The 57671-nt window shown below is 43.7% G+C and carries 58 protein-coding genes and 1 pseudogene (2 of these 59 only partly in view); 47 read left to right on the forward strand and 12 right to left on the reverse strand.

Annotation, left to right across the window (positions count from 1 at the left end):
* From H171_RS04345 to H171_RS04355, 3 genes are all read left to right on the forward strand, one after another.
* On the forward strand, window positions 1–47 hold the 3' end of the coding sequence (locus H171_RS04345) for a rhodanese-like domain-containing protein (protein ID WP_242976855.1). Its footprint begins 1123 nt before the window's first position; only the last 47 of its 1170 coding nucleotides appear in the window; its start codon lies off the left edge, out of view; its stop codon occupies window positions 45–47.
* A 24-nt stretch (window positions 48–71) separates the two neighbouring features.
* Window positions 72–503 carry an RrF2 family transcriptional regulator gene (locus H171_RS04350; protein ID WP_092251071.1) on the forward strand — a complete coding sequence of 144 codons (432 nt, stop codon included), beginning with the start codon at window positions 72–74 and terminating at the stop codon, window positions 501–503.
* Between the two features lie 141 nt (window positions 504–644).
* Entirely contained in the window at window positions 645–1466 is an 822-nt protein-coding gene (locus tag H171_RS04355; RefSeq protein WP_207655172.1) for a CAP domain-containing protein, read from the forward strand.
* A 254-nt stretch (window positions 1467–1720) separates the two neighbouring features.
* Here H171_RS04355 and H171_RS04360 read toward each other — a convergent pair whose 3' ends face one another.
* Window positions 1721–2470 (reverse strand): N-acetyltransferase, encoded by a 750-nt coding sequence (locus H171_RS04360; RefSeq protein ID WP_100304057.1) that lies wholly within the window; start codon window positions 2468–2470, stop codon window positions 1721–1723.
* 402 nt (window positions 2471–2872) lie between these two features.
* Here H171_RS04360 and H171_RS04365 point away from each other — a divergent pair, with 402 nt between their 5' ends.
* Both H171_RS04365 and H171_RS04370 read left to right on the forward strand, forming a co-directional pair.
* Complete coding sequence (locus H171_RS04365; RefSeq protein WP_025233742.1) at window positions 2873–3073, forward strand: helix-turn-helix transcriptional regulator; 201 nt, start codon at window positions 2873–2875, stop codon at window positions 3071–3073.
* Window positions 3070–3561, forward strand: a complete 492-nt coding sequence (locus H171_RS04370) for a DUF6773 family protein (protein WP_100304058.1) — start codon at window positions 3070–3072, stop codon at window positions 3559–3561. The genes H171_RS04365 and H171_RS04370 overlap by 4 nt, the downstream gene beginning before the upstream one ends.
* Window positions 3562–3881: 320 nt before the next feature.
* Here the strand turns inward: H171_RS04370 and H171_RS04375 are convergent, their stop codons facing one another.
* The gene (locus H171_RS04375; RefSeq protein WP_166433592.1) at window positions 3882–5096 is read right to left on the reverse strand and encodes an exosporium glycoprotein BclB-related protein; all 1215 of its coding nucleotides are present in this window, start codon (window positions 5094–5096) and stop codon (window positions 3882–3884) included.
* A gap of 989 nt (window positions 5097–6085) precedes the next feature.
* Here H171_RS04375 and H171_RS04380 point away from each other — a divergent pair.
* Together H171_RS04380 and H171_RS04385 are read left to right on the forward strand one after the other, a co-directional pair.
* Complete coding sequence (locus tag H171_RS04380) at window positions 6086–7753, forward strand: DUF2207 domain-containing protein (RefSeq protein WP_100304060.1); 1668 nt, start codon at window positions 6086–6088, stop codon at window positions 7751–7753.
* A 199-nt stretch (window positions 7754–7952) separates the two neighbouring features.
* Window positions 7953–8531 carry a type 1 glutamine amidotransferase family protein gene (locus H171_RS04385; protein WP_100304061.1) on the forward strand — a complete coding sequence of 193 codons (579 nt, stop codon included), beginning with the start codon at window positions 7953–7955 and terminating at the stop codon, window positions 8529–8531.
* A 40-nt stretch (window positions 8532–8571) separates the two neighbouring features.
* Here H171_RS04385 and H171_RS04390 read toward each other — a convergent pair whose 3' ends face one another.
* Entirely contained in the window at window positions 8572–8940 is a 369-nt protein-coding gene (locus H171_RS04390) for a YkvA family protein (protein ID WP_100304062.1), read from the reverse strand.
* Between the two features lie 343 nt (window positions 8941–9283).
* Here H171_RS04390 and H171_RS04395 point away from each other — a divergent pair, with 343 nt between their 5' ends.
* Complete coding sequence (locus tag H171_RS04395; RefSeq protein ID WP_100304063.1) at window positions 9284–9769, forward strand: hypothetical protein; 486 nt, start codon at window positions 9284–9286, stop codon at window positions 9767–9769.
* Between the two features lie 297 nt (window positions 9770–10066).
* Here H171_RS04395 and H171_RS04400 read toward each other — a convergent pair whose 3' ends face one another.
* On the reverse strand, window positions 10067–10459 hold the full coding sequence (locus tag H171_RS04400; RefSeq protein WP_092251052.1) for a hypothetical protein: 393 nt from the start codon (window positions 10457–10459) through the stop codon (window positions 10067–10069).
* 564 nt (window positions 10460–11023) lie between these two features.
* On the opposite strand from H171_RS04400, the gene H171_RS04405 reads away from it, so the two are divergent.
* Complete coding sequence (locus tag H171_RS04405) at window positions 11024–11272, forward strand: hypothetical protein (RefSeq protein ID WP_100304064.1); 249 nt, start codon at window positions 11024–11026, stop codon at window positions 11270–11272.
* Between the two features lie 66 nt (window positions 11273–11338).
* Here H171_RS04405 and H171_RS04410 read toward each other — a convergent pair whose 3' ends face one another.
* Window positions 11339–11593 carry a hypothetical protein gene (locus H171_RS04410; protein WP_100304065.1) on the reverse strand — a complete coding sequence of 85 codons (255 nt, stop codon included), beginning with the start codon at window positions 11591–11593 and terminating at the stop codon, window positions 11339–11341.
* Window positions 11594–12488: 895 nt separating this feature from the next.
* Here H171_RS04410 and H171_RS04415 point away from each other — a divergent pair.
* The 3 genes from H171_RS04415 to H171_RS24975 all read left to right on the forward strand — a co-directional run bounded on the left by H171_RS04415 (window position 12489) and on the right by H171_RS24975 (window position 13397).
* A complete protein-coding gene (locus H171_RS04415) occupies window positions 12489–13052 on the forward strand; it encodes an HD domain-containing protein (protein ID WP_100304066.1) in 564 nt (187 codons plus the stop codon).
* Window positions 13053–13146: 94 nt separating this feature from the next.
* A complete protein-coding gene (locus H171_RS24415) occupies window positions 13147–13296 on the forward strand; it encodes a hypothetical protein (RefSeq protein WP_207655173.1) in 150 nt (49 codons plus the stop codon).
* Window positions 13239–13397, forward strand: a complete 159-nt coding sequence (locus H171_RS24975) for a RidA family protein (RefSeq protein WP_408645659.1) — start codon at window positions 13239–13241, stop codon at window positions 13395–13397. Before H171_RS24415 ends, H171_RS24975 begins: the two co-directional genes overlap by 58 nt.
* 379 nt (window positions 13398–13776) lie before the next feature.
* Here H171_RS24975 and H171_RS04425 read toward each other — a convergent pair whose 3' ends face one another.
* Window positions 13777–14682, reverse strand: coding sequence for a DUF2935 domain-containing protein (locus H171_RS04425; RefSeq protein WP_100304067.1), 906 nt, complete (start codon window positions 14680–14682; stop codon window positions 13777–13779).
* A gap of 264 nt (window positions 14683–14946) precedes the next feature.
* Here H171_RS04425 and H171_RS04430 point away from each other — a divergent pair, with 264 nt between their 5' ends.
* From H171_RS04430 to H171_RS24980, 17 genes and pseudogenes are all read left to right on the forward strand, one after another.
* Entirely contained in the window at window positions 14947–17604 is a 2658-nt protein-coding gene (locus H171_RS04430) for a diguanylate cyclase (RefSeq protein WP_166433593.1), read from the forward strand.
* A gap of 238 nt (window positions 17605–17842) precedes the next feature.
* Window positions 17843–19786, forward strand: a complete 1944-nt coding sequence (locus H171_RS04435) for a methyl-accepting chemotaxis protein (RefSeq protein ID WP_100304069.1) — start codon at window positions 17843–17845, stop codon at window positions 19784–19786.
* 386 nt (window positions 19787–20172) lie between these two features.
* The gene (locus H171_RS04440; protein ID WP_100304070.1) at window positions 20173–20832 is read left to right on the forward strand and encodes an amino acid ABC transporter permease; all 660 of its coding nucleotides are present in this window, start codon (window positions 20173–20175) and stop codon (window positions 20830–20832) included.
* Window positions 20813–21490, forward strand: a complete 678-nt coding sequence (locus H171_RS04445) for an amino acid ABC transporter permease (protein WP_100304071.1) — start codon at window positions 20813–20815, stop codon at window positions 21488–21490. Before H171_RS04440 ends, H171_RS04445 begins: the two co-directional genes overlap by 20 nt.
* A gap of 4 nt (window positions 21491–21494) precedes the next feature.
* A complete protein-coding gene (locus H171_RS04450) occupies window positions 21495–22247 on the forward strand; it encodes an amino acid ABC transporter ATP-binding protein (protein ID WP_100304072.1) in 753 nt (250 codons plus the stop codon).
* A gap of 28 nt (window positions 22248–22275) precedes the next feature.
* Window positions 22276–23145 (forward strand): cysteine ABC transporter substrate-binding protein, encoded by an 870-nt coding sequence (locus H171_RS04455; RefSeq protein ID WP_100304073.1) that lies wholly within the window; start codon window positions 22276–22278, stop codon window positions 23143–23145.
* Window positions 23146–23286: 141 nt separating this feature from the next.
* Window positions 23287–23904: a TetR/AcrR family transcriptional regulator gene (locus H171_RS04460; RefSeq protein WP_100304074.1), complete on the forward strand. Its 618-nt coding sequence runs from the start codon at window positions 23287–23289 to the stop codon at window positions 23902–23904.
* A 129-nt stretch (window positions 23905–24033) separates the two neighbouring features.
* Window positions 24034–25857, forward strand: coding sequence for an ABC transporter ATP-binding protein (locus tag H171_RS04465; RefSeq protein ID WP_100304075.1), 1824 nt, complete (start codon window positions 24034–24036; stop codon window positions 25855–25857).
* On the forward strand, window positions 25850–27601 hold the full coding sequence (locus tag H171_RS04470) for an ABC transporter ATP-binding protein (RefSeq protein ID WP_100304076.1): 1752 nt from the start codon (window positions 25850–25852) through the stop codon (window positions 27599–27601). Before H171_RS04465 ends, H171_RS04470 begins: the two co-directional genes overlap by 8 nt.
* A 42-nt stretch (window positions 27602–27643) precedes the next feature.
* Complete coding sequence (locus tag H171_RS24520; protein WP_242976856.1) at window positions 27644–27898, forward strand: VOC family protein; 255 nt, start codon at window positions 27644–27646, stop codon at window positions 27896–27898.
* Between the two features lie 82 nt (window positions 27899–27980).
* Window positions 27981–28205: a hypothetical protein gene (locus tag H171_RS24525; RefSeq protein WP_242976857.1), complete on the forward strand. Its 225-nt coding sequence runs from the start codon at window positions 27981–27983 to the stop codon at window positions 28203–28205.
* A gap of 152 nt (window positions 28206–28357) precedes the next feature.
* Window positions 28358–29473 carry an ABC transporter substrate-binding protein gene (locus H171_RS04480; protein WP_100304077.1) on the forward strand — a complete coding sequence of 372 codons (1116 nt, stop codon included), beginning with the start codon at window positions 28358–28360 and terminating at the stop codon, window positions 29471–29473.
* A 115-nt stretch (window positions 29474–29588) separates the two neighbouring features.
* Window positions 29589–30668: an ABC transporter ATP-binding protein gene (locus H171_RS04485; RefSeq protein WP_100304078.1), complete on the forward strand. Its 1080-nt coding sequence runs from the start codon at window positions 29589–29591 to the stop codon at window positions 30666–30668.
* Window positions 30662–32314 (forward strand): ABC transporter permease, encoded by a 1653-nt coding sequence (locus H171_RS04490; RefSeq protein ID WP_100304079.1) that lies wholly within the window; start codon window positions 30662–30664, stop codon window positions 32312–32314. The genes H171_RS04485 and H171_RS04490 overlap by 7 nt, the downstream gene beginning before the upstream one ends.
* A gap of 63 nt (window positions 32315–32377) precedes the next feature.
* The gene (locus H171_RS04495; RefSeq protein WP_100304080.1) at window positions 32378–33826 is read left to right on the forward strand and encodes a phosphoglucomutase/phosphomannomutase family protein; all 1449 of its coding nucleotides are present in this window, start codon (window positions 32378–32380) and stop codon (window positions 33824–33826) included.
* A gap of 135 nt (window positions 33827–33961) precedes the next feature.
* Window positions 33962–34243, forward strand: coding sequence for a hypothetical protein (locus H171_RS04500; protein WP_100304081.1), 282 nt, complete (start codon window positions 33962–33964; stop codon window positions 34241–34243).
* Window positions 34244–34258: 15 nt separating this feature from the next.
* Window positions 34259–34555, forward strand: a pseudogene (locus H171_RS24980) (helix-turn-helix transcriptional regulator); the annotation flags it as partial.
* On the opposite strand, the gene H171_RS04510 reads toward H171_RS24980, so the two are convergent.
* Window positions 34550–35395, reverse strand: a complete 846-nt coding sequence (locus tag H171_RS04510; protein WP_100304083.1) for a hypothetical protein — start codon at window positions 35393–35395, stop codon at window positions 34550–34552. The pseudogene H171_RS24980 and the gene H171_RS04510 overlap by 6 nt on opposite strands.
* Before the next feature lie 133 nt (window positions 35396–35528).
* Here H171_RS04510 and H171_RS04515 point away from each other — a divergent pair, with 133 nt between their 5' ends.
* The 5 genes from H171_RS04515 (at window position 35529) to H171_RS04535 (ending at window position 40831) form a co-directional block, all read left to right on the forward strand.
* Window positions 35529–36593: an extracellular solute-binding protein gene (locus H171_RS04515; RefSeq protein ID WP_100304084.1), complete on the forward strand. Its 1065-nt coding sequence runs from the start codon at window positions 35529–35531 to the stop codon at window positions 36591–36593.
* On the forward strand, window positions 36590–38308 hold the full coding sequence (locus H171_RS04520) for a histidine kinase (RefSeq protein WP_100304085.1): 1719 nt from the start codon (window positions 36590–36592) through the stop codon (window positions 38306–38308). Before H171_RS04515 ends, H171_RS04520 begins: the two co-directional genes overlap by 4 nt.
* Window positions 38301–39065, forward strand: coding sequence for a response regulator transcription factor (locus tag H171_RS04525; protein ID WP_100304086.1), 765 nt, complete (start codon window positions 38301–38303; stop codon window positions 39063–39065). Before H171_RS04520 ends, H171_RS04525 begins: the two co-directional genes overlap by 8 nt.
* Window positions 39066–39170: 105 nt before the next feature.
* Window positions 39171–39545 (forward strand): desulfoferrodoxin family protein, encoded by a 375-nt coding sequence (locus tag H171_RS04530; RefSeq protein ID WP_025233703.1) that lies wholly within the window; start codon window positions 39171–39173, stop codon window positions 39543–39545.
* A gap of 128 nt (window positions 39546–39673) precedes the next feature.
* Window positions 39674–40831, forward strand: coding sequence for a DUF4317 domain-containing protein (locus tag H171_RS04535; RefSeq protein ID WP_100304087.1), 1158 nt, complete (start codon window positions 39674–39676; stop codon window positions 40829–40831).
* Between the two features lie 3 nt (window positions 40832–40834).
* Here the strand turns inward: H171_RS04535 and H171_RS04540 are convergent, their stop codons facing one another.
* Entirely contained in the window at window positions 40835–41995 is a 1161-nt protein-coding gene (locus H171_RS04540) for an acyltransferase (RefSeq protein WP_100304088.1), read from the reverse strand.
* Window positions 41996–42168: 173 nt separating this feature from the next.
* On the opposite strand from H171_RS04540, the gene H171_RS04545 reads away from it, so the two are divergent.
* From H171_RS04545 to H171_RS04555, 3 genes are all read left to right on the forward strand, one after another.
* Complete coding sequence (locus H171_RS04545) at window positions 42169–43908, forward strand: restriction endonuclease FokI C-terminal domain-containing protein (RefSeq protein ID WP_242976858.1); 1740 nt, start codon at window positions 42169–42171, stop codon at window positions 43906–43908.
* Between the two features lie 20 nt (window positions 43909–43928).
* Window positions 43929–44597: a Crp/Fnr family transcriptional regulator gene (locus H171_RS04550; RefSeq protein WP_186802582.1), complete on the forward strand. Its 669-nt coding sequence runs from the start codon at window positions 43929–43931 to the stop codon at window positions 44595–44597.
* Window positions 44598–44709: 112 nt separating this feature from the next.
* Complete coding sequence (locus tag H171_RS04555) at window positions 44710–46347, forward strand: SulP family inorganic anion transporter (RefSeq protein ID WP_100304090.1); 1638 nt, start codon at window positions 44710–44712, stop codon at window positions 46345–46347.
* A gap of 350 nt (window positions 46348–46697) precedes the next feature.
* On the opposite strand, the gene pdaA is transcribed toward H171_RS04555, so the two are convergent.
* Both pdaA and arcC read right to left on the reverse strand, forming a co-directional pair.
* Window positions 46698–47474 (reverse strand): delta-lactam-biosynthetic de-N-acetylase, encoded by a 777-nt coding sequence (gene pdaA, locus H171_RS04560; protein WP_242883329.1) that lies wholly within the window; start codon window positions 47472–47474, stop codon window positions 46698–46700.
* A gap of 140 nt (window positions 47475–47614) precedes the next feature.
* Entirely contained in the window at window positions 47615–48553 is a 939-nt protein-coding gene (gene arcC, locus H171_RS04565; protein WP_100304091.1) for a carbamate kinase, read from the reverse strand.
* Window positions 48554–48910: 357 nt separating this feature from the next.
* On the opposite strand from arcC, the gene H171_RS04570 reads away from it, so the two are divergent.
* Both H171_RS04570 and H171_RS04575 read left to right on the forward strand, forming a co-directional pair.
* Entirely contained in the window at window positions 48911–49654 is a 744-nt protein-coding gene (locus H171_RS04570) for a CPBP family intramembrane glutamic endopeptidase (protein ID WP_100304092.1), read from the forward strand.
* Window positions 49651–50670 carry a glycosyltransferase family 2 protein gene (locus tag H171_RS04575; protein ID WP_100304093.1) on the forward strand — a complete coding sequence of 340 codons (1020 nt, stop codon included), beginning with the start codon at window positions 49651–49653 and terminating at the stop codon, window positions 50668–50670. The genes H171_RS04570 and H171_RS04575 overlap by 4 nt, the downstream gene beginning before the upstream one ends.
* A gap of 67 nt (window positions 50671–50737) precedes the next feature.
* Here H171_RS04575 and H171_RS04580 read toward each other — a convergent pair whose 3' ends face one another.
* Window positions 50738–51394 carry a phosphatase PAP2 family protein gene (locus H171_RS04580; RefSeq protein WP_100307419.1) on the reverse strand — a complete coding sequence of 219 codons (657 nt, stop codon included), beginning with the start codon at window positions 51392–51394 and terminating at the stop codon, window positions 50738–50740.
* 330 nt (window positions 51395–51724) lie between these two features.
* Between H171_RS04580 and H171_RS04585 the strand changes: the two genes are divergently transcribed.
* From H171_RS04585 to H171_RS04595, 3 genes are all read left to right on the forward strand, one after another.
* Window positions 51725–52204: a COG2426 family protein gene (locus H171_RS04585; protein WP_100304094.1), complete on the forward strand. Its 480-nt coding sequence runs from the start codon at window positions 51725–51727 to the stop codon at window positions 52202–52204.
* A gap of 24 nt (window positions 52205–52228) precedes the next feature.
* On the forward strand, window positions 52229–52915 hold the full coding sequence (locus H171_RS04590) for an NUDIX domain-containing protein (protein ID WP_100304095.1): 687 nt from the start codon (window positions 52229–52231) through the stop codon (window positions 52913–52915).
* A 135-nt stretch (window positions 52916–53050) separates the two neighbouring features.
* Complete coding sequence (locus H171_RS04595) at window positions 53051–54331, forward strand: serine hydrolase (protein ID WP_100304096.1); 1281 nt, start codon at window positions 53051–53053, stop codon at window positions 54329–54331.
* Between the two features lie 46 nt (window positions 54332–54377).
* Here H171_RS04595 and H171_RS04600 read toward each other — a convergent pair whose 3' ends face one another.
* A complete protein-coding gene (locus H171_RS04600; protein ID WP_100304097.1) occupies window positions 54378–54653 on the reverse strand; it encodes a helix-turn-helix domain-containing protein in 276 nt (91 codons plus the stop codon).
* Window positions 54654–54747: 94 nt separating this feature from the next.
* Here H171_RS04600 and H171_RS04605 point away from each other — a divergent pair, with 94 nt between their 5' ends.
* From H171_RS04605 to H171_RS04625, 5 genes are all read left to right on the forward strand, one after another.
* Window positions 54748–54966 (forward strand): hypothetical protein, encoded by a 219-nt coding sequence (locus H171_RS04605; protein WP_100304098.1) that lies wholly within the window; start codon window positions 54748–54750, stop codon window positions 54964–54966.
* Window positions 54967–55043: 77 nt separating this feature from the next.
* The gene (locus H171_RS04610; RefSeq protein WP_100304099.1) at window positions 55044–55898 is read left to right on the forward strand and encodes a metallophosphoesterase; all 855 of its coding nucleotides are present in this window, start codon (window positions 55044–55046) and stop codon (window positions 55896–55898) included.
* Between the two features lie 84 nt (window positions 55899–55982).
* On the forward strand, window positions 55983–56816 hold the full coding sequence (locus H171_RS04615) for a segregation and condensation protein A (protein ID WP_100304100.1): 834 nt from the start codon (window positions 55983–55985) through the stop codon (window positions 56814–56816).
* Window positions 56800–57450: an SMC-Scp complex subunit ScpB gene (gene scpB / locus H171_RS04620; RefSeq protein WP_100304101.1), complete on the forward strand. Its 651-nt coding sequence runs from the start codon at window positions 56800–56802 to the stop codon at window positions 57448–57450. Before H171_RS04615 ends, scpB begins: the two co-directional genes overlap by 17 nt.
* 67 nt (window positions 57451–57517) lie before the next feature.
* On the forward strand, window positions 57518–57671 hold the 5' end (the start) of the coding sequence (locus tag H171_RS04625; protein ID WP_100042302.1) for a dUTP diphosphatase. 284 nt of this gene lie beyond the right edge of the window; only the first 154 of its 438 coding nucleotides appear in the window; its start codon is at window positions 57518–57520; its stop codon lies beyond the right edge, outside the window.

The following is a 57671-nucleotide window of genomic DNA, read 5'->3' on the forward strand; positions in this document are numbered from 1 at the left end:
ATGGAAATGTACATCACTTCCTTGACGGTTATGATTTGGACACATAATAATGAATCCGGAGGCTGTGTCTTATGAAGATTTCAACAAAAGGCCGCTATGCGGTAAGACTCATGATAGATCTGGCTGAGCACAATCATGGAGAATATATTCCTCTCATGGATATTGCAAAGAGGCAGGAGATATCGGAAAAATACTTAGAATCCATTGTTTCGGTTCTGAGTAAAAGCAATCTGCTCATTTCCCTGAGGGGAAAGGGGGGCGGTTATAAACTGGCGAAAAACCCGGAGGATTATACTGTGGGCAGTATATTAAGGCTTACGGAAGGATCTCTTGCTCCGGTTTCCTGCCTGGAAGGAGAGGTAAATGACTGCACAAGGGCCTGTCATTGCCGGACACTACCCATGTGGGAGGGGTTCAATAAACTGATTAATGACTACTTTGACGGAATAACCATAGCTGATCTGGTTTCCAGCAGCGATTATTCAAACGATTACATTATATAAAATTACAAATGCAAAAGACTGCCAAAAAATTCCCAATTATTTCCACTGGAAAAATGGTAACAAGAGTGTTATCATATGTTTGTAACATAAATGAAATACAAACGTAACACAAATGTAACAATTTCAAAGGAGGCAATTGAATTGAGAAAACTAACGGCACTTGGAATGATTACACTTACTTTAACGAGTATGATACCATTGACTGCAAATGCGGCAGTGGCAAGACCTTACAGCCAATGCAACAATGGAAGGAATGTAGTAACAGTGAGCAGAAACTGTAATTTAGATGATTTAAAATCTAGATTGCAGCAATTAGGAGTTGATGGAAGTAACTGCGATTGGTCTAAGCTCATCAATAACAGTAATTCAGGCAAGAATTGTAATAATGGTAACACTGGTAATACTGGCAATAACGGTAATACCGGAAATACTGGAAATAATGGCAATACCGGAAATAATGGCAATACCGGAAATAATGGCAATACCGGAAATAATGGCAATACCGGTAACAATGGTAATACTGGTAACACCAACAATAATGGAAATACCGGTACTACTCCAGATGACTCAACGGACACTTCTACCAATAAGTCCTATACCCAGCAGGTAGTAGACCTTGTAAATGCTGAAAGAGCAAAAGAAGGACTGGCTCCTCTTACCATTGATCCTAATGTTGAGAAGGCAGCAACCGTAAGAGCCAATGAAATACAGTCAAATTTTGATCATACACGGCCAAACGGCAGTTCATTCTCAAGTGCTTTAAAAGAGCAGGGTGTGAATTACCGCGGCGCAGGCGAGAATATCGCATGGGGACAGAAAACTCCTCAGGATGTTGTAAATGCTTGGATGAACAGTGCGGGTCACCGTGCAAACATCATGAATAAGAGCTATACACATATCGGTGTAGGCAATACTCAGAATAACTCAGGAACTCAGTACTGGGTGCAGTTATTTACATATTAGTAATATTGATGCCTTGTAAATTAAGATAATGTAGGATTTATAAGGGGATCATTAGTGAGATGGGCAGCTTCCAATTGACAACTCTTTTCTGGGTTGTTGTTAAATGGAAGCTGCTTTTTCTAATATATCAACAGTTTTAGAAGACATAGCATCAGTGGCGTGAGTTCTCCATTCTCTTGAACACAAACCATATCTACTCAACATTTTTTAGAGACTTTATCAATTATCGACGGGAAATAGCCGAGATTCTATTTTCATTTTTTGAGTATTCTCTTTAAGTAGGTGACATCTAATAAATTTACTGTTTCAAAATTTCCTTTATAAAACACTCCCCAGTTATTGAAAACACAAGGCAATTCCTTTGCTTTTTGTAGCGTATCCACTTGAATCAAAGATACAGGTACATCATTCACTTCACAATACTGCTTTATCATCTCAATGTTTTGATAGACATAGGGGCATTGCATATCATAGTAAATTGTAAGGTCTTTGCTCTCAATTTCTTGGTTTTTAACGTTTTGCGCGAACTTTGGCGTTGTTCCGTCAAAAGAAAGTGCAAGCAATTCATAGCCATTATCAGTCGTATCAACAACCTCAAAGCCGAACTTCTTCGCAAATGTTTGGTCAGAAAGAAATGATTTTTGTTTTTTAGCCCCGAGCATACATATACCGGATTTGCCCTTTTCTTTTGCATCAGCCAAACAATACTCCATCAGCGATTTCCCATACCCTTTTCCTTTGTGACTGCCAGTAACCCATAAGCAATACAGATAATAATAGTTGTCACCAGTTATGGGAACCCAAGCAGTTTCAAGAGGAGCATATTCAATAAAAACCGTAGCCCTTTCATTTAACTTTCTAAAGACATGTCCTTCATTTAGTCGGTCTGAAAGCCATTGTTTCTTTGCTTCAATACCTTGATGAGGCTTTTTACTGCGGATAATGCAGCACAAATGCTCATTGACAAGGTTTTCTGTTGTTAAGTTTACAAAATCAGCATTCATATGTGCCCTCGTTTCAATTTGACATTTATTACCGTTAAACTAAAGTATACTACGTTCGTTAATCCAAAACAATTATAAAATCTTAGTCCGTTCCGAATATCCTGACAGTCAAGGGGTGAGCAGTATTTTTTCGAAACGAACGCGAAAAAGTACTACGCGCCCCGAATCCCCTTTGGGGCTTTATCAACACATCGAAACAGCGCAAAGATGTAAGTATTATCATCATAGTCACGAAATCTGTAGCGAAGGCAGCTTTGCAGCCCTTACAGTTCACTTATAAAAATTTCCTCTTACTTTGCGTTTCAGCCTTAGCAGATAATAAGTTTCATAATGATAAAAGCAATATATACTTGGCATTATGCAATATATAGTGTATCCTATGACTATGAAAGGGGGCATTCCATGAAGAATAAGAGAATGAAAATCGCCCGGATGGAAGCTGATATGAAACAAGAGGACTTAGCAAAAGCCGTAGGTGTTACCCGACAAACTATCGGTCTGATAGAATCAGGGGAGTATAACCCAACATTAAACCTTTGTATATCGATTTGTAAGGCGCTAGGCAAAACATTAAATGACTTATTTTGGGAGGAATCGAAATGAATAAACAAAATATACAAGACGAGAGAGTTGTAGCTCAACGCCGTAAAATAAATAGTGAAGCTTACAGCATTTTAATGATTGTGCTACTTGGTTCAATACTCGTACAACAATATTTACTAAACGCTCCGTTTGAACAATATGCTGTGGAGGTTATATGTTTTTTTGGAATGTCCCTATACATGATAATACGGTTTATGACCATGGGACTTGACATATTCGGCGAAGGTAAACGGGCTAAAACCCTTCCTGTTGTGAACAGTATAGTAGCCGGAATTGTAGTAACGGCGATTAATGGTATTTTGAACTATACACAGTACGCAGAAAAATATAAGGAAGATGGTATAGGTTATTTTATCGCCGTGTTGGCAATTACTTTTATCAGCGCAACCATTTCAACTTTTATAGTACTTTTTTGCCTTAATTATCTGAACAAGAAAAAACAGGCAAAAATTCAAAAGCAGTTAGACGAAAAAGAACAGGACGAATAGCAGTGTCTTTCTTTCGCTAATAAGCATTACCAGGCATTTTGCCTTATCCATATCATATGAATCCATAAACTAGAAGCAAGATATATGTCTTGCTTCTTTTCTTGCTAATTATGAATTCAGGCTGAGCCTTTGCACCATAGTAGCCAGAAAATTAGATGCAATATAGTTACGTACCATTAAACTTCAAACAACTTTGAAAACTGCATAAGGAAAACGGAACGTCTGCAAACAGACGCCCCGCCCCTATACTGCGATTCATTCAAAGCAGCCAGCGTTATCGTTTTATAAATATATGATTATAAGGGGCTGCTTTATAAACCTTAAGATATACCAAGGCCGGCACTGGCGTAGCCTGCGATGGTGGCTGCTACATCGAAACCAGCAGTGACCTCTGCGGAGAATAACAAAAGCAACCTGGTTCCTGCGGTAACAGGAATGTTCAGTCCGGTGGTGACACCGCTGATGATACTACCGATAGAAATTGCTCCCGTGAGGGAAGGTGACAGCGTAACCACTGCGCCCGGCACCTCAACAAAGGTGTTGTTAGGTGTAGTGGATTCGAACAACTGAGCGGTTACTGTCACAGTCGAACCAATCAGGCTGAGCGCAGTGCTAATGCTCAAATAACCGGCTAAGGAGGTAATAATCCCATCCCTGGGCATGGAGAACGCCAAGTTCGTCAACCCTAGTAGATTGACTGTTCCTCTGGAAGCGGAAATGCCGGAAAGGTTACTCCCGAATCCAACTGCGCTGGAGGTGTTAAGCAATCCTCCGAGTACTGTGGCCAAGGTAACAGGTGTTCCGGAAGCAAACGGAATAATGGCTCCATCGCCCGCCAAGCCGATAGGGCCGGTAGGTCCTGTAGGTCCAGTATCACCAGTAGGTCCAGTAGGTCCCGTTGCTCCAATAGGGCCAGTAGGCCCAGTATCACCAGTAGGCCCAGTGGGGCCTGTTACGCCAATAGGTCCAGTAGGCCCGGTAGCACCGGTAAGTCCAGTAGGTCCGGTAGCACCGGTAGTGCCGGTAAGTCCAATTGGGCCAGTAGGTCCGGTAGGCCCAGTAACGCCGGTAAGTCCAATTGGCCCAGTAGGTCCGGTAGGGCCGGTAGGGCCGGTAGGGCCGGTAGCGCCAGTAAGTCCAATTGGCCCAGTAGGTCCGGTAGGGCCGGTAGCGCCAGTAAGTCCAGTAGGTCCGGTAGGTCCAGTAGGCCCAGTAGGTCCGGTAAGTCCAGTAGGTCCGGTAGGTCCGGTAGGCCCAGTAGCGCCGGTAAGTCCAGTAGGTCCGGTAGGTCCGGTAGACCCAGTGGGTCCGGTAAGTCCAGTAGGTCCGGTAGGTCCGGTAGGCCCAGTAGGTCCGGTAGGCCCAGTAGGTCCGGTAGGACCAGTGGGCCCTGGACAACCTCTAGGCCCAGTTGGTCCAGTAGCTCCTGGGCAGCCTTTAGGTCCTTGACAACCCCTAGGGCCAGTAGGCCCTGTTATGATACAACGACGACGACAAGAACTCTGATCATCATTAGACTCTATATAGTTATTCATATGGAATTTCCCCTCTATAATTATTGGCTTATATATGGAAACATAATAAAGAATTTTATTCTTTATATCCATAGAATATGTCAGATTGTACATGTCTGTTAATTTATAGTGATTAGTACATTTATACGAAATTTGCTAATAAGGTAGAAAAAGTTTACAAGTCGGTATTATGGTTGGCACATTTTAATGGTGTAAAAAAGTAATATGACAACCAAGATTTGAAAGGAAAATCTAATATAAAGAATTAAATAATCATGTAAATTAGTTTTTGGCGTTTAGTATACATTGAAAATTTTATTGATAGTTAGTAAATATGATGATATTCTACTCTTGAAGATTAATTATAAAAATGTGACCTTTAGATTAATTAAATCATGTGCGGAGGAGACATAGCAGTACGGTGACTAAACGCATCATTTGAGTACACGCATTACACTTGAACCTGCAATTACATTGTACCGACATTCTGGATTATTTGAAACCTTTAGCAATGGTCGTTATGTAGAAATGGAAAAGAAGCTGTAATTACTACTTACACTTATGAGCATTATGATGTTCGTATTAGGGGATGTTGTACTTATGTGACTATTGATTTTCAATTTCCGGAAGTTGGGGGGCAAAATGAAAAACTAGACTTGAAAACATTCCTGTTAGGGAGCTTTTTCAGCCTTCATACGTATGCAGAGAAAGAATATATAAACAAAAAATCGCAGAAGAGTTGGAACTGGGTATAATAAAGGAGGGAACATAGATATCATTTATTCATTATAGAAAAATGAAATCAGAACTTAATATCCAAGCTGCAATTCCGGGATGTACAGAATGGCCATTATTATTCAATGGAATTACTACTCCCGTAGCTTGACTGGATAATACGTTTAACTACCCGATATGAGCATAATCGGAATCTGAATGATGTTCGTATTATTTATATAATGGAAATTTAAACAACTTATTGATATATATATATACAAGACAGGAGAAAGCTAATGAAATTAAAACAAAAAAAATTGTTTACTTTTTTCGTACTGTTCACAGTATTATTCATCCTGGGTGCAGTTCCGGTATTTGCGAAAGAGGATGCTATACCGTCCATTAATCTGGATGTCACTCTTCAAAGTGATGGCTCTGCGGTCATAACGGAGATCTGGGATGTTCGCGGTGTATCCAGCGGTACTGAATATTACAAGGCTCTGAATAACATGGAAGGGATGAGCGTCTATTCCCTTGCTGTGTGGGACGAGTCCGGAGCGCAATATAAAACGCTGAACGACTGGGACACAAAGCTCTCCAGAGAGGAAAAGTCCGGTACCTGCGGCATTCTGAAAACCTCCAAAGGATATGAACTCTGCTGGGGCATTGGCAGCTATGGTAACCATCAGTATACCATCCATTATACCATAGAGGGTTTGGTAAAAGATTATGGCGACTATGCAGGATTCTATCATCAGTTTATATCGGAGCTTTCAAGCGCTCCGGAATCAGCTAATATTAAAATCCGGATGGAGGATACACGTCTGACGGCAAACAATGCCCGCATCTGGGCGTATGGCTTTACAGGAGAAGTTGAGATCGGGAGCGACGGCAGCCTTAATATTTTTTCTTCTGAAGCTTTAGAAGGAGGAGACTATGTAAATGTGCTCTGCCGCTTTGAAAGAAGCTTGTTCCCACTGGCCTCTGCAGCTGGTATGTCTTTTGAAAAGTTGCAGGAATCCGCAGAAAATAAAAACTCTGATATTGCTTTATATATCGTCCTTGCTGTTATAGGGGCAGTTATTGGTGTGACAGTCCTTTTAATCGCCTTCTATTCTTCACGATATAAACTGGTAGACGGCACAGCCGTTCGTCTTCCCGGAAAGAAACAATTAGATACGAACTGGTCGGTTCCTTTTGACAGCAGCATTCCTGCGGTATATTCCGCTATGCTGCTGCTACGCAAGGGTATTTCCTGTGAAACGCTTATGGGCGCTTATCTTATCCGCTGGCAGGAAGCGGGGTATATTCGCATAGAAGAGCGGGAAAATGAGCGAACTATAAAAAGGACTCAAGAAGAAGCTATCGTGTTTAGCCAGGATAAAACACCGGAACAAGGGGTGGAGCGGTCGCTGTACGAAATCTTAAACGACGACACTGACCGTGACGGCATTCTTTGGACCTCTGACATCGAAAAGCGGGCGGGAGCACTTTACGAGAAACTCACTGCATGGGCGGAAGAAGTGAAAGGTGAAGGCGAAAAAGCATTAATCCGCTCCGGCGCGGCGGCAACGAACATAGAGGGCACTGTCCGGTTTACTGTATCGGGTTTTGATCAGGCTGTCAAGCTGCTGGGGTTTAGGAAATACCTGTTAGAAATGCAAAGGCAAAGTAAAGACAGGTCATTATCGGGAGAACTTTGGGGGGATTATCTTGTGTTCGCTGCTTTGTTTGGCATCGGAGAGAATGTCCTCGAAAGTATGAAAACCCTAGACCCTGCATATTTTGATACCTTCGCAGGCATGTACGGCTGCAACGCCTACAACATGAGATACCTTGTAATCATGACGAATCATATTTCGAGCGCTGCAACGCCATCCAATAACACGGACGGGATAAGCGGAGGCGTAAGTTCGGCGGGCGGAGGAGGTTTCTCCGGAGGAGGAGGTGGAGGCAGCCGGTAATGGGCTGCCTTCACCATATGCAGTATAGGCGAAATATATTCACTTACATTTTAATATTCTTCATTTTATAAATAAAAAATAACGTCGGAGTGGTCATATAGTATCTTAAAGCTAAAACGAATGGAATGAACATGTGCGTTATAGACCTCCGGTACTGGAGCTACTTAAACTTTTAAATTTTAGGGGGTAAAATAAAAGCATGATTAAAAATGAAATTCTTGTCTTATTAACTCATCAATGGTGTGATTGGGAAGCCAGCTATGTTATTGCCGTAGCAAATTCTTTTTCTGATTATGTGGTAAAAACTATCGCAATTGATGACTCACCCAAACTATCAATGGGAGGTATCAGGGCCTGTATTGATTATAGTATAGAAAATTATCATACATATGAAAAGCTTGCCATGGTAATTTTACCAGGAGGTCTGTCTTGGGAAGAAAACGATTATGATGAAATAAAAGATTTCGTTAAAATACTCAAAGAAAAGAATATTTCTATAGCAGCAATATGCGGTGCGACCTATTTCTTGTGTAAGCACGGTTTTCTCGATTGTGTTAAGCATACGGGAGATTCCTTAGATCTTTTTAAAAGTGCTAAGGGATACAAAGGAGAAAACTTATTTATTTCTGCTCAAGTGGTAGTGGATGGCGGTTTTATTACTGCAAATGAAACTGCAGCTGTGGAATTTGCTTATGAAATCTTCAAAATTCTTAAAGTAGATAGTGATGAGGAAATGAGTCAATGGTTTGACAATTTTAAAAATGGGGCTATTCGATAGGTTACATATGGAATAACGATATTCCAATAAATATATAAAATCAGATAAAAATGGCCTTAATTATTGACCACAATATTAACAACCAAATGATAAGTACAGGTACAGCATAATACCATTTCCTGACCAGTTTTTTTTGTGAAATATTCTGGGCTTCAATTCTATATTTTTCAAAGGTTTCTTTTGGTATGAATATAATTGTAAGTGAAATCAATGCAGGAAGTAAAATGATATCATCAACATATCCCAATACTGGAATAAAATCTGGAATAAGATCTATCGGAGATAGTGCATAAAGGATCGTTAATACAGCAAAGATTTTAGCGATAATGGGCGTTTCAGAACCCTTTAGAGCTAAGAATAGTGCGGGAATATCGGTTTTTAATTGTTTTGCTCTTTCTTTTAAATTCATTAAGGCATTCCTTTACTTATACTCATTTTTGTTTGCTTACCTTACTATGCCATAAGTATCTAAAAAAATCAATATATCAAACTGAATTGATGGAGGTTGTGTGATGTTTACAGCGAGAGAAGCAAGTAAAATTACGGTTCCTTTTAGTGATGATTGCATAGAAGAGTAGCAAGTATCTGATATGCTTGTAAAATTAGTATTTATCGTATTATTTCACATTGAAAATTTTTGATATTGATAGTTAGAAGGGTTTGCTGTATTATTAAATAAAGTAAATCGGAATTTATTTTGGAAATTGTAACTGTAGATTACTTATATATTTATATTTGTAGAGGTAAATGGAATGGAGAAAAATATTTATAGTGATATCAAAACCGTTACACTTGAAAGATTTAAAGTAGCTAGATATGTTATTATCAGCCCCGCTCCCGAAAACGACGTCATTGATTATATGGATAGATGGGCGGGAAAAAGCGGCTTATTTGATATTGAAGGCTACAAAAGACAACGGATCGGCTGGGATTTTCCGTTTGTTACAAAAGAGCAGCAGGAGAGGTTCGGACTAAGGGGCTATGTTGCTGCCTATGTTATACCAGAGAATTTTGTTCCAAAGTGTGAGGGGGCTGAAATCGCTTATATAGAAAAGGATACTTATGCAACGATTTCTATAACGAATCCGCACAGTAATTCTTTTGAGAACATACCAAAAGCGTACCATATGCTTTTGGAGTTTGCAAAAACATCAACATGGGAAAATAGACTTGCTTTTGAAGAAGAATATGATATAGATGGGGTCCACTATATGGACGTATACGTTCCCATTAATTAGAATAGGATTCTAATAAGCATAATAGGGGTCTACAAATTTCAATTTAATAATGTTAATAACGAACTATTAACTAGTAGTATTTAGTTAGTAGTTTTTTATTGCCAGAATAATTCTTTCAAGAAAAAACAAAAAAGGAATATAAGTAAGTTGATGTTCTGGTTTAAAAGATATTGAGATAATAAATTAAGATTATCTATACTACATTATTATGGAAGCACATATTACATAGAAAATACCGGTGATAAAACCACCGGTATTCAATCATCAATCATTTAATTCAAAAAATGGAAAAACAGTTTAGTGATTGCTCATATATTCTTTTTTTAACCTGTTAAATTCCGATTCTAAACGGTAATCATTTCTCTTTTTTATGTATTCAGCAATACCATCCTTAAAGGATGGTTTGGCAAATTTAAAGATTCGGTACAGTAGGCGTATTCCCCAGAATAGAGAAAAGATGACACAAATGAGTACTTTTGTGCCATAATCCCAGATTACGGCGAATGATGCAAAACACAATAGGATAAGCATATAATCCAAGGCTTGGGATAATAGATTTTTCTTTATTGCAAGTCTGCGTTTTGCAAGTTCCAGGATAGTATTGTCGTCAGGAGTTTGAATATTCAGGATGCCATCAGAGTCAACATTTGTTGAAGAATTAACACTTTGTACGATACTTTCTGTAGTCATTAAATTTCCCTCCACATACTGTAGTTTCATGCGAATAGTATCTTCAGATATCCACTCTGCCCGTTGATTTTTAACCAGTTGCCGGGCGCGTTTCAGATAAGTTGGTTCCAAAGAAATATTGCTATAATCTACTACATTAATTTGTTTGATATAATATCACCTCTTTATATGTTTTTTGTTATGGGTGTCTCCCCGTGCAGTTCGTTTTTTATTATGGGTGCCTCCCCCTCTGCAAGTAATATCATATCATAGTTTTATTGTCTGCTCAACATTTTTAAGGCTGTACGTGGTGGAACAAAAAGTCAGATCGATGCATGAATGGATTTTATGCCATGACCAGAGGGAGAAAGAAGAATATTCGATGGGGAAGACCGGTAAGATCGGGGGATCCTACCGGCACTAAATAAAAGGTTGTAACCGAAAAAGCAAGTAAGGGATTTTAAATGTAATACCTGCTTTTTCTCTAAGGTAATAATACCCAATATCTGAGCAAAAGAAAGGTTAATGTAATGAAGTGTTGTTTACGTGTAACAAATTAGAATTTACAAGACTGGAGGTGGGGATATGAAAAATATGCCTTATGAGATAAAGCAAGAAATACGAGGCTATGCAAAGTTACAAATAAGAGTCGTTGATAAGTATCTTAAGATACAGGTAATGATAGAGGAGTATGGAGTTCCTGTTAAAAATCTTTTGTCTTGTGCAGATGCTTCCACGGGTGCTCCTCCTAAAACAGAAGCATTGGCATTTATAAATAATGTTGAATTTGATGATATCGTGGGAAGTATTAAGGAAATAAAAGATGTGTTTTAGTGGTTTATTAATAATCCGCAAAACTGAAAGTGACCGAAGCTCTAGCTTCGGCCATGGAATAAGAAATTAACCTAAAGTATAATCTTTTTTACTTAAATTCCAACTGCGGACACCTAGGTCGGTGTTAAGTTCATATTTATTGCAACAATCGCTGCAATGAATATAAACAACATGTTCTTCAAAACCAGGAATGAGATTATGTTCTTCTAGAATTTTGCCTTTTCCGCAAGGGCACTCATATTCAAAGTGCTCAATAATACCCGGACCAGTACCGTAGCCTACGTGTCCCTTAGCTATTGAATTAGTTAATTTGGTTTTCATTTGTAAACCTCCAATATTACAAGTATGATAACAAAGCAATATAAAGTGAAGGTAATAAAAGTATAAATTTTTTAAAAATAAAATCTGAAATTTTATAAGGCATTAACATGAAAGTTTGTTATGTAAATGATGTGGCTTTAATAGATATTCAGAAGAAAGAATATCTAGTCGTATTAATAGGTGTAAATACGTAAATATAATCATGATTTTGAACATATAAATGCTAGGAGGAGAAGTGCCGGCAAGATAAGGAGATCCTGCCGGCAGTAATTAAAACTTTTATTGAAAAAACAAGTAGGGGAAATTAAATTAATACCTGCTTTCTCTTTAAGGTAATAATACCAAATATTTGAATAAAAGAATGATCAATGTAATGAATTGTTATTTACAGGATATTAACTTAGATAAAAGGGTATATTGAATATTAAAAGATAAAAATAAAAGTCTGAAGATTAGAATAAAAAGGAGTGCCACGTAGTTTGGGGAGAATGTGGCACTCTAAAAAAGAGCTAAATATATTATAACACTTTAATGAATTAAAGTATATTAACTTAATTCATAAAAAAATATTAACTTATTAAGCAATATGATTAATGTGTATAAGATACATTCATTAATTAAGTAAAAATTCCTATCTGACATCGTACAGTACATTGATAACTTAATATTGATAGCTAGTAAGTGTGATGCTATTCTATTCATGAGTATTATTAATAGTTAGTGAAGGAGAAGACAGAAGGGTTAGTAGGAAACCTCCAAACTTTTTACTTAAGTATATAGCAGGTTATTTGAAAATAATAGATGCCATAAGGCTGAGCTGATAATTTGTATTGATATTTAGTAGTGATTAGAGTATCCTTATTTCAGAAAATGAGAATTTACAGGAGGAATGAATATGGAAGCAAGAAAATTATTGGATGCGTTATTGGTTGCTGAAAAGTTAAAAGATACAACTCGCCATTGCTATACTACCAATGGCAGACACGAGAGTGTTGCAGAACATAGTTGGATGATGACATTGATGGCTTTTTTTATGAGGGATGAGTTCCCCGAAGCCAACATGGATAAGGTTATCAGAATGTGCATTATTCACGACTTGGGAGAATGCTTTACTGGAGATATACCTACTTTTGAAAAGAACCAGGACCATGAGCAGACCGAAAAAAATCTGCTATATAACTGGGTTCGTTCCTTACCGAAGGAATATGAAGTAGAAATGCGGGAACTTTATGAGGAAATGGAAGAGCGTAAAACAGCTGAAGCTCAAATTTATAAAGCCATAGATGGTCTAGAGGCATTGATTCAGCACAATATGTCCGACTTGTCTACTTGGATTCCGAAAGAATTTGAACTAAACTTAACCTATGCAGATGATAAGGTTGCGTTCTCCGATTATTTAAAATCTTTAAGGCAAGCTGTTCTAGAAGATACCATAAAAAAGATTGGTGAAGCTAAGTAACCTTATTTACTTGCCCTTTAGCAATTGAATATTGATAGCTGATGTGTTATAGTAGAAGAACACTAGTTCTGTATTGGGGAAGGAGATTGTGGGGATGATACTTGTTCGTCATGTGTTATTGCAGGGGATTACATTTTCCTGGCTCACCATGGAGGAGGTCATGACAAAGATGATTTTATCCACCAGATTCGAAAGACGTTTGAAAGCATGGAGAATACGCTTGCTTCTATTGATGCTACTCTGAATGATGTGGTACAGATAAATCTTTATTTCAGAGATATTAAAGATTTTCGATTAGCTGCTGATGTTTTTAATATTTCAAAAATGGATCGCCCGCAAGAATGACAACAACGACTGAGTTTGTCAGTGAAAATTGTTTATGTCAAATGGATGGTGTTGTATATAAACCATTGCAGTAATAATAGTTACAGATAACCAAAAACATTCTACTTATAAGTAACATTTACATAATATAAGGGGAGCATGAATGAGATAACAATCTTATAACCTTTAGATGTTTTCCTAAATGACCCATCAAATTCCCTTCTAGTCGAATTCTAAAAGGCACTATTTTGAAAAATGGTGAATTCTAATTATTAATGGAAGTTATACACGAAATTACTTAGAGGCAGCGCATAGCACTGCCCCTAAGCAAAATAACACAAGAATGTCCGCTGGTCGCGCTCTCGATTTAGAAACAAAGAGCTCCTCTTTAAAAAAAATATTAAGACAATTGTCGAAGCAACCGGATATAATGGTTTGATTCGCGTAGTACATGATCCGCCAACAAAGGTAAAATGATACTGCGTATTTTGCATTCATTGATTCCTTTTGTACCCGCTTCTTTAAAATCCCGGTACTTCTCAGTTTTTTGCAAGGTTGTATCCGTTACGCTGTCAATGGTCATATCAGTAGCCGCCATTGCCGCTTTCATTAGATCATTATATTCCCCAGCAAAATCATTTGCTGTATTTATGAGGTCGCATTCAGTTGGATCAAGCAAACCTCGGATAAATAATGCATGTTCCATCATAATCTGATCCCAAAACAGCTCGGTTTCTTTTAGGTCATCCTCTGGATTCTGCCGGTTTTCCAGCGTGATTAAATGGCTGTGATACAATTTGGCTTCACGTAAGATATGATCAATAAGCAGTGGGTAGTTTGCCGTGAACATACGACAGGATAATACATCATTCAATAATCCTGTTTTGAAACCGATAAGTCCTTCCAGCATAGGTCTGGCGAAGGCATTTAGCTGACTTACCTGCTGTACCAATGCAGGAGTAATCAAGGGATTGGCATCACCATGAAGTGCTTCTTCCAGCCTCGTGATCTCCTGATTAATGGCTATGCCGGTAAAGTATTGTGTTTTTTGTTCGCTGCCAAGGGTGTAATCCGTGACGATTTCACCGGAGGACGCCACAAGTGGACTGATAATGCCATTCCCCAACACTACAGCATTATGTAAAATAGTCTCAAACTGCTGCTTGTATTGATCTGCAACTTTGGAAAAGTCAGGATTGGCAGGAGTGAAGCCAGCCTCTAAGAATAAGGAATGTTCTTTCATGATGCGCCCAAAAAACATATTTAGCTCAAGTGATAGAATTACATATTGCTGATCAGTAATCATAGGAAATCTCCTTTATTGTTCTACCAATATCATATGACGGGACTGACGGCTTATTAACTGAAAAATAAAAAATGTTTTATTTTAGTAACATTTTCTATCACTTGCAATGAATTATATGGGTTTTTGCTTATTTTACGTGCAAACATTTTCAGGTTGAACTTTACAAAAGAAATAGTTATACTTATTTTATGCGAGGCCAGCCGGTAAGTAATAAAGGAATGAGCCATGCAGGAAAGGGCGCGTTTAACCGAAGCGATCAGGAAGATGAGATTACGAAGACCACGAAAAAGCATGTCAATCCAAAATGTGACAATCGTCACATTTATCTGTCTGTTCCTTTTGTCCCTGGTGACTATTGAAAAACTTGTTCTGAATAATTGGCAATCTTCCATAACCAGAGAGACTGCCGGGATTTCTGAAAAGATGAATCAGGATGTGATTGAAAAGATGAATTCATTTTTCAGGGTTCCAGTTACGGCAGATGAACTAGGGAAAAAGTTGATTGAAAATAAAACGATTGATTTTTTAAACGAAAAGAGTCGCAACTCTTTTTTTATTGGCATTTTAGAATCTTATGAGAAAGAGATTTACAGTTTTACATATGCATCGGTTGATGGAGAATACTATGGGGCCCTCAGAAATAATAAGGGGGAACTTGAACTAATAAAGAATAATGATGAAACAGGCGGAGAAATCTGGCGCTGCGATGTAAATGAAGACATGACAGCAGGGGCGTTGATACAAAACGCAGGCACCTTTGATCCCAGGCTGCAGGAATGGTATCAGGCGGCTGAAAAAGAGAAGGGGCCTGTTTTTTCACCTGCATACAGAGATTTCATCATCAATGACCTTACAGTGTCTGTTTCATGTCCCGTATATGATGAGGCCGGAACGCTTAAGGGTATATTAGGGACTCATATGCTTCTTTCCGATTTTGGGGATTATCTGAAAAACGAGGGAGCCGGTTTCAAGGGCCATGTATCTGTTATAGAGAAAGATACCCGGTATTTAATTGCAAATTCCATGGGGGAAGATAATTATACCGTTGATGGAGACGGATCACTGAAAAGAAATACGATTGATGACCTTTCTCTTCCGGCCTGGAAGAACAGTTATGAGATGTATCTTAAATCCAAGAAGACAGAATTCTCATGGAAGGCGGGAGAAACGGACTGGTATGCGAACGTAAAAGAATACCGGATAGGAGGTCTTGACTGGGTCATTATTTCTGTGATTCCGGGAAGTTTTTTGGCTGCAGAACTGAACCGGAATATCGAGGTCTCGGCGGAACTGGCTGTTATTGCCGGCGCTTTTTCCATAAGTATTTTTTTCTTGATCATCCGAAGGCTCTATAAGCCTATCAATGGCTTACTGACCATTGCGGAGAACATTTCTGCAGGAAATTTAGAGCAAAGAGTGGAGATCGTTAGGAATGATGAAATAGGTAGAATATCCAATGTATTTAACCGCCTGGCAGATAATCTGCTTGATATGGTAAAACACCTGGAATGTATTGTTGAAATGCGGACCAAAGAGTTAAATAAAGCAAATGAGGTATTAAGGGAGAGTCAGTCCCAGCTTCAGCTCATACTGGATACCGCGGCGGAAGCAATATTAGGTACGGATTTAAACGGAAGATTCACATTCTGCAATAAAAGCTGTCTACGCCTTCTGGGATATTCAAAGCCTGAGGAATTGCTGGGAAGCGATATGCAGTTCTTTGCAGATTTTCTTAGTCCTGAAAAGAATAGAGGAGAAAGAAACGGTGTTCTTAGACGGGCCGACGGTACCTGCTTTGATGCGGAGTACCGTGCCCTGCCCCAATTAAGGGAAGGAAAGCATGTTGGGTATGTTATAACCTTTGCCGATATTACCGAGCGAAAGAAGGGGGAGGAAAAGATCCGCTTTTTAAGCTATCATGATCCTCTGACCGGATTGGTAAACCGGAGGCGTTTTGAGCAGGAGATGAAGAATGCAGACACGCAGCAGAACCAGCCGGTTTCCCTGATTTTTCTGGATTTAAACGGCTTAAAGCTCATCAATGATACCTTTGGGCATACGGCTGGAGATGAATTCATTGTTAAGGTCGCCCAGGTCTTGAAAAAGAACTGCAGGGAAGGGGATGTTGCCGCACGGATCGGCGGCGATGAATTTACGGTGCTGCTTCCCCGCACGTCCAGGGAAGAGGCGGAGTCCATAGCTTTGAGGGTCAAAAATCAGGTTTCCGTGGAAAAGGTAAACATGGTGTCTTGCAGTGTTGCGGTGGGAGTTGGAACAAAAGCCAAGCACTGGCAGAAAATTGAACGGATCCTGGAGACTGCAGAGAACGAGATGTATAAGGAGAAGAGTATTTCTTCCATAAACTTTGGAATTCATGCAATTAACGGCATTATCACTTCTCTTCATATGAAAAGCCCATGTGAGAAAAAACACTCAGAAGAAGTCAGCAAGCTGTGCGAAAAGATCGGCATGGCAATGGGGCTTCCTGAAACAGAAATTAAAAAACTGAGGGACGGAGCATACCTCCACGATATCGGTAAGATCACCCTGAGTGATTCGATTCTTGAAAAGACTCATGAACAACTGACGGAAGCAGAGCATGAGATGATGAGACAGCATCCGGCCATCGGATACCGCATCCTGAATCTGTCCCAGGAAACACTGGACCTTGCCAACGGCGTGTACGGACATCACGAATGCTGGGATGGTTCCGGGTATCCCAAGGGCTTAAAGGGCGAGGAGATCCCGCTTATTTCCCGTATTTTATCTGTTGCAGAAGGGTATGAGAGAATCATAAACCGTGAAAATAACCGGGAAGCAGGAAAAGAAAAAGCGCTGCAAGCAATTTTAAATGGTTCCGGTCAAAAGTATGATCCAACGATTGCCGAATTGTTTGTACTCATCATGAAGGAAGATGAATAATGCTGCTTCATCATAGATTTCCAGCATTTGCGAATGGTTGTTCGTTTCCATTATATGTGCTATAATTCCTACGGCATAGCAGTTGTCCGTAGAAACAATGATTACAGTACGATGATTTATGAGACTGCAGTTGGAAAGATACTATGTCTGAATTTCCATATACTTAAGAGAAATGCCTGTAATTAAGATTCAAAATTCAGGATTTTTCAAATTGCAATTTTGAGGAGGCACTAGAAACATGAAGTACTTAAGAAACAAGCTTTTATTATTTATCTCTTTGCTGCTAATCTTTACGGTCATATTCCTGACCACTATTTCTTCGATTCTTTATTACCAAAGCTCCATGGCTGAAGCAGAGCAGAATTCGTCTTATCTGGCAGCAGCATATCAGCAGGGTATCGATTCGGTATTAAATATTTACCGCAGTGAATTAAAGGTAACTGCCTCAAAGAGCTTTTTAACAGATGGCAGAACAACAGATCCAGAAATAAAACGCCTGCTGGATGAGGAGGCGGAAGCTTCAGGTTTTCATTACATAACAGTAGCGGATGCACAGGGAAACAATGACAAAGGGGACCAGATTGCAGATCAGGACTTTTTTATAGAGGCCCAAAAAGGAGTTGTCTATATTTCTGATCCGTTTTTGAATGAAGATCAGAAGCTGAGTCTTTATATAGCAGCTCCTATTTCCGGAACCGGAAAAGTATTGTATGGATCTCTTCCTTATGAAGCCATCAGCGGTGAACTGACAAAAATCAAAATTGGTGAAAATGGTTATGCCTTTGTTATTGATAAGAATGGACTGACTGTTATTCATCCGAACGAAGATGACGTATCCAATCCAAGAGACTATTTTGAACTGGCAAAAAAGGATCCCTCCTATGCACCTACTGCTAAAATTTTTAAGGAAATGACTTCCAGCAAAACAGGTACCGGTTTTAGCTATTATAACGGACAGCGCCGTCTGGTGGGATATGTTCCCTTAGCCGGGCCGGAAGGCTGGTCGGTTGCAGTCACCACACCTTTGACACAGATCGAAGAAAATATGAGCTATACTCTGATCATGTGCGTGATCGCCGGGCTGGTTCTGCTTTTAGCAGCCATTGCTATTACCCGTATATTCTCCAAAAAGATCACCGAACCGATTGTGACTGCGACGCAAAGGATCGAACGACTGGCCAGGGGAGAACTTGATGAAGACATTGAGCCGGTGAGAGGAAAAGATGAAAGTGCACGGCTTATCATGGCTTTGCAGAATACCATCCATGGATTGCGGTCATATATCATGGATATCTCAAATGTTCTGAATGCCGTGGCTGCTAAGGATTTAACCGTAAGAAGTGCTATTCAGTATCAGGGTGATTTCGTTCCGATCCAGTCGGCCCTGGATCAGATCTTAGACTCTTTAAACAGTACCCTATGGAATATCACACAGGCAACGGATCAGGTACGTTCCAGTTCTGCACAGGTTGCGCTTGGCGGACAGAACCTTGCAGAAAATTCTGCGGAACAGGCGGCGACCACAGAGAGTCTGACCAATTCTCTGGAAATGGTATCTCATCACATTCAGGAGAATGCAGAGCATTCTCTGGCTATGAAGAACATGACAGAGTCAGCGCTTTTGGAGACTCAGCATGGAGATGAGGAAATGCACAGGCTGCAGCAGTCCATGGCAAGCATTGACGCTTCAGCAAAAAAGATCCAAAGCATCATTCACATCATCGATGATATTGCTTTCCAGACCAATATTCTGGCGCTTAATGCTGCGGTAGAAGCAGCTCGTGCCGGTGAGGCAGGAAAGGGATTTTCCGTGGTGGCAGACGAAGTACGGGAGCTGGCTTCCAAAAGTGCGGATGCAGCAAAGCAGACAACTGATCTGATTCACAGCACCATTGAATCTGTAAAACAGGGAAAACAGAACACAGAGCAGACTGCCGATGTGTTTAAGAAGATCGTAGAGCAGACGAGTTCCGTTAATACGCTCGTGTCTAGAATATCCGAATCACTGGAGAGCCAGGCAGGCAGTGTGTCTGAACTGGGAGAGGGAATGCAGAAGATCTCCATGGTCACTCAGGCCAACTCAGCAACAGCAGAGGAAAGTGCGGCGACCAGTGAAGAGCTTTTAAGCCAGATGCAGATGTTAAAAGAGCGGGTTATGGAGTTTCAGTTAATACAGTCTTAGAAGAAAGGTTTATAAAAAATGATTGACAAATAGGCAGGATAATAGTATATTAAACATATATGTTTAGTATGTATAAGGAGAAATCAAAACGATATGAAAACGAACTGCGTGTGTAACATGAATCTTAAGATGAATTGTTGCAGCTGTAGATGCTTCATGAGAAGAGATACAGTTTATTAACGTGTGCGTTTTGGTATCTGATTTCCAATTTTTTATCCTGTAACACAGGGAAAATAAAGGGAAGGAAGCAGGTATATGCGTATACCTGCTTCCTTTTGCATTTATTAATATATAACTTATCGGACCTTGCAAAGCGAGTGAAGATAAAAAGGGAGGAAGGTAATCGATGGAACACATAAGTAAAAAGGAGGGAGAAAGGAAAAATCATGGATTTTGAGTTTATTCGTGCCTATACGCCGCTATATGCAGAGGCGGCAGGTATGACACTTCGAATATCTTTTCTGGGGATCCTGCTGTCAGCAGCCATTGGCCTTTTGTGCAGCCTGGTTAAGATTTTTAAGATACCGGTGTTAAAGAGTATTGTGAATGGCTATATTGAGGTGTCCAGGAATACGCCTCTTTTGATCCAGCTGTTTTTTTTATACTTTGGACTTCCTAAAATCGGTATTGTTTTAAGCTCTGAAAGCTGTGCAGTCACAGGGCTGGCATTTTTAGGAGGAAGCTACATGGCGGAAGCATTCCGCACGGGAATTGAACAGGTACCGGTTATCCAATCGGAATCGGGTCTCAGCCTGGGACTTACAAAAGGGCAGGTATTTCAGTATATCATCCTTCCTCAGGCGGTTACCACCTCAGTCCCTGTATTTTGTGCCAACATTATATTTCTTATAAAAGAAACATCGGTGTTCAGTGCGGTCGCACTGGCTGACTTAATGTTTGTGGCAAAGGATCTGATAGGAATTTATTATAAAACAGATGAGGCCCTCCTAATGCTGGTGGCAGCGTACTTAATCATCTTGCTGCCAATATCCTTATTCTGTTCCTGGTTAGAAAGGAGGGTCCGCTATGCAGAATTTGGGAATTAGGATACTGTTTGAGGGAAATAATTTTCTGCGGTTGTTGGGCGGTCTCCTGGTATCACTTAAGATCGCAGTTTTATCCATGGTTTTATCCGTGGGACTTGGAATACTTCTTGGAATGGTGATGACCAGTAAAAAAAGGCCAGTCCGGTTTTTTACAAGGCTTTATCTGGAGGCAGTCAGGATCATGCCTCAGCTGGTCCTTTTGTTTCTTGTTTATTTTGGAGCTGCAAAGCATTTGAATGTAAATTTCTCCGGGGAAATGGCCGCGGTCATTGTATTCACCTTTTGGGGGACTGCAGAAATGGGGGATCTGGTTCGAAGCGCTCTGGAATCCATACCGGTTCATCAGTATCAAAGTGGCTTTGGACTGGGAATGACGGAGCTTCAAGTATACCGGTATATTGTGATTCCTCAAACGATACGCAGGCTGCTTCCATCGGTCATGAATCTTTTGACAAGAATGATCAAAACCACTTCTCTTGTTGTATTGATCGGCGTGATTGAGGTGGTTAAGGTTGGAAAACAGATCATTGACTCCTCCAGGTACACGGTACCTGATGCGGCCCTCTGGGTATACGGAGTGATCTTCATTCTGTACTTTGCGATTTGTTACCCATTTTCCAGGGCTGCTGCCCTGCTAGATAAAAAATTAAAGGATTGATCATATGAGTCAGGAAATGATTTTAAAGACAGAGAATCTCAGGAAGTCCTATGAAAACGGGCAGCCGGTTTTAAAGGATATTTCCTTTACCTTGGAAAAAGGGGAGGTAGTGGTGGTCGTAGGACCTTCCGGCTGCGGAAAAAGTACCTTTTTACGATGTCTCAACATGCTGGAGCCCATTGATTCCGGTACCATTCAGTTTAAGGACCGGATCGTTGACAGGGGCAAACGGGATGTTTATGAAATAAGACAGAAGATCGGCATGGTATTCCAGAGCTACGATTTATTCCCACATAAGACCATTCTGGGCAATATTATTCTGGCCCCTTTAAAGGTGCAGAAAAGGGATAAAAAAGAGGTGACAGCGGAAGCAGAACAGCTTCTGGCCAGGGTAGGACTTCTGGATAAAAAGGATTCTTATCCCAGGCAGTTGTCCGGCGGACAGAAGCAAAGAGTGGCTATTGTACGGGCGCTTATCATGCATCCGGAGATCCTGCTCTTAGACGAGATCACGGCAGCCCTGGACCCGGAGATGGTACGGGAGGTGCTGCAGGTGGTGTTAGAACTGGCAAAGGACGGAATGACCATGGTCATTGTCACACATGAGATGGAATTTGCCAAGGCAGTGGCTGACCGTGTCCTGTTCATGGATCAGGGCGTTGTAGTGGAAGAGAGCCTGCCGGATGAATTTTTTGCTTCACCCCGGACAGAGCGGGCAAAACAGTTTTTAAATACGTTTCATTATGAAGCGTTATAAAATAAAAAATAACATGGAGGATGTAATTATGAAGAAGAAATTACTAGGTGCATTATTAGGCATTACCATGGCGGCAGGCCTTTTGGCAGGCTGCAGCCAGGCAAAGGACAATGGAGGAAACACCGGAGGAGCAGCTGCAAAGGCAAGAACCTTATCTGAGATCAAGGAAGCCGGAACCATTAAAATCGGCGTATTCAGCGACAAGAATCCATTTGGATATGTGGATTCCAATGGAAAGATCCAGGGCTATGACGTATATTTTGCTAAGCGGCTGGCAAAGGACTTACTTGGCAGTGAGGATAAGGTTGAATTCGTATACGTAGAAGCTGCCAGCCGGGTGGAATATTTAAAATCCGCCAAGGTGGATGTGATTTTGGCTAATTTCACAGTTACTGATGAGAGAAAGGAACAGGTGGATTTCGCACTTCCTTATATGAAGGTAGCTCTTGGCGTCGTATCTCCTGATGCAGCTCTGATTAACGATGTGGCACAATTAAAGGAAAAGACCCTTATTGTGGTAAAGGGAACTACGGCTGAAACTTATTTTTCCGAAAATCATCCAGAAGTAAAGCTGTTAAAGTTTGATGAGTATCAGGAAGCTTATGACGCTCTTCTGGACGGAAGAGGAGATGCCTTCTCTACCGATAATACGGAAGTTCTTGCATGGGCCCTTCAGAATAAAGGATTCACGGTAGGAATCGAGTCCATTGGAAATCTGGATACCATTGCTCCAGCCGTTCAGAAAGGAAATAAGGATCTTCTGGATTGGATCAACAGCGAGATCGAAACTCTTGGCAAGGAGCAGTTCTTTCATAAGGATTTTGAGGAGACCCTAAAGCCTGTATATGGAGATGAGATCGATCCTGAAAATCTGGTTGTGGAAGGCGGCCAGGTTTAAAAGGCGGAAACTGAGAAAAAATATCATCAGCTGCTTTATGAGAACTTAATGAGAAAAATAACCGGCAGGGCGTCTTGACGTCCTGCTTTTTTTATTTCATAATAGCATTGTTATATAACAGTGTTATAAAAAGGAGAAATAATGAGCGCTCAGGTAAAAGATACACATGTTGCCATTTTAGAGGCGGGCAAAAAGGAATTTTTGGAGTATGGCTATGAGGGGGCTTCCCTAAGAAGGATTGCCAGGGAGGCTTCTGTTACAACAGGAGCCATATATGGGTATTTTCCCAGTAAGGAAGCGCTTTTTGACGCATTGACCGGAGATGCGGCGGATGGACTCCTGGAAAGGTACAGACAGGTTCATGACGAATTTGCAGGTCTGCCTCCCAGCGAGCAGGCGGCTGCTCTGGATCATATTACCGATGAAACGATTCCCTGGATGATCAACTATATTTATGACCGGTTTGATATATTCAAACTGTTTTTTTGTAAGAGCAGTGCGGGAAGCTGTGACAGCTATTTCGCTCAGTTGGTTAAAATTGAAGAGAAATCAAGCTGGGATTTTATCAATGCCATGAAAGAATCAGGGCATGAGGTTATGGAAATTGACGGCACCTTGATCCATATCTTATCCCGGTCATTTTTTCAGCAGATTTTAGAGTTTGTGGCCCATGATGTCCCACGGGAAAAAGCTCTTTCCTACTCGCTGGTTCTGGGGACTTTCCAGCACGCAGGGTGGAAGAAGATTATGGGACTTTGATGCAGCTTAGCTGTTTCCGGTTCTTTAAAACAAAAAAGCTTTACATAATGGTTAGTTTAAGCTAACCAATTTTATACAGGGAGTTGTTATAAATAGACAGTAACATTTTACCAAGAAAGGTGGTTTATCATGAAACAAATTAATTCTGCGGTTGCAAAGCCCAAAACAGGCATGGCCAGGTTGATGGAGCTCGCGGCGACAAAAAAGCCTCTTATGGTCTCCTCCGTGATCTTATCGGCTCTGGCATCTGTCGTCTCGTTTGTGCCTTATATCGCCATTTACTTTGTGGTGAAGGAAGTCATGGGAGTATTTCCTGACTTTAAGAATCTTGATCTGCAAAGAACGGTTGGCTTCGGGTGGCTGGCCTTTGGGGGAATCCTGCTTAATGTATTGCTGTATTTTATGGCTTTGATGTGTTCCCATCTGGCCGCTTTTGGTACTCTGTATGAGCTGAAAGTGAACTTTGCCTCCCATCTTGCCGGATTGCCTCTGGGATTTCATATGCTGGTCGGCAGCGGTAAACTGCGTAAGATCATGGATGAAAACATTGAGAAGATCGAGGGATTCATCGCCCACCAGCTTCCTGATCTGGTGGCCTCTTTTGTAGCTCCGGTGGTCATGTTCATCATTCTTCTGGCAGTAGACTGGCGTTTTGGGCTTGCGGCTGTGGTTGGCATTGTCATCGCCTTTGCGATCCAGATCAAAGCATATGGTAATGACGGGGCTAAAACCATGATGGCAAACTACCAGAACGCTCTGGAGGATATGAACAATGCATCCGTGGAGTATGTCCGTGGAATCACTGTTGTCAAAGCGTTTAAGCAAACGGTGTTCTCCTTCCGCCGGATGCACAGTGCCATAAAGGAATACACCCGAATGATCATTCCTTATACCATGAGCTGGGAAAACTATATGTCCGCTTTTCAGACGGTCATCAATAACATTTATTTATTCCTGATCCCGGTTGGTATCCTGATCGGGCTGCATACATCTGATTATCCTGGTTTTGCAGCCACTTTTATCTTTTACCTGATTTTTGTTCCATCCATTGCCTCTGTTTTGATGAAGATCATGTATGTTTCTAACACCGGGATGCAGATCATTGGCGGTGTGGAGCGAATGGATGAAATCCTGAATACTGCTCCTCTGACGAATCCCCAGAGACCGAAGGAAATTTCCAGTCATGAGATTGTATTTGAAAACGTATCCTTTTCTTACGTCGGTCAGGAGGCCCAGGCGCTTTCTGACATTTCTTTCCGGGCGGAGGAAAATCAGATCACCGCGATCGTTGGCCCATCCGGCGGCGGCAAAAGCACCATTGCCCATCTCATTCCACGGTTTTTCGATGTAACGGAGGGAAGGATCAAAATCGGAGGCGTTGACGTACGGGATATGAGAAACGAATATCTGATGGAAAAGGTCAGCTTTGTATTCCAGGATGTGTTTCTCTTTAAGCAAAGCATTATGGATAATATCCGTTTGGGGAATCAGAGTGCCACTGATGCGCAGGTGATCGCTGCGGCAAAGGCGGCGCAGTGCCATGAGTTCATTGAAAAGCTGCCGGAAAAATATCATACGGTCATAGGAGCAAAAGGCGTCCATCTCTCAGGAGGAGAGCAGCAGCGGATTGCAATTGCCAGAGCCATTGTAAAAGACGCCCCCATTGTTCTTTTAGATGAGGCAACTGCATTTTCCGATCCAGAGAACGAACATCTGATCCAGCAGGCCTTTCAGAGGCTGATGCATGGGAAGACGGTAATCATGATAGCCCATCGCCTTTCAACCATCCGCAGTGCGGATAAAATCATAGTAGTAGACAAAGGCTGCCTTGTGGAGCAGGGCAGGCATGATGAATTACTGGAAAAACGGGGGAAATATTCTGATATGTGGAACGTATATACGAAAGCTCTTGACTGGAAGATGGATAGAAAGGGGATGAAAAACCATGTTTAATTGGAAGGAATCACTGATGCTTACGGATAAAGGCTACAGGGATTTAAAGAAGGCCGTTGCCGCCTGTACAATCACGAATCTGTCACTCATGCTTCCCTTTACAGTGACCATTCAGGTTTTCGCCGAGCTTTTAAAGCCAATGATGGCCCAGGAGATTTCCTGGACGAGGATGTGGTTTTTATTCGGCTTCGGCGTTGTTTCTGCAGTGCTTGTATTTCTTGCCAGTAAAAATGACTATAAAAAAACCTATGTCACTTCTTATCTGGAAGCAGAAAATTCCAGGATCAGTGTTGCGGAACGGATCCGGAAGCTGCCTATGAACTTCTTTAACTCAAAGGACCTTTCCGAGCTGACCACAAACATTATGGCTGACTGTTCCACTACGGAACATGTGTTGAGCCACATCATCCCTCAGCTGAGTGCCAATGCCATTTCTATTTCTATTATCTGCGTGATGATGGCTCTTTTTGACTGGAGAATGGCACTCTCCGTGTTCATAACTGTGCCTGTTGCGCTGCTTGTCATCTTAAGCAGTAAAAAGATTCAGGCAAGATTAAGTGAGAAGCAGGTGGAAGCAAAACTGAAAGCTTCCGATCAGGTGCAGGAGTATTTAGAGGGGATTAAGGTTATAAAAGCCTGTGGCTTAGACGGCTCGAAGTTTTCGGCATTAGATGATGCCCTGCGCCTGATGAAGAAAATGGCAATCAATATGGAATTTGTCACCGGAACTTTTGTCACCGGAGCTCAGATGATTTTACAGGCAGGTGTAGGGCTGACCGTTTTTGTCGGAACCTATCTGCTGACAGGGGGCAGTATCCAGCTCATCCCCATGCTCATGTTCTTTGTTATTGTCGTTAGGATTTACGGCCCGGTCCTTGTGGAATTTACCCTTTTGCCGGAATTGTTTTATCATCGGATTGCCACAAAACGGATGCGCACCCTTATGGATGTTCCGGTCATGGATGGTGAGGGTGTTAAGCCGCTGACACACTGGAATATTGAGTTTGAGAATGTTTCCTTTGGTTATAATGTGGAAAATTACCGGGAAGACAGGGTGATCAAAAACCTGTCCGTATCCATTCCTTCTGACGCCATAACGGCTCTGGTGGGCCCTTCCGGCTGCGGGAAAAGCACCATCTCAAGGTTGATTGCCCGGTTCTGGGATGTAAATGAGGGAAGTGTAAAGATCGGCGGAATTGATGTGAAAACCCTGGATCCGGAACATCTGATGAGCTATATGTCCTTTGTATTCCAGGATGTGGTGCTGTTTAACGATACAGTCTACAATAATATCCGCATCGGAAACATGGAGGCTACGGAGGAACAGGTTATGGAAGCAGCGAAGGCTGCCTGCTGTGACGGATTTATAAGCGCTTTGCCCCAGGGATATGAGACGATGCTGGGGGAAAACGGCTGCACACTTTCCGGAGGGGAACGGCAGCGGATCTCCATCGCCCGGGCGCTGTTGAAAAATGCGCCTATCGTACTTTTAGATGAAGCAACTGCCTCCCTTGATCCAGAGAATGAGGCACTGATCCAGCAGGCAATTTCCAGACTGATCGAAGGTAAAACGGTAATCGTCATCGCTCACCGTCTAAGGACCATATCAGGGGCGGATAAGATTATCGTGCTCAAGGAAGGCAGGCTGGCTGAAGAAGGCACTCATGAGGAACTGATGAACAACAAGGGGCTTTATGAAAGGCTGTATAGGATTCAGCAGGAAAGCCTGGGATGGAGTGTCTAAGGGGTAAAATTGCCTCAAAACAGTCAGGAGGATTGGATCCAGGTGAAAACCAGCCATATTGTATATAAGGTAGATGACTTGCACCAGGCAGTAAAAGAGTATAAGGAAAAGGGATTCGTAGTTGAATATGGGACAAAGAAAAACCCATATAATGCGATTATTTATTTCTCCGAAGGTCCTTATCTGGAACTGCTTGCTTCAACAGGAATGCCGAAAATCATAAAGAGGATTGTGTGTTTGTTTGGTAAGAGCAGATTGGCAGACCGCCTGAATTATTCGGATAATGACTTATTTTAACATTGATCCGAAACCTGTGAACTTTATACACCCGAATGGTATAAGAAGAATTAAGAACATATCCTTCGGAGCGAGGGAAGAGTTGATACCAATTATCAGGGAACTATGCGACGATCCTGTATTGACCCTGTTTACAGGGAGAGGAATCAAAGATCTGGATATGCAGTTAGGAAAATATAATTTAGGCCGCCATTTTTTGGCGGCTTTTTTGTTTCAGAACAAGATGCCAGGCAGGTGGTCTGATCCAGTGGTACCGGGCGGCTTTTATAATAAAATTATCTATTATGTACATGTACGATTGCTATAACAATAAAAAATAGTGCAAAAGTTCAGAATGACAAAAGAAATGTAAGAATATTAAATGGAAAAGTGCACATCAAGACCTTATAATTAGATCATAAGAATTAAATATTTCATATAAGCGTGAACTAAAATAATTTATTAAAGGAGAGGTTATTTATGAAAAAAAGATTATTAACAGCTTCACTGGCAGCACTGGCAGCATTAAGCTTATCTGCCTGCAGCGGCGGCGGAAAGCCTGTAGAAACAACTGCAGCCCCCCAGACGGCGGAGACGACGGCATCTGCCGAAACAAAGGCAGAGGAGTCCAAGGACGGAGCAGACGCTGCGAAGGCACCGGAGGATTACAAAGGAACTGTTGTCGTATATTCTCCCCATGATGCGGACCCACTCAATGCAGGCGTGAACTTATTCATGGAAAAGTATCCAAACGTTAAGGTGGAAGTTGTTGCAGCCGGTACAGGAGAACTGTGCAACCGTATTGCAGCAGAGTCCGCTAACCCCATTGCAGACGTATTGTGGGGCGGAGGCGCAGACTCACTGGCAGCGTTTAAGGATCATTTCGCTCCCTATGTATGTGCCAATGACGAGTTCATCGGCGATGCTTATAAGGACGCCGAGGACATGTGGATCGGTGAAAGCCCTCTGCCTATGGTCATTTTTTATAACAAGAACTTAATCGAGAAGGATGGCCTTACCATTCCCGAGACATGGGAAGATTTAACTAAGCCTGAATGGAAAGGCAAGATCGCATACTGCCTGCCATCTAAGTCCGGCTCCGCGTACACGCAGCTGTGTACCATGATCCTGGGCCATGGCGGCAAGGAAGACGGCTGGGATTTCATTAAGAAATTATATGACAATCTGGATGGAAAGATTGTTGACTCTTCCGGCAAGTGCCACAAGATGGTTGCAGACGGCGAGTTTTACGTAGGCCTGACCCTGGAGAAATCCGCAGTTCAGTATAAAGATGATCCGTCCGTTGGATTCGTATATCCCAAAGACGGAACCAGTGCGGTACCAGATGGTGTAGCTCTTGTAAAGGGAGCTCCCAATGAGGAGAATGCAAAGCTGTTTATCGATTTCGTTACATCAAAAGAGTGCCAGACAGAGCAGAGCAAGAACTGGGGACGACGTCCGGTAAGAAGCGACATGGAAGTAGGCGAAGGTATGGCTAAATTACAGGATATTGTGCTGGTGGATTATGATTTTGACTGGGCAGCAAATGAGAAGGAAGCCATTATTGAGAAATTCAATGATATTATGGTCGACTAATAAAAAGGATAGGAATACATTCTGACGAAAAGACTGTCCCGGCCCTTATGGGACAGGACAGTCTTTTACTGTAACAGACAGAAAGGCACCGAAGGTTTAAGGAGGAACGAAAGGTATGAGCCATGCAGTAATTATTAAACAGGCCGTGAAAAAATACGGTGATTTTACAGCACTAAATGGGGTGGATCTGGAGATGAAGCCGGGGGAATTTTTCACGTTACTTGGTCCCTCCGGATGCGGTAAGACAACTTTGCTTCGTATGATTGCAGGATTCAATTCTGTGGATGGCGGGGAGATTTGCTTTGATGACAGGGTAATCAACAACTTGGATGCCCACAAGAGGGATATCGGCATGGTGTTTCAGAACTACGCCATCTTTCCCCATCTGACCGTGGCGGAGAATGTGGCTTACGGTCTGAAAGCAAAAAAATATCCCAAAGATCAGATTTCTGGCAAAGTAGAGGAAGCCCTCGACCTGGTGCAGATCAAAAATCTAAAGGACAGGAAACCAAATGAGCTTTCCGGTGGACAGCAGCAGCGGGTGGCTCTGGCAAGGGCATTTGTCATTGAGCCGGGGGTACTTCTTATGGATGAACCCTTATCCAACTTGGACGCAAAGCTCAGAGTACAGATGAGAACGGTTATTAAAAAGCTGCAGAGACGGCTTGGGATCACCACCATTTACGTTACTCACGATCAGGAGGAAGCTCTGGCTATTTCTGACCGGATCGCAGTAATGAAAGAAGGTAATATTATGCAGGTAGGATCACCGGAAGAGATTTATAAGAAGCCGGCGAATACCTTTGTAGCCGGATTCATCGGAGTTTCAAATTTTATTGACTGTGAAGTGGATGGAAGCGATCCGGAGAAAGCCGTATTAAATATTAAGGGGGAATGCAGCTTAACCTGCAGGCTGAATTCCGCCTACAAAGGAAGCGGGATCATTTCCGCAAGGCCGGAGCAGTTATTTTTTGATGAAGAGGAAGGACTTCCTGGCAAGATCGTCATTTCCACCTTCCTGGGAGATTTTATTGAGTATGAAATCCAGCTGAACAACGGGCAGACCATACAATTGAATGAATACACAAAGGATGCCGGCGACTTGCGGCCGGACGGTCAGGAAGTGAGGGTGAACTTTGATATCAGTGCGGTAGGTGTATACGATGCTAAAACCCAGGAGGTGATATCATGGTAAAGAAAGGATGGAAGTTTGACTTCTGGTTTTGGGTAAAAGTAGTGGTGGTAGGCTTCATGCTGCTGTTCCTGATTTACCCTTTCTGTACCCTGATTACGCGAAGCTTCTTCTCCGGCAAGGTGGAAGGCTTTACCCTTGAGAACTACATCCGGTTTTTCACGAAAAAGTATTATTATTCCTCTCTTGTGCGAAGTCTGTTCGTCTCCATTGTCACCACGGCTTCGACTTTGGCCGTAGGGGTGCCCATGGCCTATCTGATGTCCAGATATAACGTTTTTGGAAAGCGTTTTATCCATATTTTCATTATTATGAGTCTTATGAGCCCGCCGTTTATCGGCGCTTACAGCTGGATCATGCTGTTCGGGCGTGCTGGCTTTGTGACTCGGTTTTTTGAAAGTATCGGGATCTTTCTTCCAAGTATCTATGGTAAATTGGGCATTATTCTTGTTTTTACCTTCAAGTTGTTTCCCTATGTGTACTTATATACATCAGGGGCAATGGGAAGCATTGACTCAAGTCTTGAGGAGGCGGCGGAAAATCTGGGAAGCAACAAGCTTCGCCGGCTTTTGACCATCACCATACCGGTCATTCTGCCATCCATTGCAGCGGGAGCCATTATGGTATTCATGACCAGCCTTGCGGACTTCGGCACGCCAATGCTCATCGGCGAAGGCTATATGGTACTTCCCGTCTTAGTATACAACGAATATATGAGTGAGATCGGCGGAAATGCTCATTTAGCCAGTGCCCTGTCTGTGATTGTAGTGCTCTGCTCGACTACGGTGCTCTTGCTGCAGAAATATTTTGTGACCAGAAAAAATTATGTCATGACAGCAATGAGACCTCCTAAGGAAGAGCAGCTTCACGGTTTCAAGCGCTTCCTGGTAACATTGCCGGTTGTGCTGGTAACATTTATCGGCATCCTTCCCCAAATCGTAGTGGTGGTCAGCAGCTTTATAAAAAGCGATTTTACAGGTTTCAAAAAAGGTTTCAGTATCGAAAGCTATGTGACGATTTTTAACAGACTGTGGACCAATATCCGGAATACGTTCGTGTTCTCCGCCACAGCTATTGTATTCATTATCATACTGGGAATGCTGATATCCTACATCGTAGTGCGTCAGAAAGGGATAGCAGGACAGTTGATGGATCTTCTCATTATGTTCCCCTTTGTCATTCCGGGCGCGGTTCTGGGCATCAGCCTGATCGTGGCCTTTAATAAGCAGCCCATGATCCTTACGGGTACTGCTGCTATTATGATAATCGCCTTTGTAGTCAGGAAGCTGCCTTATACGGTACGGTCTGGCAGTGCGTTCCTGCAGCAGATGGACCCCAGTGTGGAAGAGGCCTCCATCAGCCTGGGCGTATCACCCATGAAAACCTTTGCAAAGGTGACCGCAAGGCTTATGGCACCGGGAATCCTGTCAGGAGCTATCTTAAGCTGGATTACCTGCATCAATGAGCTGTCCTCCAGCGTTATGCTTTACGGCGGCAAGACAAGTACCATATCCGTAGCCATTTATACGGAAGTTGTCCGAAACAGCTATGGTACGGCGGCTGCACTGGCTTCCATATTAACTGTCAGTACGGTTATATCCCTGCTCATTTTCCTGAAGGTAAGCAAGGGAAAGGTTTCGGTTGTATAGTCCATCTAAAGTTTTCACAGGAAGGCTTTGGGAATTTTTAGAAAACATGGAGGGATACGAAGGATGGTAGCGTTTGGTACTGGTGGCTGGAGAGCCATTATCGGAGAAGATTTTACAAAGGAGAATATCCAGAAGCTGGCGCTTGCCGTCAGTCTTAAGATGAAAGCGGAAAACGTAGAGGGGGAAGGGATTGTCATAGGATATGACAGGCGTTTCCTGTCCAAAGAGGCGGTTATCTGGGCCTGTGAGATATTTGGGAATCAGGGAATCAAGGTGTATTTCGTAAACCGCAGTTCCCCCACACCCCTCATCATGTTTTATGTAATGAAGCACCGGTTGAGCTATGGCATGATGGTAACGGCCAGCCATAATCCGGCCATTTATAACGGGGTCAAGGTGTTTACTTATGGCGGGCGTGATGCGGATGAAGTCCAGACCCAGGATATTGAAAAATATCTTTTAGAAGCGGAGAGGATCTATGAACCAAACCATGAGGCGGCGGGACAGATGCCTCCATCCTCTTACCTTGAGCTTGTAAAAAAAGGAGTGGTAGAGGAAATCAATCCTCTAAATGAGTATCTGGATAATATCATATCCGTCATTGATATGGATGCCATACGGTCCCGGGATTTCCGGGTCGCCATTGACCCCATGTACGGAGTTAGCCTTACCGCCTTAAGCACCATCCTTTCTGTTGCAAGGTGTACCATTGAAACCATTAATGACCAGCATGATACTTTGTTTGGCGGAAAGATGCCTGCGCCAACAGAGCAGACCTTGCGAAACTTACAGAATTATGTGCTGGACCGGTACTGCGATATCGGAATCGCTACGGATGGAGATGCGGACAGACTGGGGGTTATTGACGATCAGGGCCGTTATCTCCACGCCAACAACATTCTGGTGATGCTGTATTATTATCTTTTGAAATACAAGGGCTGGCGGGGGCCTGTAGTTCGAAGCCTTTCCACCACCCATGTTCTGGACCGGGTGGCGGAGAGCTTTGGGCAGAAATGTTATGAGGTTCCCGTAGGGTTTAAGTTTGTATCCGCGAAAATGCAGGAGACGGATGCCATCATCGGCGGAGAGTCCTCCGGCGGCCTGACGGTTAAGGGACATATCCATGGCAAGGATGGGATCTATGCCGCCTCGCTACTGGTAGAAATGATGGCCGTATCAGGGAAAAAACTGTCTGAGATTGCAGGAGATATCCGCAGAGAGTATGGGGCGATCCATATGGCAGAGCGGGATTACCGCTTTACCAATGAGGAAAAGGAGAGAATCAACCAGATTCTCATGATTGACCGGAAACTGCCTGAGTTGCCTTTCGATATTGGCAAGATCTCATATATCGACGGTTGTAAGGTTTACTTTAAAAACGGCGGCTGGGTGATTGCAAGATTCTCCGGCACAGAGCCGTTGCTGCGGATCTTCTGCGAAATGGGAGCAGAGGCGGATTCTGTGAGCGTGTGCAGTTTGTTTGAGGAATATCTGGGACTGCAGGAAGGATAGGGATAGGAAGAGAAAGAAGAGGAAGAGGCTGCTGCAAAAAGGAAATTATGGAGCAACAGCCTCCTCTTAATTGTATAGTATAAAACCATTTGTCTGGACGAAAAATTCGATTCAGATAATGAAGACTTTATATTATTGACAGCTCAAACCAGCTGGCAGGCAGAGGTTCTATTTTTACTTAATCAGATATATGACGAAATGCACAGCGAGAAACGCAGTCTGCTTCGTTTATTGTCACAGGCAGTATCTCTGTGTGCCTGTATAGAAGAACATATTCAGCATATTTCCGGACATAATGATGCCGAAGAATCATGGATGATTATCCGAAAGATGACCGGGTACATTCATCAGCATTATGACCTTAAAATGATAATGGATGATATTGCAGCAGCCGGTACCGTATGTAGAAGTAAATGATATGAACTTTTTAATAAGTATGTGGGACAGACTCCTAACAATTATCTGTTTCAATACCGTATCCAAAAAAGCCGTGAAATGCTGCGGGAAACCAAAAGACCTATCTGCGAAATAGCATTTGCATGCGGTTTTCAAACTGCAAGCTATTTTTCCTATGTTTTTCGTAAAGAAATGGGCATCATACCCAGGACTTTCGTAAGCAATCCCAGAATTTTCCCATGCAGTAACAATAAACTTACAAAAACAGCAGGTGAGCGCAATCACTCAAATGCAGTTCACCATTATTATTTTGCAGCAGCCTCTTCGTTATAAAGTGTCAAAGCGGATATAGGTGCGGTCGTCAAAGCTGTCATTTCCCTTAACCAACCCTTTGGTTCCCTTATTTTCCCGAAAGCAGAGGGGATCTTTTTGTATGAGCTCCTTAAGAGCGGCTTCGCTTTCAGCCAGAGTCTCCTTAAGAACGGGATAGCCGTCGCTTGCAAGGACTAACCGGGAGTTGGGAGGTACGGTATGGATGATGACACGATTTGAGTGAATGGGAAAACCGTTTAACACATCATATCCATAGTCAGAGTCCTCATTGGCGAAAAGAAGCTGGCGGCGCAGGAGAGGAAGAATGTATTCCCTCCCGGTGTCATGGCTGGAAAGTGACGCTTTTGTCCGTCCTGATAGAAGCTCTGTTTGAATATAAAGGCTTCTGACCTGGGAAAGCAGGCTGTCAATGGCTTTCACTTGCTGATGGTGGACGCCGCCAATGAGACATTGGCAGTCACCAAAGGCCCATACCTCCCTGCGGCTGATGCTATACAGTATAATAACTGCCTGCAGGCGTTCTTCAGGTCTTTCTTCCAGGATGGAGCGTCGTGATCGGCAGGCTATGGCCAGGGAGTCGTTTAAATAGTCCATGGCGCCGGTTCCGTCAATGTTGGGAGGCATGGTGCTTAAGGCATTAAGCAGTACCTCTTTTGCGTAGCATCCGCTGGTCATGTTACCAGGACGGTCTCCCGGAGGTTCGGGCCAGGTAAGGGCTCCCTTGCTTGTAACCCCGTCGATTACTGCGATAAAGTTCTCATTTACAAACAGTCCATCTTCGCACCGGCTGCTTCCGATGTGCTTTGGGATAATGGATTGTTCTATGATATGTACGGCCATGGCAGGCACCTCCAATTGTCTATTAGGTAAAGTTTACCATATATGTGGTCTTCTGCCCATGGTAAAATAAGCATTTTTTTGATATAATGGATAAAACGAAACCATATGGCGGACAGGAGAGGAGGAAGCGTCTATGAGACTTTTTGACAGCACCAGGAAGAGATGGCCGGCGGTCTGCACGCTGTCTCTTATTTGCTGCATCCTGCTGTCTTCCTGCCAGCCGGAAACGGGAGAACAGCCCATGAACTCCCAGGCGGATCTGGTGGTTTACTCGGTTCAGGAAAAAGGGATATGTGAGCCTATTGTCAAGGAGTTTGAAGAACGTACAGGCCTTAATGTAAAGGTAGAAAACGGATCTTTGGAGGAGTTGTTAAGAAAATTAGAGGATGGCATCGGCCCATATGGAGATGAGGGGGAAGTATGGGATGTGGTATTTGGGGTAGGAATTGAGACCCTGGAAGAAAAAAAGGAATACTGGCAGGCTTATGAAAGCCCGGAAGTTCCAGCCATAGTCGGGGCGTTCCGGTGTGAAGATCATAAGTGGACCAGCTTTTCCGCCTGCCCCTTAGTTATCATGTACAACACCAATGTGGTGACATACCGGGAGGTGCCTGCGGGCTGGGCCAGCCTGTTGGAGCCAAGATGGAAAGGCAGGGTTGCTTTTGTAGATCCCGGTATGTCGGATATCTATTCCTCAGCACTGGCAACGGCTGTCTATACATACCGGGGAGAAGGAGATTATATGAAGCAGCTGGCAGATAACCTGGAATACGGGAGTCTTTCCAGCTTATCGGAGGTGAATTCCGGGATTTTGGATGGCAGATATTCCCTGGGGGTCACCATAGAAGGGGCGGCCCAGGCGCTGCGCTTAAGAGGCGCAGATGTGGACTACATTTACCCGAAAGAAGGGACCACGGTGCTGCCGGATGGTACAGCCATTGTAGACGGCTGTCCCCACCCTGAGGCGGCCAGGCGTTTTTTGGATTTCACGGTCAGTAAGGATACTCAGAGGATTCTTGTTTCGGATTTAAACCGGCGCTCCGTGCGGATGGATGTACCTCCTCTTCCAGGACTTTTCCCTGTTAGCAGGCTTTCTATCATAGATATGGATTTAAAAGGTTTGTCCGGGGAAAAAAAAGAAATCCTGAAGCAATGGAATAAGGTTCTGAATGTTTACAAAAGGAGGACTGGAGGATGAAGTGGTACGCTCAGTTTTCTTTTAAGACACGGATATTTTTGGGGTGTCTGTTGGTAGCTCTGGTGCCTCTTACCTTTTCAAGCGTGGTAGTTACCAGGCTTTTTACAGCTTCCATTAACCGGCAGTTGGCGGTGGAGGGAAACCGGCAGCTGGAGGAGGTAAGCGCAAAACTGACCCAGCTATTTGAAAACTGTGAGAAGGCCTGTGAGACTTTTACAGCGGACGGTACAGCAGCCAGGGTGATGATCGATAAGGATGCCATTGAGATGCAAAAGGATTTATATCTGTCCTTATATCAGGCGGTTCAGGAGATATACAGCAGCGCTCAGTTCAGCATTTATGATTCCGGCGGAAAGCTTCGTTTTACAACGGATACTGCATCAAAAAACAGTTCTCTCCCCATCCGCTGGGGGTTATTAAAGAAGGCCCAGGAGGTGAGAGGGATCACCTATTACAGGACGGATCCCTATCTTCCGGGAACGGATAAAAATATCCTGATGCAGGGAGCCTATTCCCTGGAAAATTCCCATGGAGCAAGAACCGGATATGTGGTCCTGGATTTTTCCCGTGAAAACTTTGACAATCTGTTAAATGGCTTCTATTCTTCCGGAGATACATTTTTGGTGCTGGATTCCCATCAGAGGCCCATGTACTGTTCCAGCCCGGAGTATGGGGAAAAGGAGATCAATGACATCATCTTTCATGGAGTATCAGGACATGAGGGAGATAAGGGAAGAGGAGTGTATACCAGGTATTTATGGACCAGGGAACCTTCCCAGGGAATCTATGTCATCTTAAGACGTTCCGCACCAATCAGTGCAGAGGCCATCCGCACCATGGGAACGGTAAGCATACTTTTATCGGCTCTGGGCCTGGTTCTCTGCCTGATGATTTCCGGTGCTCTGTCAAGAGGCATTGCCCAGCCGGTAAGCCAGCTGGATAAGGCTATGGCAAAGGTGAAAAAAGGGGATTTATCCATCCGCATTCATACAAGCCGGCAGGATGAGCTGGGAAGGCTGACGGAAAGCTTTAACCAGATGACAGGCGACTTACAGAAATACTTAGAGGACACGGTTCAAAAGCAGAAGGATTTAAATAAGACCACCATTAAATTGTATCAAACCCAGCTAAACCCTCATTTTCTTTATAATACCCTGGATACGATTAAGTGGAATGCCAGGATCAACCAGATCCCGGAAATAGCCATATTGGCAGAGAATCTGGCGGTGATCCTGCGAAGAAGTATTTCCAGCCGCCCTTTCATCACCTTGAGGGAGGAATTAGAAACCATTGAAAGCTACATTCAGATCCAAAAAATCCGTTTTACAGGACGTTTTCTCTATGAAACCGAGATACCGGACCAATTGGAGGACTGCATGGTGCCCAGGATGTTTTTACAGCCCTTGGTGGAGAATGCCATCATTCATGGGCTTGATGGGTGCGAGAACGGATACATCTGTATTTTTGCTGATCAGAAAGATGGAGTATTAAGCATATCCATTACGGATGACGGGTGCGGGATGGATAAGGAAATGGTGGACTGGATCAACAGTGACAATCCCATCAAAAGAGATGGACACTTAGGGCTTTTTAATGTGATCCGTATACTGAAAATTTATTACGGACAGGAATATGGGATCAGGGCGGAAGTGACAAAGGAGGGAACCACCATTGCGTTAAGGCTGCCGGTCCAGAGGGAGGTGACGGATGTATAAAGTCATAGTTGTGGAAGATGAGACGATGGTCCGCCGGGGAATCATTTTGACCATTAACTGGGCGGCTCTGGACTGTGTGATAGCGGGCGAGGCCGCTAATGGGGAGGAAGGGGCCAGTCTGGCAAAACGGCTTTCCCCGGATATTATCGTGACAGATGTGAAGATGCCCCGTATGGACGGGGTGGAGATGATCACCAAACTTCGGGAAGAAGGGTGCAGAGCGAAGTTCATTATTCTGACTGCTTACGGGGATTTTAAGTACGCCCAAAGCGCGTTGCGGTTAGAGGTCAGTGATTATCTCTTAAAGCCCTTAAAGGATGGAGATTTAGAACAGGCCATCCTGCATATCCGGAGCCAAATCGAGCAGGGGAAAGAAAAAGAGGCAGGAGAGGTTTCGGCACCGGTGCTTCTTTTTAATGCGGACAAGAAATCCAAGAACAAATATGTGGCTGAGGCCATCCGGTACATCCGGATGCATTATCAGGAGAACATCACCATTAGTACGGTGGCGGAATATCTGGAAATCAGCGAAGGATATTTGAGCCGGGTGTTAAAAAAGGAAACGGATTATACCTTTACCAGCTATCTAACGTTTTACCGGATGCAGGTAGCCATGTCCCTGCTAAAGGATTGCCGGGTCAAGGTTTATGAGGTGGCGGACCAGGTGGGTTATTCGGACACCGCTTATTTCAGTGCACAGTTTAAGAAGCTTTTGGGAGTATCCCCTTCGGAATATCAGGAAAGATGCGGCAAATGAGAAGGGCTTTGTTTGCCGGTTTAATTCTATTGTAAATGAATGGTAAATATGGTATAATGAGAATATAATTCAATAAAGATTCAAAAGACGAAGGAGGTTATTGCTATGAAGTTTTTAAAGTGTAACCGTTGCGGTAATATTGTAGCGGTTGTAGAAGAAAAGGGCGGTACCATTACGTGCTGTGGAGAGAATATGCACGAATTGGTAGCCAATACAACAGATGCTGCAACTGAGAAGCACGTTCCGGTAATTGAGATTGACGGTCAGCATGTAAAAGTTACAGTTGGTTCCGTTGAACATCCAATGCTTCCTGAACATTTCATCGGTTGGATCGCATTAGAGACCAAGCAGGGCAATCAGAGAAAGATATTGAATCCAGGTGACAAACCAGTGGCTGAATTCATGCTTTGCGACGGAGATGAAGTAGTTGCCGCATACGAATACTGTAATCTTCACGGATTATGGAAAGCAGATAAATAATAAAGTTGAAAAGCTCATGGACCTGATGGTCTGTGAGCTTTTTTTTGCGATACCAATGATTGACATCTGCCCCGATTTGCTCTAGTATTAATTCTGAAGTTTTACATTAGGATAGGAGAAGCCGTAGAATGAATAAGAAAGAAGCTAACGAAATAAAGAAACTTTTTACTCCTGCTAACTGTGCCATCAGCCGTATCTGTGGCTGTTATGTGGATGCGGAAAAAAACAAAAGAACGGAAATTAAGGAGGCATTTTTATCCCTCCCAGAGGAAGAAGCGTTTAAATATTTTGCCATCTTTAGAAGCGGCCTGTCAGGGACGATCGGCAAGAACATGGTCAATATGGAATTTCCCTTACATACGGAAGCTGAAGGCGGAACCCAGAACTTTCTGTTAAAGCTTCGGGACAGCCAGTTAAAGGATGATGCCCTGATCGAGGAATTTTATGATAAGGTGATCGCAAGCTACGACTACGGCGAGAATTTTTACATCATCCTCATTCATTGCGCCTACGATATTCCCGCAAGGTCCTCTGATGGACTTGAAATGGATGATGCCTCTGATTTTGTTTATGAATTCATCCAGTGCTCCGTCTGCCCGGTTAAACTGTCAAAGGCCGGCCTTTGTTACAATTCTGAGTCTAACGTAATCGAAAACCGCAGCAGGGACTGGATCGTGGAGGCTCCTGATACCGGCTTTTTATTTCCGGCCTTTAACGACCGGAATACGGATATTCACAGCCTTTTATACTATACCAAAAACCCGGAGCAGATGCCGGAACGCTTAATTGATGAGCTGCTTGGCTGTGTGATCCCTATGTCAGCCAAGAGCCAGAAAGAAACATTCCAGGCTCTCGTGGAGGAAACGCTGGGAGATAACTGCGATTTTGAAACGATTAAGAATCTTCACGAAAATTTAAATGAGATTCTTGAAGAAACAAAGGATGAACCGGCTCCCTTTACCCTGGACAAGTATCAGATGAAAAGGCTGTTGGAGAACAACGGAGCCAGCCAGGAGAAGCTTGAGGAGTTTGAGCAGCGTTATAGCGAAAACGAAGAAATGTCTGTGCCTCCCTTTATCGCTTCCAATGTGGTTAATACCAGAAGCTTTGAGATCAAGACAACAGATGTGAGTATAAAGGTAGCGCCTGATAAAACCCATCTGGTAGAAAACCGGATGATCGACGGCCGGCCATGCATTGTCATAGGCATCAGTGAGCATGTGGAAATCAACGGAATCACAGTAAGGCCCATAGCAGCAGATAGAACAATGGAGCCGGAAGAGTAATACTCACCGGCTCCTTAATGGATGTACCAAGCCTTTAAAAAGGGTTTGGGCACAAAGAACAACGGTCTGGTCAAAGAGAAATGCCGCTGCGGCTGACAGAATTAGAACAAGAAGAAAGGAAAGCAGGGTGCTGCCTGCCATTCCGAAATTAAGTCCGGCGATATGGAGCCGTTCCCTTACAAAATAGAGCACGGCCCAGTGTACCAACAGGATGGAATAACTATGCCGGATTAAGAAGTTCATTACGATCCCAGGCTTTGGAAGCCGGTCTTCCAGGGCGCGGAGCATAAGAATGACCGAGGCTGCCAAGAGGATCATGGCAGGGGCGCCTTCTGCCAAAAGGATGGCCTTGTAATCAGGCCGCAGGGCAGTACAGAGGACGGTAAATAAGCAGGCTGCGAAACCTAGTCCCCACCAGGCTTTCCTGTATTTCATGGAAATTGGTTGTGCAAAGTAATAGCCAAGTAAAAATACCCCTTCCCATGGGCTGATCATAAGCTCAAAGTTTAAGGGAAGGCCTATGGCAGGCAGATAAACTGCCAGACAGCGGAAGAGAAGGATTAAAACCGCCAGTCCGTGAAGCATGGAGTCGTTTAGATGCTTTAATAGGATACTGAAAAAAGGAGCCAGGATATACAGAGACAAAATGACATAGATCACCCATAAATGGGGGGCCCACCCAATAGGGCCTGCCGCCATATCCTTTAAGGCTCTGAAAATGCCGCTTAGGAAGCCGGAATTGAAATACTGGCAGGAGAGCAGGATATAAATGCAGTAGTAACAAAAAAAGGGAAGGGCCACCTGGAAGAATCTTTTATAGTAAAAAGAAGCCAGGCTGTCTCTTTGTTCCCTAAGGATCAAAGCGCCGCTGTTCATGATAAACAGGGTGTTGCAAACCAGAAGAATGGAAGAAAGAGACTGCACCGCCACCCATTCTTTGGTCCCGGAAGTAAGTCCGGCTGTGGAAAAATCCACACAGTGGACTAAAATGACGAAAAGAGCAGCAATCAGACGGATATAATCCAGATAAAGAATCCTGCTTTTTCCGGCATCATTTCCTAAAAACAGATGTTTTATGTAATCTGTGTCCTGGATCTGCCGCCTGATATGAATGCAGCAGGAAATTGCTATAAAAGCCAGTATTGTCATCTGTAATTTTCCCATAAGTTCTGTTCCTTTCCGGTCCGGTTATTCTCGCGAAGGCTTGAGTTTCCACCATTATATCACAGGAAACCGGTCATCACAAACCAAACGCTTCGGGTGTTCCATGGAAAATTACGTGGTCAATCCAGGGAGGCTATGATATACTTAAGAAAAATGAAACGTACAGAGAGGAAATGACAGTGGCAGATCGGACATTTGGCTGGGTACAGGAGGCCTATACCCTGGATAACTTAAAAAATGTGGTATCCGCGTTCGTGCCGGATTCAAAGATCAACAGGATCCTGCGCATGGATAAAATACCCAGGCTCATATCGGAAAAAGACGGGAGAGATGAGTTTATACGGGAATTAAGCGGCGAGGAGATCACCATTCCTTATACCCATTTAAAGGGAAAGGGGACACCTGTCGGCTATACAAGGAGCAATGCCCCCTGTTCCGGAATTATCCAGGCAGTTCTGCCAGGGCAGCGGAAGGAATACCAAAGCGACTGGCCTGCAGATTCCTTTCTGAGATGGGCGGTAAGCATTGGCTTTCTCCATTACAGCCGGACCGATGATGTTTGTTCCCTGTCCCCCCTGGGGCGTCAATATGCGGAGGCAGCCGAAGGAAGCGAGGAAGAAGCCGGCGCATTAAAGACCGCATTGCTTTCCTATCCGCCCGTATGCAGGGTGCTGTCCCTGTTAGGAGAAGAAGGGCATCTGACAAAGTTTGAGATAGGAGCAAGACTTGGCTTCATCGGAGAGGCAGGCTTCACCTCCATTCCCCAATACATGATCCTGCAGGGACTGGCGGAAGCAGAAACCAGGGAAGAGAGGACAAAGCTTCTTCAGGATACGGAAGGAACCAGCGATAAATACGTCAGGACTATTTGCAGCTGGCTTTTACAGATGGGCTGGATCAATAAGGTGGCAAAGGAGGTAACTGTTTCTATTGGTGGCCTGACCTGCACCGGAACCATTCCCCAGTCTTATCAGCTGACGTTAAAGGGAAGGACCATATTAAAACATGTCACAGGAGTTTCAAGGTTTCCAAGGATTCCCAAACGGGTGATGTGGGATATGCTGGCTACCAAGGTAGCTGACCGGGAATATTTACGCAACCGGCGGACCCATATTATAAAATGTCTGGAAGGTGCCTACCGCTCCCCTTTGCAGGTAAAGGAGTATTTAAAAGGCATGGGTATGGAAGAGGAGGAGGAGACGATTCTCGATGACCTCCGAAGCTTTGAAAATATTGGGCTTCAAGTGAAAAAGACAGGAAATACCTATCGGATCATGGATGAGATTACCGGTCTTGAACTGCCTTTTAAGAGCCATGGGCCGGTACCGGTGAAATCAGAGGTGTCCTTATGCAAGGATTATCTAAGATCCCATTTGAACCATGTGGATCATAGGTATCTGATTCTTTTGGATTTGGGATTTGACGGCACCTCTGACCGGGATTATGAGATACAGACAGCCCAGCTTCTGACTGGAGAACTTAACTTTAAGGGAGCCAGGCTTGGCGATACCAGAAAGCCGGATGTGTGCGTATATTATGGAGAAGATGGGCTGATCATTGATAATAAGGCTTATGGAAAGGGGTATTCCCTTCCGATCAAGCAGGCTGATGAGATGTACCGTTATATCGAGGAAAATAAGGAACGGAATGAGAAGCTTAATCCAAATAAGTGGTGGGAGATCTTTGACAAAGATGTGATTCACTATCACTTCGCATTTGTTTCCGGGGCCTTTACCGGCGGATTTAAGGAAAGGCTTGAGAACATCCGGATGCGTTCCGGGATTTACGGAGCCGCAGTCAATTCCATGAATCTTCTTTTGATGGCGGAAGAACTGAAGTCCGGAAGACTGGATTACAAAGAATGTTTTAAGCTTTTTGACTGCAATGACGAGATTGTGTTACAACGTTCTTAGGCACATGGAGGTTTGATGATATGGTGTTGGGAGAATACCTTCCTTTCTGGAATAAGCTGACAGAGAAACAGAGAATGCTCTTAAAAGATAAAGCCAGGGAAGCCAGGTTTGAAAAGGGTACGCTGGTCCATGGCGGTGCTGACGGCTGCAGCGGGCTTTTGCTTGTGACCGCGGGGCAGCTAAGGGTTTTCATGTTATCGGATGAGGGGCGGGAGCTGACGCTTTACCGTCTGCTTGAGCGGGATATCTGCCTTTTTTCCGGTCCCTGTATGGTTAAAAACATTCAGTTCGATGTGACGGTGGAAGCGGAGCAGGATTCCGTGGTTTCTGTAATCCCGCCGGAAGTTTATAAGACGCTGATGGAGCAGTCGGCAGTTGTTTCCAATTTTACCAATGAGCTTATGGCTTCCCGTTTTTCCGATGTCATGTGGCTGATGGACCAGGTCTTAAATAAGAAAATGGATGGCCGCCTGGCCGCTTTTCTTCTGGAAGAGGGAAGGCTTAACGGTTCCAGTGAGCTTTCCATCACCCATGAGCAGATTGCCCATCACCTGGGAACTGCAAGAGAAGTGGTTACCCGGCTTTTGCGCTTGTTCCAGGCAGATCATCTGGTAAAGCTCACCAGAGGAAACGTGGAGCTGCTGAATGAAGAGGGGTTGGAGCTGCTTGCTGCGAACAGTCTGCGGTAGAAATCCTTGTACTATTTGAAAAACATTGGAAATTTCCTTGCATTCTTCCTTTTTCACAGTTATATTATAAAAAGTTTATAAAATATTTATAATGTACAGAGGAACAGGAAAGATGAAGGATATTATCCCACAGTTTTTTTTATCAATGAAGCATTACACAAGGGAGCAGTTTGTAAAGGATGTCATTTCAGGGATCATCGTGGCGATCATTGCTCTGCCCCTTTCCATCGCCCTTGCCCTGGCTTCCGGTGTGACGCCGGAGCAGGGGCTTTATACAGCCATTGTTGCAGGCTTTGTGATTTCTTTTTTGGGTGGCAGCAAGGTGCAGATCGCAGGGCCTACGGCAGCATTTGCATCCATTGTAGCCGGAATTGTCTTAAAAAACGGGCTTGACGGCCTGGCTGCTGCAACCGTCATGGCCGGGATTCTCCTTGTAATCATGGGGTTTTTACGACTGGGAAGCCTGATACGCTTTATTCCATATACCATTACAAGCGGGTTCACCGCTGGCATTGCGGTGACCATTTTTATCGGCCAGATAAAGGATTTCCTTGGTCTTACCTTTGAAAAGGCGCCGGTGGAGACCATGGAAAAGCTGGAGCAGGTGGTACGCACCATCGGAACCTTTAATCCAATGGCGCTGGCCATAGGAATGATCGCTCTTGCCGTACTTATCATCTGGCCAAGATATTTTAAAAAGGTCCCCCCATCCCTGATTGCAGTTATTCTGACTGCTGTTTTAGTAAAAGTACTGGATCTTCCGGTTCATACCATAGGGGATCTGTATACCATCTCTCCGAAACTTCCGGAACTGCATATTCCGAGGCTGTCCTTTGCCATGATGGGAAAGGTCATGCCCGATGCAGTGACCATCGCGGTGCTGGCCGCCATCGAATCATTGTTGTCCTGCGTTGTGGCTGACGGTATGATAGGCAGCAGGCACAATTCAAACATGGAACTGATCGCCCAGGGTGTTGGAAATACCTTCTCCGCCCTGTTTGGAGGAATTCCTGCGACTGGCGCAATTGCACGGACAGCCGCCAACGTTAAAAACGGGGGAAGGACTCCTGTGGCTGGAATGGTTCACGCGGTTCTTTTGCTGTTGATCCTCATATTCCTGATGCCCTATGCAGCTCTTATCCCTATGCCGGCCATTGCAGCGATTCTGTTTATGGTTGCTTACAATATGAGCGAGTGGAGAGAATTTGTTTCAATTGTAAAAACTTCCCCCAAAAGCGATTGGTCGGTGCTTCTGGTATCGTTTGTCCTTACTGTGGTATTTGATCTGGTTATGGCCATCGGCGTCGGCCTGGTCATCGCTTCTTTGCTGTTCATGAAGCGGATGGCAGATGTGGCCGAGGTAAATGGCTGGAAGTATCTGGAGGATGAAGAGGATCATGATGGAGACCGAATTGACTTAAAGCCGGTTCCGGGACATGTAGCCGTATTCGAAATCAATGGCCCGATGTTCTTTGGAGCCGCTGATAAGATATCCAAGGTAGTCTTAGAAGATGGAAAGAGAGTGCTGATCCTTCGTATGCGGAGCGTGCCGGCCATGGATACAACTGCATTAAAAAGTTTAAAAAAGCTTTACAACAGCTTAAAAAGAAAGAACGTTACACTGGTATTATCCCATGTAAACGAGCAGCCCATGTCAATGATGGAACGGGCGGGATTTGTAGAAGATATGGGAAGAGAGAATATTGCGGGATGTATTGATGATGCTTTAATGCGCGCCTCCGTATTATAAAAGCCAGAAAGGCAAAATCAGGCCATAAGAAGCCAGAGAAAAGATAATTTTCGGCTTCTTATGGCTTTTCCATTTTCAATGAGCCATTTATTAAAAAATGGATTGCTGTTGTTGTAAAACTGTGTGTATGTATATGAATACAGCTTATTTTTGTATGTATTAGAATACCTGGATCCGCAGAGGGAAGTCCGGATGAGATTTTTTCAAATCCGAAAGAAGAGAGAACCAGACAATTTTTATCAAGGATTTTTTCCCTGGATTTCAATAAAAAAGATGAGCTTTGAATGGTATAAAACCATTTTAAAAGCTCATCTTTTATTCCATAAATACAATTTTAGAAGACAGCGTTTCTACTGAGCCACCAGCTGATCCAGAGACTTGAACTGATAGCCCATTTCCTCCCATTTCGTCAGCAATTCATCAAGAATCTGGGCGTTGGTGCTGGAGGTGCTGTGTAAGAGCACGACAGCGCCGGGATGGATCCTGCCTAAAAGCTTTTTAAAGGCTTCTTCCTTTGTGGGCTGCTTATCCTGATACCAGTCAACGTAGGCAAGGCTCCAGAAAAAGGTTTTGTAGCCTATATCATTCGCCATTTTTAAATTGGCCTCACTGTATTTCCCCTGTGGCGGACGGTAGTATTGTTTCATGGGCTGTCCGGTAGTCTGTTCAAAAAGGTTCTCTAAATCCTTAATCTCTTTTTCAAATGCTTCTTTTGAAGATATCTTAGACATATCCGGATGGTGATAGGTATGATTGCCTACGATATGGCCTTCTGCAACCATACGCTTTACTAACTCCGGAGCAGTCTCTATGTAATTTCCTACTACAAAAAAGGTGGCCGGGGCATTATGTTTCTTTAATGCATCCAGTATAGCAGCGGTATTTCCGTTTTCGTATCCGGCATCAAAGGTCAGATAAAGAACTTTATCCGGGGTTTTTTCAGCGTAATAGGCATTGTACTGTTTCAAATAGTCCATGGTAGCATTGGCTACCGGCGGCTGCCCTTCCTGCTGGAAACTTAACCCCCAGTTTCCATCTGCAGCAGTCTCCACGGCCCTGTGTTGTTCGACCATCATGGCTCCAAGGTGGCCGGCCAGAAAGGCGCAGAGGAAAAGCAGGAATACCATAATTGCTTTCTTTCCTGTTTCTGGAGGGATAGAAAGCTTTCTGATTCTTTCTGCAATCTTTAATTTTTGCAAAAATTTCATGAATAAAGCTCCGTTATATTACATTTGTTTCAATATATGAAACGGACCTCTGTCCTTATTCAAAAAGATTGTATTACCGTACCTGCTTTACCTTCCAGACTTGCTTCTGCTTTGTCCAGAGAGGTAATGATGGCTTTCCGGTTTTTGCCGTTTTGCAAAAAATCCACGGAGGCTTCTATTTTTGGGAGCATAGAGCCTGATTCAAACTGTCCTTCCTGAATGTAGCCTTCTGCTTCCTCCAGACTCATCTGGCTGATGGGACGTTCATCAGATGTTCCGTAATTCAGAGTAACATTGTCAACGTTAGTAAGGATCATGAGCACATCGGCTTCGATTTCCTTTGCAAGCAGTCCGGCCGCCCGGTCCTTTTCAATGACTGCGCTGGCGCCCTTTAAGCGATATCCCTGTTCCATCACCGGTATGCCGCCGCCTCCGCAGGCGATGACGATCTGGTCTGCATCCATAACGGCCTTTATGATGTCTATTTCCACAATGGATACAGGCTTAGGAGAAGCCACGACTCTGCGGAAGCCTTTGCCGGGCACTTCCTCCACATAGTTCCCCTTTTCTTCTTCCTCTTTTGCATCTTCCGCGGACATAAAACGTCCCACAGACTTCATGGGGGTGTAAAAAGCCTCGTCATAAGGGTTTACCATCATCTGTGTCAAAATGGTGGCGGCAGATTTGTAAATGCCGCGTTTTGCAAGTTCTGCCTGAATGCCATTTTGCAGATCATAACCGATGTAACCCTGGCTCATGGCAGAGCATACGGACATGGGCGCAGAAGTATAGCCGTCGTGAAGTTTACCGAATTCATTCATAGCTGTGTGGATCATGCCCACCTGCGGAGCATTGCTGTGGGTGACTGCCACCTGCCAGCCGGCCTCAATAAAATCTGCGATTACTTTTGATGTTTCGGCAACTGCCTTTTTCTGTTCCGGAAGATTTGTTCCCAATGCATGATGTCCCAAAGCCAGGACAATACGTTTTTTTGCCATATCTGTTCCCTCTCAATTCCGTATAGTTTGGTCAAAAAGTATAAAGATATTATATTATCAGATAATAAAAAAATCAACAGGTTTAAAGAGATGGGAACCTTTAGAAAGATTGGAATGATTCTTTAGAAATAATTATGAAAATTTTGGTAGATATCCTGTGATTGGATGGTATAATGTACACGAAAGCAATGAACAGCGCAAAATAAAGCAGGCAAAAAAATTTGTTGTACTTGCACATTAGAAATTTTTTGCCTGCCTTTCATAGGGCGAATGCCCGTGAGTGTAAACCTACGGTTTTACAAGCTGCACTGCGGATGTATGGTACAAAGTATAAGAAAATGAAAGGACACCATATTAATGATATCAATCATCCTGCATCTGATCCTTCCCATGTTTTTTTATACAGCCATGACGACAGTTTTATATTTATACTTAAACTTAGGCCCATTGGAAGCCACCGCCTTATCCGCCATTTTAGTCTCCCCCGTGCTATATTACTTTTATTCCGCAGACCAAAGGCGCCGTGGAGCCCAAGCTTCCCCAGGATTTAATCTTCATGGCTGCTTAATCTATATCTTAATATTTGGATCATCCTTATGCATCCTCGGCAATTATATAGTGAATATACTTGGACTAACTGAAATATCCGTGTCCTATAAGGAAGCGGAAAATAACTTATATTCTGCGTCCTTTCCCCTTCAGCTCCTTGCTTCCGGCTTTATGATCCCTTTTGCAGAAGAGATCATATTCCGTGGACTGGGTTTTGCCGCGCTTAAGGAAAAGCTACCCTTTTGGCTGTCTGCAGCCTTATCCGCAGCTCTTTTCGGGCTTTACCATGGAAATCTTCCCCAGGGAGCTTATGCTTTTCTCATTGGCCTGGCAGTTGCCTGGCTGTATGAGATTTCAGGAACATTGCTGGCCCCTTATCTATTTCATGTATCAGCAAATTTACTGTCGCTCTTGGTAGTGAATACTGAGCGTTTGAATTCTTTGTTTTATACAGACCGGAGGCCGGTTTTGGCGGCCGCATCAGCGGTGGTGTCTGCCATTTGTGCAATCCGCATTTATCAGAAAAACAATTTTAAGGAGGATGTTGTGTGAAACTTTTATCTGTAGCAATTCCATGTTACAACTCTGAGTCCTATATGAGGCACTGTATTGATTCTCTGCTGCCGGGAGGCGATGAGGTTGAGATCCTTATTGTGGATGACGGATCTACCAAAGACCATACAGCAGAAATCGCGGATGAATATGAAAGAAATTATCCGGAAATCTGCCGGGCGATCCATCAGGAGAACGGCGGCCATGGCGCGGCAGTCAATGCTGGCTTAAAAAATGCCACTGGAATTTATTTTAAGGTGGTAGACAGCGATGACTGGGTGGACGAGTCTGCTTATAAGGAAATTCTGGATACTTTGCGGCGATTTGTTTATGGGGAAGAGACCCTGGATATGCTGATCAGCAATTTTGTATATGAAAAGCAGGGAGCAGCCCGGAAAAAAGTCATGAATTACCGCACCGCCCTTCCTAAGAATGAGATGTTTAGCTGGGATGAGGTCAAGGTGTTCCTGCTTGGGCATTATATTCTCATGCATTCGGTGATTTACCGGACAGAGCTTCTGATACAATGCGGTCTGGAACTTCCCATGCACACTTTTTATGTGGATAATATATTTGTTTACCAGCCGCTGCCTCACGTAAGAACCATGTATTATTTGGATGTAAACTTCTACAGGTACTTTATCGGTAGAGATGACCAGTCTGTAAACGAATCGGTCATGATCGGCCGCATTGACCAGCAGATCAAGGTGACAAAACTAATGCTTGGCTATTACGATGTAATGAAGATCAAGCAGCGTAAGCTGCGTCATTACATGGTGCGGTATTTGGAGATCATGATGACCATATCCTCCATCCTTGCAATTAAGTCAGATAATGATGAAAATATGGAAAAGAAAAAGGAATTATGGCAACATCTACGCAAGCAGAACTTACCGCTGTTCCTAAGGCTTCGGTGGGGCTTTATGGGTCAGGGAGTCAATCTCCCTGGAAAAAGCGGAAGGAAATTCCCTATTACGATCTATAAAATGACCCAGAAATTTTTCGGTTTTAACTAAAACTACTATTGGCATTAAAAAACAAATATCCCCTGGCCTATCAATGAAAGGCGTCAGGGGATATGTTTTAACTGATTGCTTTTTCGGTAACTTTCTCCCTGCTGGGAACAAAGGAGTCAGAGTATACAAAGTGGTACATCACATAGGCCATAACCAATGAACCAAGACCGTCAAAGGCAGAATGCTGTTTTAAGAAAACAGTTGCAAGGCTGATGGAAATCATCAGGATCAGGGAACCGGTCTTCACTGAACGGTATTTTCTTAATCGTTCACTGTGAAGGACTGCAATGTGTACACAAATAGAGTTATAAACATGGATACTGGGGAATACATTGGTACAAGTATCCGTGGAATAAAGAACCGCTACAATATCTGAGCAGATATTTTTCCCTGGATCAATCACTGGTCGGAAATCCGTACCGTTTGGAAACACGGTGCAGATCACCAGACTGATGGTCATCCCAGTAAACAGCATGGTACACAGTCTGTAATAATCTTTTACATCAGTATAAAAAAAGAATAAAATAGCAGAAGCTATATAAACAAACCATAAAAGATATGGAATAATGAAATATTCATTAAAAGGAATCAGGTCGTCTAAAGCAACATGCATGATATAGTAGTGGTTAGTCACCGACTTTTCCAGGTAAATAAACCACGGAATATAGATAAAGGCGTAGCCGAGGATCCAGACATGCCTGTACCTGTGAAGCAGATTTTTCATATAAGTCATCTTTCTCCGTTCTGGCGATTGGTATCATGATTATCAACTTTGGAGGATTATATCATACTCGTTTTGACAGTACAATAGTATTTTACAAATGTTAATATTTAATTCAGAGAAGATTAAGCGAAAGGTTCGTTTTTGCTGCCGGTATTCCATGGACAGTCCTTCCTTCTTTCTATAATATATGGTATATGCAGAAAGGGGTATGCCCTGCTCTGCTTCATCCCGCCGCTCGATGGCAAATATAATCTTTTTATAAAATGGTTGATAGACGGTCAAACTTTGTGTATAGTATAAAGGCAGACTTTTACACGAAAGGAATGGAATATGTTACAAAAATATATGACCGTTTTCTTAATCTCCATGGTTCCGCTGATAGAGCTTCGCGGTGCAATTCCATATGCAACAGTGATGGGACTTCCGCTTTTTCAGTCCTATATCGTTGCGATTCTTGGAAATATGCTTCCGGTACCTATCATATACCTGTTTGCCAGGAAGGTTCTGGAATGGGGAGCAGATAAGCCAGTGATCGGCGGCTTTTTTTCCTGGTGCCTGGAAAAAGGAAAGCGTGGCGGCGAAAAACTGCAGGCGAAAGCTGGACAGGGGTTGTTTATTGCACTTTTGTTATTTGTGGGAGTTCCCCTTCCGGGAACAGGTGCCTGGACCGGCACTTTGGCAGCCAGCCTGCTTGATATTGATTTTAAATCCAGTATTTTAGCCGTGATGGGAGGCGTCCTGGTGGCAGGAGTTATTATGGGACTTGCCAGTGCAGGAGTTTTAGGGGCGCTTCAGTCCGTGATTTTCTAAGATACTGGTAGGAAGAAGGGCAGAATGGAACGAAGGAATGAAGAGGGATTAACGGAAAAAGAGTTTCTTTTGCAGTATCGTCCGGGGAATTATGAACGCCCGTCGGTGACCGTGGATATGCTGATTTTTGCGGTGGATGAGGAAGAGATGGAAACTGAAGCTCTTTTCATTAAGCGGAAAAACCATCCATGCATCGGACAATGGGCGATTCCGGGAGGTTTTGTAAATGTGGATGAATCCCTGGAGGCCGCAGCAGCCAGGGAGCTGGAGGAAGAGACTGGGTTAAAAGCTATTTGTCTGGAACAGCTCTATACATGGGGGAGCGTGAAGCGTGATCCCAGAACAAGAGTCATTTCAGTATCCTATATGGCCGCAGTACCTAAGAATCAGCTGACTCCAAAGGCCGGAGATGATGCCGAAGAAGCCTGTTGGTTCCAGGTGAAGAAAAAGAAGCTCTCTGAACTGGAGAATGGAGCCACCTATGCGCTTACCATTGAAAATGAAGAGGAACATATTTTTATGAGCTATCGGATTACCGAAACCTATGAGCGTCAGGGAATGATGTGGAAAAAGGAAACGGAGATCGATCTTTTGCCGGCCATTGATGTGCTGGATCAGGAAAAGCTGGCATTTGACCATGCTGAGATCTTAAACGTTGCAATGGACCGTTTGGAAGAATTGGAAAAAGAATATAGCGATCAGATTTTTTAGCAGATCACACCGCCTGATTCAGGCGGTGTTTTTAAGTTATTGTAAGAAAATTTTAATCGGAAAATTATGGATTTTATGCTATACTGTTATAAGAAAAGATTCTTGCATGCAGAAATATACAGGAGATAACAGGATATGGCAAAAAAATCATGCAGGCTATGGAGCCTGGTAATCAGTATCAGCATTCTGGCGTCAATACCATCATATGGTGAGACGCCCCTAATACAGCCGTTTCCGGGAACCGCGGGACAGACAGAGTCGGGAAGCGTGCCGTCGGGAAACACGTCTGGTGAGATCGGACCTGGAGTCGGCGCCGGAACCGGCGGGGGAAGTACTCAGACGGGAAACACTCCCAATACCGGAGGAACATTACCTGCTGACATAAAACAGCCGGCCATTCAATCGGAAGGTGCGATCCTTATGGATGCATCTACAGGAACCCTGCTTTATTCAAAGAACGGGGAAACAAGATACTATCCTGCCAGCATTACAAAGCTTATGACTGCCCTACTTGTTGCAGAAAAGTGTAATTTGTCAGAAACAGTGACATTCTCAAAGGCTGCCACCACAAACCTGGAATCAGGTGCGGTGACGCTGGGACTTACGGAGGGGGACAAGCTGACGGTAGAGCAGAGCCTCTACGGACTCATGCTAAAGTCTGCCAATGAAGTGGCCAATGGTCTGGCAGAGCATGTTTCAGGAAGTGTCAGCGCGTTTTCTGCCCTGATGAATGCCCGGGCAAAGGAGCTTGGCTGTACTGGAACCAATTTTGTCAACCCCAATGGACTTAACAGCTCCAGCCATTATACCACACCTCATGATATGGCCCTTATTGCCAGAGCTGCTTATCAGAATGATACGGTGAAAAAGATATCCTCTACCTTAAGTTACCAGATACCGGCCACAAAGAAGGCTTCGGCCAGAACAGTGACTATGGGGCATAAGATGCTTAATCCGGGAGATTCCAGATATTATCCGGGAGTAATAGGAGGTAAGACAGGCTTTACTTCCCTGGCCGGCAATACCTTAGTCACCTGTGTGGAAAAGAACGGCGTCCGGCTGATTGCGGTTATCATGAAGAGTAAATCCACTCATTATGAGGATACAAAATCTCTGCTTGATTATGGATTTGCCTTAAAGGCTGCCGGGGGGACAGCACAGGCTTCTTCCCAGGGCTGGGTCCAGGACGGGACGAAATGGTATTACGGAAAGCAGGATGGTAATAAGGCCTGCAACGAGTGGCAGAATATAAACGGAGTGTATTACTGGTTTGGTACTGATTCTTATATGGCGGCAAGCCGATGGGTGGAGAGCAATGGAAAATGGTATTATCTGGGAGCCAATGGAGCCATGCTTAAGGATACCATTACGCCCGATGGATACCGCCTGGACTCTTCCGGAGCCTGGATGCGGTAGGAACATGGATTTTTTGGCATAGAAAAAGAGCCTAAAGGCTCTTTTTCTATGCCAAATCCTCTGAAGGAGCATTGTCCTGTTTTGTATCCGCTTCGCATTCTGACATCAGGGTGGCCTCGCTTATATCGGCCCGGTATTCCATGATTTCTTCGACATCGCAGTCCAGAATCCTGCAGAGCATATCAATGGTATGAGTGGAAACGAAGTTATTTTTCTTAAGCCGCCCGATTTGCCCGGCACTGACCTTGCAGTACTTTATCAGATGATACTGGCTGATGTTTTTCTTTTTCATGGTTTCCCATAGTCTGTCATAAACAATCATGATTTATCACCTCTGTCCTTAATTAAACCGTGATTATCCAGTATTGCATATTATCCATAAGTGGTTTATATTATGGAAAAGGAGGATTATATCTATGAAAAAGAAAATATTTAACGTGATTTTTTATCTTATCTGCTTTTTTGTACTCTTCAAATCCATTTATCACCTTGCGTTTACAGTCCCGCCGGCTCCGGGAGCTCCAGGTTACCAGGAATATTATTACGGTACCATTGTCATGAGTATCGGCATCGGGCTTATGGTTATCGTACCCAATCTCATCATAGAATATCTGATGGGCAACTGGTCTTCTTAGACTTGACGCAGACAGGCCCTTCATTGTATGATGAACAGAAAGCAGGAAAAGAATGAAGGAAGAAGAGGAGAGATCAGATGGGGTTTGCTTCCGTAGCTATCTGCGCCGCAGTAGGCGCAGGCTTATATTTGCGTTCTGAGTATGAAAAAGAACAGCTTAGCATAGAGAGAACTGTTTTGGAAAGCGCTAAGATAAAAACGGATCGCACCATTGTGTTCCTATCCGACCTTCATGAACACCGGTTTGGCGACGGCAATGAAAGGCTTCTGGCCGCTGTGGATGAGGCGGCTCCTGATCTTGTGCTGGCAGGCGGCGATATGATCATCAGCAAGGGGAAAGCGGATATGGCCGCTGCCTTAGAGCTTTTGGAAAAGCTGGCAGGCAAATATCCTGTCATTTGCGGCAATGGCAATCATGAGAACCGTCTGCTTTGGGAACATCAGGTGTACGGAGAAGCATATGAAGCTTATGTGCACAGTTTAAAAAAGCTTGGAATCAAAGTTCTTGATAACCGGACGGAATGGTATGGAGAAGATATTGCTGTTACCGGGATTGATTTAAAAAAAGGGGCTTACCGGAAGTTCCATCCGGATCGTTTATCAGAGGAAGAGATTGAACAAAAGGTGGGAAAGGCATCGAAGGAGCGGTTTCAGATTCTGCTGTGCCATTCTCCCCTTTATTTTTCCTCATGCAGAAGCTGGGGAGCAGATTTGACTCTGTCCGGCCACTTTCATGGGGGAACCATAAGGCTCCCGTACCTTGGAGGGGTCATGACGCCTCAATATCAATTTTTCCTTCCGTACTGTGCCGGTGAGTTTACAGAAGATGGGAGGCATATGATCGTGAGCAGAGGGCTTGGGACCCATTCCATCAATATCCGCTTAAACAACAAACCTCAACTGGTAGTGGTGGATTTAAAAATGAAATCATGATTTTGGGCCTTCCATATATTTACAGATGAAGTAGGATTTGATATACTTGTCAAAGGCATGTCTTAATCTGCCTTGGAGGATTTTATGGGAATCTCTTATAAACTGGATAATTTCGAGGGGCCGCTTGATTTACTGCTTCATTTGATCGAGAAGAATAAGGTGAATATCTACGACATTCCCATAGCGACGATCACGGAGCAGTACCTTGACTTTGTAAATCACATGGAAACAGAGGATTTAAACATTGTCAGCGAATTTCTTGTCATGGCTGCGACCCTCATTGATATAAAGGCGCGCATGCTGCTTCCCAGGGAGACCAATGAGGAAGGCGAGGAAGAGGATCCAAGGGCCGAGCTTGTGGCACGTCTTTTGGAATACAAATATTATAAATATATGTCCATGGAGTTAAAGGACCGGGAAGTGGGGGCTGAACGTCTGCTGTATAAATCCCCTTCCATTCCTCCTGAGGTGGCAAAGTACGAACCTCCGGTGGATTTGGACAAGCTCCTTGACGGGCTTACCCTGGCGAAACTCCAGGAAATTTTCCGGGCGGTTACGAAACGAAAGTCGGACCGTGTGGATCCTATCCGCAGCCGGTTTGGCAATATCCGGAGGGAATCCATAAGCCTGGAGGACAAGATAAAATCGGTCATGGATTATGCCAGAGTGCACCGGAAGTTTTCTTTCCGCGGGCTGCTTGAGCAGCAGCCGGACCGGATCCTGGTTGTTGTGACATTTTTAGCGCTTCTGGAGCTCATGAAGATCGGCAAGATCAGGCTGACCCAGGAGCATTTGTTTGATGACATGTTCATTGAAACCCTGGAACCAGAAGGGGAAGACGGGGAACTGGATTTGTCGGAACTGCAGGATGAAGGGGAAGGAATTAAGGGAGAGGAAATCGATGGAATCGATGGATAAGGATACTCTTTTGGCCGATGGGCCGAAGAAGAGCACAAAAGAAGAAAAGGTGTGGGAAGCCGTGATCGAGGCGGTTCTCTTTACCATGGGAAATTCCGTTGAACTTAAGGCTCTTGCCGCTGCGATTGAACAGGATGAGGCCACGGCTAAGGAAGTGGTTCTCCGTTTGATGAAGCGCTATGATACGGGGAAAAGAGGGATGCAGATCCTTGAACTGGAAGACAGCTACCAGATGTGCACGCGGTCTGAATATTACGAGAACTTGATCCGTGTGGCATCTGCGCCTAAAAAGCAGGTTCTTACGGAAGTGGTTCTGGAGACGCTGTCCATCATAGCTTACAAGCAGCCTGTGACAAAGCTTGAAATAGAGAAAATCAGGGGCGTTAAATCGGATCATGCGGTCAATAAACTGGTGGAATACAACCTGGTATATGAAGTGGGCCGCGTGGATGCTCCAGGCCGTCCGGCACTATTTGCCACCACAGAGGAATTTTTAAGAAGATTTGGCATCGGATCTACTCAGAATCTTCCGGTTGCGGATCCTGTTGTAACAGCTGAGATACGGATGGAAGTGGAAGAAGAGCTTTCTGAAAGCGGTGATCTGCTTCCGGAAGAAGATAAAAAAGATGATTAACATTAGGAAGACACCCCTTTCAGGGATACCTTTATGCCGAAAAGATGGGCAGGAAAGAGGAAATAAGATGACACAAACCATAAGAATTAAATATTTTACGGATAAAATAGAACGATTACGCTACATTGACGGCAAATCTGACTGGATTGATCTGCGGGCAGCACAGGAAGTGGAGATGAAGGCAGGCGAGTTTAAACTGATTCCCCTGGGGATAGCTATGG

Source organism: [Clostridium] celerecrescens 18A (assembly GCF_002797975.1).
Taxonomy (GTDB): domain Bacteria; phylum Bacillota; class Clostridia; order Lachnospirales; family Lachnospiraceae; genus Lacrimispora; species Lacrimispora celerecrescens.

Coding starts and splice junctions, on each gene's coding strand:
- H171_RS04595 (WP_100304096.1), top strand. CDS start 53,051: ATGGCAAAAAAATCATGCAGGCTATGGAGCCTGGTAATCAGTATCAGC.
- H171_RS04545 (WP_242976858.1), top strand. CDS start 42,169: ATGACAGTGGCAGATCGGACATTTGGCTGGGTACAGGAGGCCTATACC.
- H171_RS04610 (WP_100304099.1), top strand. CDS start 55,044: ATGGGGTTTGCTTCCGTAGCTATCTGCGCCGCAGTAGGCGCAGGCTTA.
- H171_RS24415 (WP_207655173.1), top strand. CDS start 13,147: ATGATACTTGTTCGTCATGTGTTATTGCAGGGGATTACATTTTCCTGG.
- H171_RS04550 (WP_186802582.1), top strand. CDS start 43,929: ATGGTGTTGGGAGAATACCTTCCTTTCTGGAATAAGCTGACAGAGAAA.
- H171_RS04530 (WP_025233703.1), top strand. CDS start 39,171: ATGAAGTTTTTAAAGTGTAACCGTTGCGGTAATATTGTAGCGGTTGTA.
- H171_RS04400 (WP_092251052.1), bottom strand. CDS start 10,459: ATGACTACAGAAAGTATCGTACAAAGTGTTAATTCTTCAACAAATGTT.
- H171_RS04605 (WP_100304098.1), top strand. CDS start 54,748: ATGAAAAAGAAAATATTTAACGTGATTTTTTATCTTATCTGCTTTTTT.
- H171_RS04415 (WP_100304066.1), top strand. CDS start 12,489: ATGGAAGCAAGAAAATTATTGGATGCGTTATTGGTTGCTGAAAAGTTA.
- H171_RS04570 (WP_100304092.1), top strand. CDS start 48,911: ATGATATCAATCATCCTGCATCTGATCCTTCCCATGTTTTTTTATACA.
- H171_RS04455 (WP_100304073.1), top strand. CDS start 22,276: ATGAAGAAGAAATTACTAGGTGCATTATTAGGCATTACCATGGCGGCA.
- H171_RS04380 (WP_100304060.1), top strand. CDS start 6,086: ATGAAATTAAAACAAAAAAAATTGTTTACTTTTTTCGTACTGTTCACA.
- H171_RS04580 (WP_100307419.1), bottom strand. CDS start 51,394: ATGAAAAATCTGCTTCACAGGTACAGGCATGTCTGGATCCTCGGCTAC.
- scpB (WP_100304101.1), top strand. CDS start 56,800: ATGGAATCGATGGATAAGGATACTCTTTTGGCCGATGGGCCGAAGAAG.
- H171_RS04615 (WP_100304100.1), top strand. CDS start 55,983: ATGGGAATCTCTTATAAACTGGATAATTTCGAGGGGCCGCTTGATTTA.
- H171_RS04490 (WP_100304079.1), top strand. CDS start 30,662: ATGGTAAAGAAAGGATGGAAGTTTGACTTCTGGTTTTGGGTAAAAGTA.
- H171_RS04365 (WP_025233742.1), top strand. CDS start 2,873: ATGAAGAATAAGAGAATGAAAATCGCCCGGATGGAAGCTGATATGAAA.
- H171_RS04375 (WP_166433592.1), bottom strand. CDS start 5,096: ATGAATAACTATATAGAGTCTAATGATGATCAGAGTTCTTGTCGTCGT.
- arcC (WP_100304091.1), bottom strand. CDS start 48,553: ATGGCAAAAAAACGTATTGTCCTGGCTTTGGGACATCATGCATTGGGA.
- H171_RS04450 (WP_100304072.1), top strand. CDS start 21,495: ATGAGTCAGGAAATGATTTTAAAGACAGAGAATCTCAGGAAGTCCTAT.
- H171_RS04445 (WP_100304071.1), top strand. CDS start 20,813: ATGCAGAATTTGGGAATTAGGATACTGTTTGAGGGAAATAATTTTCTG.
- H171_RS04540 (WP_100304088.1), bottom strand. CDS start 41,995: ATGGGAAAATTACAGATGACAATACTGGCTTTTATAGCAATTTCCTGC.
- H171_RS04395 (WP_100304063.1), top strand. CDS start 9,284: ATGGAGAAAAATATTTATAGTGATATCAAAACCGTTACACTTGAAAGA.
- H171_RS04515 (WP_100304084.1), top strand. CDS start 35,529: ATGAGACTTTTTGACAGCACCAGGAAGAGATGGCCGGCGGTCTGCACG.
- pdaA (WP_242883329.1), bottom strand. CDS start 47,474: ATGGTATTCCTGCTTTTCCTCTGCGCCTTTCTGGCCGGCCACCTTGGA.
- H171_RS04495 (WP_100304080.1), top strand. CDS start 32,378: ATGGTAGCGTTTGGTACTGGTGGCTGGAGAGCCATTATCGGAGAAGAT.
- H171_RS04360 (WP_100304057.1), bottom strand. CDS start 2,470: ATGAATGCTGATTTTGTAAACTTAACAACAGAAAACCTTGTCAATGAG.
- H171_RS04525 (WP_100304086.1), top strand. CDS start 38,301: ATGTATAAAGTCATAGTTGTGGAAGATGAGACGATGGTCCGCCGGGGA.
- H171_RS04385 (WP_100304061.1), top strand. CDS start 7,953: ATGATTAAAAATGAAATTCTTGTCTTATTAACTCATCAATGGTGTGAT.
- H171_RS04590 (WP_100304095.1), top strand. CDS start 52,229: ATGGAACGAAGGAATGAAGAGGGATTAACGGAAAAAGAGTTTCTTTTG.
- H171_RS04555 (WP_100304090.1), top strand. CDS start 44,710: ATGAAGGATATTATCCCACAGTTTTTTTTATCAATGAAGCATTACACA.
- H171_RS04520 (WP_100304085.1), top strand. CDS start 36,590: ATGAAGTGGTACGCTCAGTTTTCTTTTAAGACACGGATATTTTTGGGG.
- H171_RS04460 (WP_100304074.1), top strand. CDS start 23,287: ATGAGCGCTCAGGTAAAAGATACACATGTTGCCATTTTAGAGGCGGGC.
- H171_RS04485 (WP_100304078.1), top strand. CDS start 29,589: ATGAGCCATGCAGTAATTATTAAACAGGCCGTGAAAAAATACGGTGAT.
- H171_RS04440 (WP_100304070.1), top strand. CDS start 20,173: ATGGATTTTGAGTTTATTCGTGCCTATACGCCGCTATATGCAGAGGCG.
- H171_RS04350 (WP_092251071.1), top strand. CDS start 72: ATGAAGATTTCAACAAAAGGCCGCTATGCGGTAAGACTCATGATAGAT.
- H171_RS04585 (WP_100304094.1), top strand. CDS start 51,725: ATGTTACAAAAATATATGACCGTTTTCTTAATCTCCATGGTTCCGCTG.
- H171_RS04465 (WP_100304075.1), top strand. CDS start 24,034: ATGAAACAAATTAATTCTGCGGTTGCAAAGCCCAAAACAGGCATGGCC.
- H171_RS04435 (WP_100304069.1), top strand. CDS start 17,843: ATGAAGTACTTAAGAAACAAGCTTTTATTATTTATCTCTTTGCTGCTA.
- H171_RS04370 (WP_100304058.1), top strand. CDS start 3,070: ATGAATAAACAAAATATACAAGACGAGAGAGTTGTAGCTCAACGCCGT.
- H171_RS04425 (WP_100304067.1), bottom strand. CDS start 14,682: ATGATTACTGATCAGCAATATGTAATTCTATCACTTGAGCTAAATATG.
- H171_RS04535 (WP_100304087.1), top strand. CDS start 39,674: ATGAATAAGAAAGAAGCTAACGAAATAAAGAAACTTTTTACTCCTGCT.
- H171_RS04480 (WP_100304077.1), top strand. CDS start 28,358: ATGAAAAAAAGATTATTAACAGCTTCACTGGCAGCACTGGCAGCATTA.
- H171_RS04430 (WP_166433593.1), top strand. CDS start 14,947: ATGAGATTACGAAGACCACGAAAAAGCATGTCAATCCAAAATGTGACA.
- H171_RS04510 (WP_100304083.1), bottom strand. CDS start 35,395: ATGGCCGTACATATCATAGAACAATCCATTATCCCAAAGCACATCGGA.
- H171_RS04405 (WP_100304064.1), top strand. CDS start 11,024: ATGAAAAATATGCCTTATGAGATAAAGCAAGAAATACGAGGCTATGCA.
- H171_RS04390 (WP_100304062.1), bottom strand. CDS start 8,940: ATGAATTTAAAAGAAAGAGCAAAACAATTAAAAACCGATATTCCCGCA.
- H171_RS04600 (WP_100304097.1), bottom strand. CDS start 54,653: ATGATTGTTTATGACAGACTATGGGAAACCATGAAAAAGAAAAACATC.
- H171_RS04470 (WP_100304076.1), top strand. CDS start 25,850: ATGTTTAATTGGAAGGAATCACTGATGCTTACGGATAAAGGCTACAGG.
- H171_RS04410 (WP_100304065.1), bottom strand. CDS start 11,593: ATGAAAACCAAATTAACTAATTCAATAGCTAAGGGACACGTAGGCTAC.